General features: G+C 61.8%; 47 protein-coding genes and 1 pseudogene (1 of these 48 running past the window's edge). 32 read left to right on the top strand and 16 right to left on the bottom strand.

Annotation, left to right across the window (positions count from 1 at the left end):
• Nucleotides 1–61: 61 nt before the first annotated feature.
• From NKI59_RS25780 to NKI59_RS25830, 11 genes and pseudogenes are all read right to left on the bottom strand, one after another.
• On the bottom strand, nt 62–1,420 hold the full coding sequence (locus tag NKI59_RS25780) for a multicopper oxidase family protein (RefSeq protein WP_352455533.1): 1,359 nt from the start codon (nt 1,418–1,420) through the stop codon (nt 62–64).
• Nucleotides 1,421–1,436: 16 nt separating this feature from the next.
• Nucleotides 1,437–2,894, bottom strand: a complete 1,458-nt coding sequence (locus tag NKI59_RS25785) for a TolC family protein (RefSeq protein ID WP_352623455.1) — start codon at nt 2,892–2,894, stop codon at nt 1,437–1,439.
• Nucleotides 2,891–3,124 carry a hypothetical protein gene (locus tag NKI59_RS25790; protein ID WP_352455531.1) on the bottom strand — a complete coding sequence of 78 codons (234 nt, stop codon included), beginning with the start codon at nt 3,122–3,124 and terminating at the stop codon, nt 2,891–2,893. The genes NKI59_RS25785 and NKI59_RS25790 overlap by 4 nt, the downstream gene beginning before the upstream one ends.
• An 88-nt stretch (nt 3,125–3,212) precedes the next feature.
• A complete protein-coding gene (locus tag NKI59_RS25795; protein ID WP_352455530.1) occupies nt 3,213–3,773 on the bottom strand; it encodes a hypothetical protein in 561 nt (186 codons plus the stop codon).
• Nucleotides 3,774–3,817: 44 nt separating this feature from the next.
• Nucleotides 3,818–4,183 (bottom strand): annotated as a pseudogene (locus NKI59_RS25800) (YqaA family protein).
• A gap of 241 nt (nt 4,184–4,424) precedes the next feature.
• The gene (locus NKI59_RS25805; protein ID WP_352707769.1) at nt 4,425–5,582 is read right to left on the bottom strand and encodes an FAD-dependent monooxygenase; all 1,158 of its coding nucleotides are present in this window, start codon (nt 5,580–5,582) and stop codon (nt 4,425–4,427) included.
• 275 nt (nt 5,583–5,857) lie between these two features.
• On the bottom strand, nt 5,858–6,640 hold the full coding sequence (locus tag NKI59_RS25810; RefSeq protein ID WP_352707770.1) for an amino acid ABC transporter ATP-binding protein: 783 nt from the start codon (nt 6,638–6,640) through the stop codon (nt 5,858–5,860).
• 11 nt (nt 6,641–6,651) lie between these two features.
• Nucleotides 6,652–7,743 carry an amino acid ABC transporter permease gene (locus NKI59_RS25815; protein WP_352596280.1) on the bottom strand — a complete coding sequence of 364 codons (1,092 nt, stop codon included), beginning with the start codon at nt 7,741–7,743 and terminating at the stop codon, nt 6,652–6,654.
• A gap of 3 nt (nt 7,744–7,746) precedes the next feature.
• Nucleotides 7,747–8,862, bottom strand: coding sequence for an amino acid ABC transporter permease (locus tag NKI59_RS25820; RefSeq protein ID WP_352596278.1), 1,116 nt, complete (start codon nt 8,860–8,862; stop codon nt 7,747–7,749).
• 66 nt (nt 8,863–8,928) lie between these two features.
• Nucleotides 8,929–9,963 (bottom strand): transporter substrate-binding domain-containing protein, encoded by a 1,035-nt coding sequence (locus NKI59_RS25825; protein ID WP_352623457.1) that lies wholly within the window; start codon nt 9,961–9,963, stop codon nt 8,929–8,931.
• Between the two features lie 28 nt (nt 9,964–9,991).
• Nucleotides 9,992–11,206 carry a trans-sulfuration enzyme family protein gene (locus NKI59_RS25830; RefSeq protein ID WP_352455524.1) on the bottom strand — a complete coding sequence of 405 codons (1,215 nt, stop codon included), beginning with the start codon at nt 11,204–11,206 and terminating at the stop codon, nt 9,992–9,994.
• Between the two features lie 79 nt (nt 11,207–11,285).
• Here NKI59_RS25830 and NKI59_RS25835 point away from each other — a divergent pair, with 79 nt between their 5' ends.
• A complete protein-coding gene (locus tag NKI59_RS25835; protein ID WP_352592692.1) occupies nt 11,286–12,182 on the top strand; it encodes a LysR family transcriptional regulator in 897 nt (298 codons plus the stop codon).
• Nucleotides 12,183–12,255: 73 nt separating this feature from the next.
• Here the strand turns inward: NKI59_RS25835 and NKI59_RS25840 are convergent, their stop codons facing one another.
• Nucleotides 12,256–12,642, bottom strand: coding sequence for a hypothetical protein (locus tag NKI59_RS25840; RefSeq protein WP_352579053.1), 387 nt, complete (start codon nt 12,640–12,642; stop codon nt 12,256–12,258).
• A gap of 396 nt (nt 12,643–13,038) precedes the next feature.
• Nucleotides 13,039–13,176, bottom strand: coding sequence for a hypothetical protein (locus NKI59_RS25845; protein WP_352455520.1), 138 nt, complete (start codon nt 13,174–13,176; stop codon nt 13,039–13,041).
• A gap of 318 nt (nt 13,177–13,494) precedes the next feature.
• On the opposite strand from NKI59_RS25845, the gene NKI59_RS25850 reads away from it, so the two are divergent.
• The 16 genes from NKI59_RS25850 to NKI59_RS25925 all read left to right on the top strand — a co-directional run bounded on the left by NKI59_RS25850 (nt 13,495) and on the right by NKI59_RS25925 (nt 35,064).
• Nucleotides 13,495–14,142, top strand: coding sequence for a helix-turn-helix domain-containing protein (locus tag NKI59_RS25850; protein WP_352637941.1), 648 nt, complete (start codon nt 13,495–13,497; stop codon nt 14,140–14,142).
• A 781-nt stretch (nt 14,143–14,923) separates the two neighbouring features.
• A complete protein-coding gene (locus tag NKI59_RS25855) occupies nt 14,924–15,319 on the top strand; it encodes a hypothetical protein (protein WP_352455518.1) in 396 nt (131 codons plus the stop codon).
• Nucleotides 15,320–15,441: 122 nt separating this feature from the next.
• Entirely contained in the window at nt 15,442–18,867 is a 3,426-nt protein-coding gene (locus NKI59_RS25860; RefSeq protein WP_352707771.1) for an acyl-[ACP]--phospholipid O-acyltransferase, read from the top strand.
• A 1,140-nt stretch (nt 18,868–20,007) separates the two neighbouring features.
• Nucleotides 20,008–21,123: a Fic family protein gene (locus tag NKI59_RS25865; RefSeq protein WP_352707772.1), complete on the top strand. Its 1,116-nt coding sequence runs from the start codon at nt 20,008–20,010 to the stop codon at nt 21,121–21,123.
• A 197-nt stretch (nt 21,124–21,320) separates the two neighbouring features.
• Entirely contained in the window at nt 21,321–21,626 is a 306-nt protein-coding gene (locus NKI59_RS25870; RefSeq protein ID WP_352592712.1) for a type II toxin-antitoxin system TacA family antitoxin, read from the top strand.
• Nucleotides 21,627–21,649: 23 nt separating this feature from the next.
• Nucleotides 21,650–22,150, top strand: coding sequence for a GNAT family N-acetyltransferase (locus tag NKI59_RS25875; RefSeq protein ID WP_352592715.1), 501 nt, complete (start codon nt 21,650–21,652; stop codon nt 22,148–22,150).
• 546 nt (nt 22,151–22,696) lie between these two features.
• Nucleotides 22,697–23,743, top strand: a complete 1,047-nt coding sequence (locus tag NKI59_RS25880; protein ID WP_352641651.1) for an NAD(P)-dependent alcohol dehydrogenase — start codon at nt 22,697–22,699, stop codon at nt 23,741–23,743.
• Between the two features lie 341 nt (nt 23,744–24,084).
• A complete protein-coding gene (locus NKI59_RS25885) occupies nt 24,085–24,996 on the top strand; it encodes a carbohydrate ABC transporter permease (RefSeq protein WP_352641649.1) in 912 nt (303 codons plus the stop codon).
• Nucleotides 24,996–25,895, top strand: a complete 900-nt coding sequence (locus NKI59_RS25890; protein WP_352592721.1) for a carbohydrate ABC transporter permease — start codon at nt 24,996–24,998, stop codon at nt 25,893–25,895. The genes NKI59_RS25885 and NKI59_RS25890 overlap by 1 nt, the downstream gene beginning before the upstream one ends.
• A gap of 47 nt (nt 25,896–25,942) precedes the next feature.
• Nucleotides 25,943–27,472: an ABC transporter substrate-binding protein gene (locus NKI59_RS25895; protein ID WP_352592724.1), complete on the top strand. Its 1,530-nt coding sequence runs from the start codon at nt 25,943–25,945 to the stop codon at nt 27,470–27,472.
• A gap of 65 nt (nt 27,473–27,537) precedes the next feature.
• On the top strand, nt 27,538–29,067 hold the full coding sequence (locus NKI59_RS25900; RefSeq protein ID WP_352623462.1) for a xylulokinase: 1,530 nt from the start codon (nt 27,538–27,540) through the stop codon (nt 29,065–29,067).
• Nucleotides 29,060–30,385 carry an iron-containing alcohol dehydrogenase gene (locus NKI59_RS25905; protein ID WP_352641647.1) on the top strand — a complete coding sequence of 442 codons (1,326 nt, stop codon included), beginning with the start codon at nt 29,060–29,062 and terminating at the stop codon, nt 30,383–30,385. The genes NKI59_RS25900 and NKI59_RS25905 overlap by 8 nt, the downstream gene beginning before the upstream one ends.
• 74 nt (nt 30,386–30,459) lie before the next feature.
• A complete protein-coding gene (locus tag NKI59_RS25910; RefSeq protein ID WP_352623464.1) occupies nt 30,460–31,542 on the top strand; it encodes an ABC transporter ATP-binding protein in 1,083 nt (360 codons plus the stop codon).
• Complete coding sequence (locus NKI59_RS25915; protein WP_352623465.1) at nt 31,543–32,598, top strand: hypothetical protein; 1,056 nt, start codon at nt 31,543–31,545, stop codon at nt 32,596–32,598.
• Nucleotides 32,599–32,780: 182 nt separating this feature from the next.
• On the top strand, nt 32,781–33,695 hold the full coding sequence (locus NKI59_RS25920; protein ID WP_352592739.1) for a sugar-binding transcriptional regulator: 915 nt from the start codon (nt 32,781–32,783) through the stop codon (nt 33,693–33,695).
• Between the two features lie 379 nt (nt 33,696–34,074).
• A complete protein-coding gene (locus tag NKI59_RS25925) occupies nt 34,075–35,064 on the top strand; it encodes a Tim44 domain-containing protein (RefSeq protein ID WP_352707778.1) in 990 nt (329 codons plus the stop codon).
• Nucleotides 35,065–35,166: 102 nt separating this feature from the next.
• Here the strand turns inward: NKI59_RS25925 and NKI59_RS25930 are convergent, their stop codons facing one another.
• The 3 genes from NKI59_RS25930 to tssH all read right to left on the bottom strand — a co-directional run bounded on the left by NKI59_RS25930 (nt 35,167) and on the right by tssH (nt 39,814).
• Nucleotides 35,167–36,264 carry an AI-2E family transporter gene (locus NKI59_RS25930; RefSeq protein WP_352592742.1) on the bottom strand — a complete coding sequence of 366 codons (1,098 nt, stop codon included), beginning with the start codon at nt 36,262–36,264 and terminating at the stop codon, nt 35,167–35,169.
• A 423-nt stretch (nt 36,265–36,687) separates the two neighbouring features.
• On the bottom strand, nt 36,688–36,921 hold the full coding sequence (locus NKI59_RS25935; protein ID WP_352641663.1) for a type II toxin-antitoxin system VapB family antitoxin: 234 nt from the start codon (nt 36,919–36,921) through the stop codon (nt 36,688–36,690).
• 142 nt (nt 36,922–37,063) lie between these two features.
• On the bottom strand, nt 37,064–39,814 hold the full coding sequence (gene tssH / locus NKI59_RS25940; RefSeq protein ID WP_352707773.1) for a type VI secretion system ATPase TssH: 2,751 nt from the start codon (nt 39,812–39,814) through the stop codon (nt 37,064–37,066).
• Nucleotides 39,815–40,152: 338 nt separating this feature from the next.
• Between tssH and tssA the strand changes: the two genes are divergently transcribed.
• The 15 genes in view from tssA to NKI59_RS26015 are tightly spaced (at most 50 nt apart) and all read left to right on the top strand, a layout consistent with a single transcriptional unit that may run on beyond the window.
• Nucleotides 40,153–41,331 (top strand): type VI secretion system protein TssA, encoded by a 1,179-nt coding sequence (gene tssA, locus NKI59_RS25945; RefSeq protein ID WP_352623469.1) that lies wholly within the window; start codon nt 40,153–40,155, stop codon nt 41,329–41,331.
• A 6-nt stretch (nt 41,332–41,337) separates the two neighbouring features.
• Nucleotides 41,338–41,877: a type VI secretion system contractile sheath small subunit gene (gene tssB / locus NKI59_RS25950; protein WP_352592754.1), complete on the top strand. Its 540-nt coding sequence runs from the start codon at nt 41,338–41,340 to the stop codon at nt 41,875–41,877.
• 2 nt (nt 41,878–41,879) lie between these two features.
• Nucleotides 41,880–43,385: a type VI secretion system contractile sheath large subunit gene (gene tssC / locus NKI59_RS25955; RefSeq protein WP_352592757.1), complete on the top strand. Its 1,506-nt coding sequence runs from the start codon at nt 41,880–41,882 to the stop codon at nt 43,383–43,385.
• Between the two features lie 50 nt (nt 43,386–43,435).
• Nucleotides 43,436–43,897: an Hcp family type VI secretion system effector gene (locus NKI59_RS25960; RefSeq protein ID WP_352592760.1), complete on the top strand. Its 462-nt coding sequence runs from the start codon at nt 43,436–43,438 to the stop codon at nt 43,895–43,897.
• On the top strand, nt 43,884–44,639 hold the full coding sequence (gene tssE / locus NKI59_RS25965) for a type VI secretion system baseplate subunit TssE (protein ID WP_352641661.1): 756 nt from the start codon (nt 43,884–43,886) through the stop codon (nt 44,637–44,639). The genes NKI59_RS25960 and tssE overlap by 14 nt, the downstream gene beginning before the upstream one ends.
• 1 nt (nt 44,640) lies before the next feature.
• Entirely contained in the window at nt 44,641–46,515 is a 1,875-nt protein-coding gene (tssF, locus tag NKI59_RS25970; protein WP_352592763.1) for a type VI secretion system baseplate subunit TssF, read from the top strand.
• The gene (gene tssG / locus NKI59_RS25975) at nt 46,479–47,540 is read left to right on the top strand and encodes a type VI secretion system baseplate subunit TssG (protein ID WP_352592765.1); all 1,062 of its coding nucleotides are present in this window, start codon (nt 46,479–46,481) and stop codon (nt 47,538–47,540) included. Before tssF ends, tssG begins: the two co-directional genes overlap by 37 nt.
• Nucleotides 47,537–49,015 (top strand): type VI secretion system-associated FHA domain protein TagH, encoded by a 1,479-nt coding sequence (gene tagH / locus NKI59_RS25980; protein WP_352592767.1) that lies wholly within the window; start codon nt 47,537–47,539, stop codon nt 49,013–49,015. The genes tssG and tagH overlap by 4 nt, the downstream gene beginning before the upstream one ends.
• 3 nt (nt 49,016–49,018) lie before the next feature.
• Nucleotides 49,019–49,474 (top strand): type VI secretion system lipoprotein TssJ, encoded by a 456-nt coding sequence (gene tssJ / locus NKI59_RS25985; protein ID WP_352592769.1) that lies wholly within the window; start codon nt 49,019–49,021, stop codon nt 49,472–49,474.
• Between the two features lie 39 nt (nt 49,475–49,513).
• Nucleotides 49,514–50,848 carry a type VI secretion system baseplate subunit TssK gene (gene tssK / locus NKI59_RS25990; RefSeq protein WP_352623477.1) on the top strand — a complete coding sequence of 445 codons (1,335 nt, stop codon included), beginning with the start codon at nt 49,514–49,516 and terminating at the stop codon, nt 50,846–50,848.
• A gap of 4 nt (nt 50,849–50,852) precedes the next feature.
• Nucleotides 50,853–52,175: a type IVB secretion system protein IcmH/DotU gene (icmH, locus tag NKI59_RS25995; protein ID WP_352592774.1), complete on the top strand. Its 1,323-nt coding sequence runs from the start codon at nt 50,853–50,855 to the stop codon at nt 52,173–52,175.
• 1 nt (nt 52,176) lies between these two features.
• A complete protein-coding gene (gene tssM / locus NKI59_RS26000) occupies nt 52,177–55,713 on the top strand; it encodes a type VI secretion system membrane subunit TssM (RefSeq protein WP_352592777.1) in 3,537 nt (1,178 codons plus the stop codon).
• The gene (tagF, locus tag NKI59_RS26005; protein ID WP_352641827.1) at nt 55,710–56,237 is read left to right on the top strand and encodes a type VI secretion system-associated protein TagF; all 528 of its coding nucleotides are present in this window, start codon (nt 55,710–55,712) and stop codon (nt 56,235–56,237) included. Before tssM ends, tagF begins: the two co-directional genes overlap by 4 nt.
• Nucleotides 56,237–57,340 (top strand): DUF2169 family type VI secretion system accessory protein, encoded by a 1,104-nt coding sequence (locus tag NKI59_RS26010; protein ID WP_352623484.1) that lies wholly within the window; start codon nt 56,237–56,239, stop codon nt 57,338–57,340. Before tagF ends, NKI59_RS26010 begins: the two co-directional genes overlap by 1 nt.
• Nucleotides 57,337–57,671, top strand: the 5' portion of a protein-coding gene (locus NKI59_RS26015) for a 3-oxoacyl-ACP synthase (protein ID WP_352623485.1). 691 nt of this gene lie beyond the right edge of the window; only the first 335 of its 1,026 coding nucleotides appear in the window; its start codon is at nt 57,337–57,339; the stop codon falls past the right edge of the window. Before NKI59_RS26010 ends, NKI59_RS26015 begins: the two co-directional genes overlap by 4 nt.

The raw sequence follows: 57,671 nt of genomic DNA on the forward strand, positions 1-57,671 counted from the left end.
GCTACGATCATACGTTTCATGCTGCACTTTCTCTCATTGTTGAGGTTGCGGGGTTCGGTTCTCATCCCTGTTTGCCGTGACCACCGTGCGCTGCCGGGGCCATCGTTCTTGCGTCGCCTGACTTCGTCGGAGCGGGGACATCCCGCTTCCACTCATAGGCCACGGTTCCCGCCGGGTGCTGGTACCAGCCAGGATCGGTGTAGTCGTTCGAGGCGAGCCCCTCGCGAACCTTGACGACTGAGAACATGGAACCCATCTCGATGGGGCCGAATTGCCCCCAGCCATCCATCATCTTGATGGTGTTGTCGGGCAGCGGCATTTCCATTTCGCCCATATCGGCCATGCCGCGATTGCCCATCGGCATATAGTCGGGCTGAACCTTTCGGATCTTGTCGGTCACCTTTGTCTTGTCGACACCGATGAAGGTCGGCACATCGTGTCCCATGGCGTTCATCGTGTGGTGCGATTTGTGGCAGTGGATCGCCCAGTCGCCCTCATACTTGGCTTCAAACTCATAGGCGCGCATCGCTCCGACCGGAATGTCGATCGACACCTCCGGCCAGCGTGCCTCGGGGCGAACCCAGCCGCCATCGGTGCAGGTCACTTCGAAGTCATAGCCATGCATGTGGATCGGGTGATTGGTCATGGTCAGATTGCCGACCCTCACCCGCACCCTGTCGTTCTTTGACACTACCAGGGGACTGACTCCCGGAAAAATGCGGCTATTCCAACACCACAGGTTGAAGTCGGTCATCTCCATGACCTTAGGGACGTAGGATCCCGGTTCGATGTCGTAGGCATTCAGCAGGAAGACGAAATCCCGGTCGACCCGCATGTATTTCGGGTCCTTGGGATGGATCACGAAGAAGCCCATCATGCCCATGGCCATCTGGACCATCTCGTCGGCATGAGGATGGTACATGAAGGTGCCGCTCTTCACGAGGTCGAACTCGTAGACGAAGGTCTTGCCAGGCTGGATGTGCGGCTGGGTGAGGCCACCGACGCCGTCCATGCCGTTGGGCAGGATCATGCCGTGCCAGTGGATCGTCGTGTGCTCCGGCAGCTTGTTTGTTACGAAGATGCGGACGCGGTCGCCTTCAACCGCTTCTATGGTCGGGCCGGGGGACTGGCCGTTGTAACCCCAGAGATAGGCGGTCATGCCGGGCGACATTTCGCGCTCGACCGGCTCGGCCACGAGGTGGAACTCCTTCACGCCGTTGTTCAAGCGATGAGGGAGTGTCCAGCCGTTGAGCGTCACGACCGGTTGGTAGTCAGGTCCGCTCGTCGGGACAATCGGAGGCTGCATGTCTGGAGAGTCCATGAGCGGAGCGTCGGGCAGCCCCATTGCGGATGTTTTGGTCCATGCAGTGGCGCCTGCGAGCAGGGCTCCCGCGCCTAGCAACTGACGTCTTGAAAGCATTTTGTTCTCCTTGAGTTCAGTGGCCTTCGGCGCCCGCTTCGGCTGGGGCCGGTGCATCGCCGGCTCCAGATGAGCCTGTGCCGCCCCCGTGGATGGCGGTTCCGAGATTGACGTCGGCCAGCCAGAAATTGCGCTTGGCATTGAGGGAAAGCATGATCGAGCTGATTTTCGCGCGTGTGTCCGCCAGCAGCTCGAACGTGTTGGTGATCATGCCGTTGTAGGTGAGGACCGATTCCGCCTCGATTTTTGTGCGCAGCGGCACAACATTGTTCCGATAGTGCCGGGCAATGTCGTAGGTCGAACGGTAGGCATCATAGGCGGATCTAGCCTCTGACCGGATGTTGACGGCCTTTTCCGCGATCCGGTTTGCGGCTTGCATGTAGGCAAGCTCGGCCTTGCGAATGCGCGCCTTGCCGGTGTCGAAGATCGGAATGACGAACTCGAGTTCGAGAGTGGGTGAGACACTCGTCTCGGTTCCACCCTCCTCCGTATCCTCGCGTTCCACCTCCACGCCGGAAAGTAGTTCCAGGTCGCTGACATAGCGCGTCGCCTCGGTCAGACCGTAGGATTTCGCCAGAGCTTCCAGCTCAAGTTTCGCGATCTCGAGGTCGACGCGATTTTTTAGCGCCTCCGCCTCGATCGCGCGTTTGGCCTTGGCGCCTTTGGGCAGGGCTGGAAGCATGTTGGGGATTGAGTAATCGACATCCGGTCCCCATAGACCCATCAGCCGGGTGAGCTCTTCCTTGGCGGTCCGTGCCGTAAGCCGCGTCTCCGCCGCCTGACCGGTGATCTCGGCATAAAAAACGTGCTCGCGGGCTTGCCCGGTCTTTGTGAAGGCACCCGTCTCGCCGAGTTTTTGCGCGAGTTCAGAAGCAGCATCGGCGGCAGCCTGCGCCTTGTTCAAATAGGAAACGCTCTCACGGGCCGAGACAGCGTTGATCCAGGCCCGCCGCGTGTCCGCGGCCAGCCGTAGCGTTTCCTCGGCGGCGCGGAGCTGGGCCTGACGGAAACGGGCATCCGCGACCGCAACGCGCCGCTTGTGCGTCGCCATGGCAAGAATGTTGCTGACCACCGCTCCTTCGATCGTCCGCACAGGATCGACGCCGATCATGCCGACCGAGATCGTCGGATTGACGAGCATCGATTCCTGCCACATGTCGGCCGCCGACAGGCCGATCTCGGCGTAGGCGGCCTGCAGGCCTTTATTGTTGAGCAAGGCGACCTGCACCGCGGTGTCTGGACCGATTGTCTCCTTCTGGACCAGGCGCTTCACGTGCTCCGAGACCGTCCGCGCTTCATCGCTGGACTGAACCCACACCGTTTGCTTGCCGGTTACGGCTTCGGCACGCGCCGCGACTGTCGTGAAGCCGGCCATGGGGGCCGAGATGCCATCAAGGGTCCCGCTGGACACGCATCCGCTGGCAATCAGCGGGACAGTCAATACCGCAGCTATGGTCAGTAACCGGCGCGTCATGATCCGGCCCCCGGGTTCGCGGGAGAGAGTTCTTCATTAAGACGCCGCCAATTCTTCGGATCGACCGGCTCCCGACGGTTATAGTCGACGACGGCCGGGTGGTGACGCGCATCACGGACGCCCATTGCGGGATCGGCCGGATTGAAGACTGGAAGAATGTCTGGCGGCGTGGTTGCCGCGCATCCGGCAACTAACAGCGATGCGAGCATCGCGGAGCTTGCGATTTTCATTGTAGACCTGAATCTTGACGTGTGCATTTGGCCGCGCGGGAGCGAATTCCCAACGCTGCGCGCGAACGCCCTCAAAAGAGGCGTCAGTTCAGATGTATCTTGGGGGTCTAATCAGCGCTTTATATTCGCCGAGCGGCAAAGTGACGGCAATGACGGGCGCAAAGCAGCGGGAGATCACATGCTCCAACTCGGGACAATCGACTGGCACCGCATGTGCCGGCGCGCAATGCACTTCACAGCTCTTGTCGGCGGATTGCTTGTCGCCGTGCTGATGCTCCGACGTATCCGCCTCATTCACCGTGGCGCCGTGATGGCTCATGTCGTGTGCAGGTGTCTCGGCTTGCAGATCCGCGCTGGCGTGAAAACCCGTGGCATTGGCTGTGGCGAATAGACCAGGCTGAAGCGCCGACATGACCAGGAATACGACCGCCAGCAGAGCGCGGAGCGGTACGCTTCCTAGGATCGCGATTCGACCAACAGTCCTCATCGGCCCTTCCCACAATTGTTCGGCTGATTTGTCAAGGCCGCCTTCAACCAGTTTGCTGCAGTGCAACCAAAAGTGAGGATCGTTGCAAGAACGGTATGGCTCGAAGCCGCCATGCGCCACAATATTTTTCATACATTTTTGTATGGCCTGTTTATGGCTCATGCCCAAATGAACGCAACCGCGCTGCGATGTCCGCGATTTCGGTTTTACGTCAGGCTCAGCACCGCTCCGGCAACAACCAAATAACGCGAGACCTTCGCGAGAGCGACGATTACGACAAAGCTCCATAGCGGCTCGCGCAAAACCCCAGCGACCACGCTCAGCGGATCGCCGATGATCGCATCCTGCTCAACAAGAGCGACCATCTTCCATAACGGCAATACCAGTTCGTTGCGCGGTTGAGCGTCGCAGGACGCGGGGGAAACCAGGGCCTATCCCGCAAGCGTTCAATCCCTCGACCAAGCCCCCAGTTTGCCGCAGAACCCAGGACGTTGCCCATGCTGGCGAGAAAAATCAGCATTGCCGGCGAGAGGGAGTCCCGCAAGGGCGGCCTCCGACTGCGACGGAAGGATCGTCGCCGCAGCGAAGGCAACAGCAAACGAATCGTCTTCGGCGGCAGCCCGGACTTTTCGGAGGCAGCTCCGATGTTCATTCGTGTCTCCTCGTATTTGATACGAGAGAGATACTCTTTCCAGCTGCTGGAAGGTCAAGAGCATCCGGAAAAACTGCGCGAGCCTGTCAGGACCATAGGCAGGGATCAGGCGGCCCATGCCGAAGACTGCCCGGGCGACGTGCTGCCGCCAAATCGCCGCGTTAGGCGACGGACCTCACGGGTTCAAACGTGACATCGAGAACCGCGTCGAGCTGCTGATCCATGAAACGCTCCGGTATGCTCTTTACCAGGAAGTTGCGAAGAGGGACGACAAGCGGGTTCTGCCATTGCGCGACTTTGGCATAGAGGCGTGATTCAGCCGCGACCCTACGTGCCCTGTCGAGGCGATATTCACGGAGGGCCTCGTCGGCCGGAAGCCGTCCGAACAACGCTGTAAGAACTGCCGCGTCTTCCATGGCAAGTCCACCTCCTTGCCCTAAATCGGGTGTCACGGCATGCGCGGCGTCGCCAAGCAAAACCGCATTTCCGCGCGTAAACGAGGGTATCGGATCGAGATCAAGTATATCCGTCCAGATCAGCGAGTCCGCCGGTGTCCGATCGAGGACCTCAGGGACGGGATCGTGAAAGCCGGAAAACATCGCCTTCACTCCGGCAAGATCGGCCTGAGCCAGCTTGGGGTCGTGTAGGCGCTCGGCCCCGCAGCACGCAAACCAGTAGACCCTTTCGCCGGGAATCGCGGCCAGCCCGATGCGTTTGCCGGCCCCCCAGCTCTCGGTAAGACGCGCAGGGTCCATTCCCTGGGGGAGACCGGGCGAGATGGCGCGCCAGCAGGCGTAGCTGGCGAAATGCTCGCGCGACTCTGGAAAGAATGCCCTACGAACAGCGGAGTGAATGCCATCGCAAGCGAGCACCAGCTCGCTTTCCACTATCTCCCCATCCGCGAAGTGCAGGACGATTTTCTCGCCGACCTGGCGGGCATCCACGCATTCCATGTCGGTGCGAATAACAGAGCGCGGCAGCTCCGTAAGAAGCGCCCGATGGAGATCGCCGCGGTGCAGCACGGCCATACTGAGGTGACCATATCGCTGGCTGAAGCGCTGAAAATCCGTCGATTGAAGGACTTGTCCTTCGTCGTCGAGAAGATCGAGTCTGTGTATCGGCTGCGCCTCGGCAACAACCGTTTCGTAGAGCCCGAGCACACGAAGGGCACGAAGCGCATTAGCGCTAAGACTGAGGCCCGCACCCAGAGGCTTTAGTTCGCTCGCCTGCTCGTAAATCTCGGTCTCCCATCCGAGGAGTCGCAGTCCCTTGGCAACTGCAAGTCCGGCGATTCCTGCGCCAATGATGACTACGCGCATGTTCACGGTCCTTCGCCTTCTTCACGCGGGAACACTTTGCGACATCAAATTGTTCCCGGCGAAAGGCAGGTGAAACACGCCACACGCTTTCTCCAATTTCGCTCGAAGTGAGTTCTGCCGGGCCGAGCCAGGCTCTAGATGTGCTCGAGATTGCCAGGGCATGGTCAAAGGGCGGGCGATCCATTGCCGGTCCGCTGCCACGGGCATTTTGGTGCGGGATCTCGGAGAGGTGGCTCATTGATCCGTAGCTGATGAACTCTCTCTATGCGATCGAGCTAGTTCAGGATCTGGGCAAGGAACAGTTTGCTGCGCCGGTGACGCGGATGCGAGAAGAATTCCGAGGGCGTGTTCATCTCAACGATCTCGCCCTGGTCCATGAAGACGACGCGGTCGGCGACCTGGCGGGCAAATCCCATCTCGTGCGTGACACACAGCATGGTCATGCCATTCCCAGCCAGCGCGACCATCGTGTCGAGCACTTCTTTGACCATTTCCGGATCGAGTGCCGACGTCGGCTCGTCGAAGAGCATGATTTTCGGGCTCATACAGAGCGCACGCGCGATCGCAACCCGCTGCTGCTGACCGCCTGAAAGCTGGCCGGGATATTTGTGCGCCTGGTCCGGAATCTTCACCCGTTCCAGATAATGCATGGCGGTCTGCTCGGCTTGTGCGCGCCGCATCCTGCGCACCCAGATCGGCGCCAGCGTCAGGTTCTCCAGAATGGTCAGGTGCGGGAACAGGTTGAAATGCTGGAACACCATGCCGATGTCGCGGCGAATTAGGTCTATCTTCTTCAAATCATTGGTGAGTTCGACGCCGTCGACGACGATCTGTCCCTGCTGGTGCTCCTCCAGCCGGTTGATGCAACGGATCATGGTCGACTTGCCCGAGCCCGAGGGCCCGCAGATCACCAGCTTTTCGCCGCGAAGGACTGTCAAGTCGATGTCCTTCAGCACATGGAAGTTCCCGTACCACTTGTTCATCCCAATCATTTCGATTGCCGGCGGATCATTGGGATCGGTCATGGGCGGAACGCGCTTGGCGGCGGACGACAACATTACAACATTTCCTAGTGAGCGGTTGGGCCGCGCCGCTCCAGGAAGTCGGCGAAGCGGGCGAATGAGAATGAGAGTGCGAAGAAGATCGCCCCGATAAACAGGAACGTCTCGGCCGCTGGCGATGGCCAGTCCGGGTCGGCCAGCGCCGCTTTACCGGAGCTGATCAGGTCGAACAGGCCGACCACCAGGACAAGGCTGGTGTTCTTGATCATGACGATGATCGTGTTGGCCAGCGCCGGGATCGCCACCCGGATCGCCTGCGGCAGGATCACCAGATATTGAGTGCGCCAGAAGGGCAGGCCAACCGCAGCCGCGGCCTCGTACTGGCCATTCGGAATGGCCTGCAGGCCGCCGCGGATCACCTCGGCGAGATAAGCCGCGGCGAAGATGGTGAGGGCGACCAGCGCGCGCACGAACTTGTCAGGCAAGAGGGCCTCGGGCAGGAACAGCGGCATCATGATCGATGCCACGAACAGGATGGACAAGAGCGGTAGTCCGCGCACCGATTCTATCAGGACCACAGCGCCGATGCGTATGATGGGCATGGTCGAGCGCCTGGCCAGCGCCAGGAGGATGCCGACGGGGAAGGCGACGCCGATCGCAACGACGGTGAGGATGAGTGTCACCGGCAGGCCGCCCCAGGACGAGGTCGGAACCTCGGCTAGGCCGAAACCGCCGGCCATCAGCCAGAAGATCAACACGAGCGCCGCCATCCAGAGCGCTGCCAGCCGCGGCGCCCAGCTGGCGGGCCGCACCGACCAGGCAAGCAGCGCCAGGATAAGCACGCAGACGATGGCGGGGCGCCAGCGTTCGTCGAGCGGATAGATGCCGAACAGCAACTGCCCGGACTTGGCGTAGATGAAGCTCCAGCACGCTCCGGCGGCCACCCGGCACGCGCGTGGACTGGGGTCGAACAGCACGGCGTCGATTACCAGCCAGCGCAGCATCGGCGGTACCGTGGCGACGAGCAGAACGCCGAACAACAGCGTCAGGACGGCATTGAGTGGCGTGCCGAACAGGAGCATGGCTGACCGCCGCAAAGCGCCGAAGCGGATCTGTCCTGGCATTGGCTCGGCCGGAAGGGGAAGAGACAGGGCCTTCATGGTTCAGCGCTCCACGATGGCGATGCGACGGTTGTACCAATTGGCCGCGCTCGAGAGGCTCAGGTTGAGGGCGAGATAGACGCCGAGGATGATGAATACGCCCTCGATCGAATGGCTGGACTTGCTGATGATGGTGTTCATAACCGCAAGGAAGTCCGGATAGCCGACCGCGATCGCCAGCGTCGAATTCTTGACGACGTTGATGTATTGGCTGTTGAGCGGCGGGACGATCACCCGCAGCATCTGCGGAATGATGATCAGACGCAATATTTTGCCGCGTGGCAGGCCGAGCGAATGACCTGCATCCCACTGACCGCGGCCGACCGAAAGCACGCCCCCACGCACGATCTCGGCGACGAAGCCGGTGGTGTAGATGGTCAGCCCGATGAGGATGGTGCTGAGCTCGGGCGTCAGGTCCTTGCCGCCTTTGAAGTTCGACCCAGTGAAGGTCGGCCAGTCGACGGAGAACTTCGCATCGGCAAGCCAGAGCCCGGCAATGCCAACCGCGAGGATCGCCGGCGCGGTCAGCGGTGGCAGCCATCCTCTTCTCGCCGCCGCCCAGCCAGCGGCCGCCAGTGCCAGGGCGAGAGCAATGACGAGCATTCCCGCGGTGGCGACGTCCATGCTGACGGCCGGCACCACAAAGCCGCGCATGGAGGCGTAAACGCCTGGCAGCGGATTGAGCGCTTCGCCGACCGGCGGCAGCACCTTCCACCACAGCGAGTAGAGAAAGATCAGAAGCACGATCGGCGGTGAATTGCGTGCAACCTCCACCCATACGCGGCAGGTGCCCGCCGCCAGGGGATTGCTGCTCAGCCGGGTGATGCCGACGACGAGGCCGAGCGCGGATGAAAAGACGATGACGAGCGCGGAGATGAAGACCGTATTGGCGAGCCCGGTCGCGATCGCCCAGTAATAGGGGTCGCGCGACTTGTAAGTGAGGATTGCTTCGGAGATGACGATCCTTGACGGCATCGTCAGGAAATCGAAGCCGATCGGTATGCCGCGTGCCCTGAGATTGGCGAAAGTCGTGCTGACGAGCAGGGCAGCGAAGGCGGCAGCCACGGCCACCAGGGCACACTGGATGATGATCGATCTGGTCCTGGCGTCGCTCAGCATTTCGACCTCGACGGTTCGCGGCGTTGGCAGGGAAAGGGAACGGCGGGCGCGTCCCCTTCATGCAGCTCAATCCCAAGGGAAAGGATAGTTGAGGCCGCCGTCCTTCCACAACGCGTTCAGGCCGCGCTCGACCTTCAGCGGGCTGTCCTTGCCGAGATTGCGATCCCAGATCTCGGCGTAGTTGCCCATTTGTTTGATGACGTTGTAGGCCCACTTGTCGTCCAATCCGAGCGGCTTGCCGAAACCGGGCTCCTCACCCAGCACGCGTTTGACTTCCGGACTGCCCGAGGCAAGCTTTTCATCGACGTTTTGCGAGGTGATGCCGTTGGCCTCGGCCCAGAACAGCGCATTGAGTGTCCAACGCACGACGTCGAAAAGCTGATCGTCACCCCGGGCGACCGCGACTCCATTGGGTTCGGCGGCCCTGCCGACCCGGATGATGTCGTAGTCGTCCGGGTTCTTGGCCACCGAGGCACGCTGTCCTGCTGCCGCGGTGCCGTCGGTGACGTAGGAATCGCAGCGGCCGCCAAAGAAGGCGTCGCGCGCTTGAACGGTCGAGTCGTAATAGACTTTCTCCATCGCGATCCCGAACTCTTCCTCGGTTTCCTCGATCGCTTTCTCGGTCAGGCTGCCACCGCCTTGCAGGCAGACGGTCTTTCCGTCCAGCAGTTTGGGCTCGGTGATGTTATCGGCCTTGCGCACGAGCATGCCGTCCGTGTCGTAGAGATTGATCCAGACGAAGCGGACAACCGTATCACGACTGTAGGTGATGGTGGATGTGCGCGACAGAACGTCGATTTCCCCAGTCTGTAGCGCAGCAAAACGCTGGCCTGCGTTAAGGGGCACGTAACGGATCTTGTCTCTGTCGCCGAGGATGGCGACCGCGAAAGTGCGGCAGATGTCGGAATCGAACCCGCGATAATACCCCTTCTCGTCCGGCCGGGATAGACCGGGCACGCCCTGGCTGGCGCCGCAGCTGACATAGCCGCGCTCCTTGATCTTGTTGATTACCGCCTGCGCGCTGGCGTCCACGGCGCCCGTAGTCAGGCTGGCCAATCCTATCGCCAGACCCGTGAGCCATTTCAGACCTTGATGTTTCATAATCATTCCCCTTGTCGTTGAGTTGTCGTCATTCTGCGGCGTTGACGTCGGCCGCGGCGGTTCCGTTGCGCCGGGCTTCAGCAAAAAGTTCGAAGGCCTGAGAAAGGTCGGCCAGAAGATCTTCGAGCGCCTCAAGGCCGATCGACAGGCGCCAGACCGGGCCGGGCTTCAGCCAGTCGAGGCTGGCGCGGCCCTTGCGGGGATCGCTGACGGCAATCAGCGAATGCACGCCGCCCCAGCTTGCGCCGAGCCTGAACAGCCGCAGGCTGCGCAGAACATCGGATTGCAGTGGCGCCAGTTCCGGCCGCAGCACGAAGGAGAACACGCCCGCCGATCCGGCGAAGTCACGCTTCCAGACCGCGTGGCCGGGATGGCCAGGCTCCGCAGGATGCAAGATCTGCGCGACTTCCGGGCGCCCCGACAGCCAGGCGACAATCTTGCGCGCTGTACCGTCGGCGTGGCGCATGCGCACCGGCATCGTCATCAGGCCGCGCTCGCACAGCGCGCAATCCTCGGGCGAGACGCCATAGCCAAGGAAACGCGCTGTATCCTTCAGGCGCCGGAACAGGGCATGGTCATGCACTGCGAGCGAGCCCATCAAGAGGTCGCCGTGGCCGCCGGCGTGTTTGGAAAGCGCCTGCATCGAGATGTCGACGCCATGAGCGAGCGGCTTGAACAGCAGATGCGAGGCCCAGGTGTTGTCGGCCGCAACGAGCGCGCCGGCCTTGTGGGCCGCGGCCGTGATGGCTGGCACATCCTGAACTTCGAAGGTGGCTGAGCCAGGCGATTCTGCCCAGACCAGCCGCGTTCTGCCGTCGATCATGGCCGCGATACTTGCGTCCAGCCGTGGATCGTAGGAAACCGCCTCGATCCCGAGTGGGCCGAGAAAACGCTCGGCCATGTCGCGCGCCGGGCCATAGAGCGTCTCCGGGATCAGAACGCTTTCGCCGCCACGGCAGACAGCCATGGTCGCCAGCGTCATGGCCGCCATGCCCGACGGGACGACGAGAGCCCGCGATCCGCATTCCAACACGGCGATATGATCTTCGAGCTGCCGGCTGGTCGGTGTGCCGTAAAGTCCGTAGCTGAACCCGTCGTACAGACGCTCGACGCGAAGCTCGAACGATTCCAGATCGTCAAAGACCACGGTCGAGGCTCGCTCGACCGGCATCGCCACCGCCTGGAACGGTTCCTCCGAGCGCTTGGGAGGATGGACATGTGAAGTGTCATCGCGTCGGTTCATAGGCGCAGCTTAGCCGGCTCACCCATTGCCATCTATGACCGCGGCGATAAAGTTAATTCGCTTTTGATATGGGCTGACTATGAACCTGCGCGACATCGATGTCTTCAACGCGATCATGATCACGCGCGGTGCCGGCGCGGCGGCCGCGCTGCTGGATACCTCGCAGCCGGCCATCAGCCGTTCGCTAGCCAAGCTAGAGGCCGAACTCGGCTTCAGGCTTTTCGACCGCATTCGTGGCAGGCTGGTGCCGACACGCGAAGGGGAGTTGTTCCATGCCGAGGTAAAGGCCAACCTGGTCGGGCTCGACCGGCTCAAGCTGCGGGCGGCCCAGATCAAGGAGGTCGGAACCGGTACCATCCGCGTCGCCTGCCTGTCGGCACTCGGGCATGGGCTGGTGCCGCGCGCCATCGTAGCGTTCTCACGCCGGCATCCGCAGGTGCGAATCAGCTATCAGGTCCGCACCTCCAATATCGTGCGCGACCTGGTGGCCTCTGGCAGTTTCGATATCGGGCTCGCGGCCGACGAGGTCGATACCAGCGGCGTGCTGCACAGCATCTTCACCACGCCGCGCGCCGTCTGTGTAATGCCGACGAACCACCGGCTGGCGCGGAAGCAGATAATCACGCCGGCCGATCTCGCCGACGAGGCCTTCCTGGCATTGTCGCCGGAAGATACGGCTCGGCTCGCGATGGACAAGATCCTGGCCGCGCATGGGGTACGGCCGCGCATCCTGATCGAAACGCCCTACGGCCTGACCATCGCTATCCTTGCAGCGAAGGGCATGGGAATCGGCTTGGTCAATCCCTCCGTCATTGCGGACGGCATGATCGGCGGTATTTTGGCCAGGCCATTCGAGCCAGCCGTCAATTTCCGCGCGCTACTCCTGCGCCCGCCGGACGGCATCAATTCGACCTTGATCACCGACTTCATTGGCGAACTCTATGCCGCTCGCAATATGCTATCGAGCGAGGCATAGGCAACTGGCTCGACGCCTGGTTCTAGCTGCACACGAATGCCATCGACGAGAAGCAGGACACGCAATCCCGGTCCTATCCCTCCCCCATCGTCGAGCGGAGAAGAGCTTGCATATGCTCTGCCAAGTCGAGCTCACCGCGCGCCTCGATCTTCAAAAGATATCGGGCCTTGGACCGGCGATCACCTTCCCTGACCGCAGGATAGGCGCATACAGCCAGCAGCGCCCTTTCCTCAGCCCGGCTGGCTCTGTCGTGGTCGCGGTTACTGCCGCCCATTTCGTGGATCGCCTTGCCGAATGCCGCGTACGCTGCCTTGTGCGCATTGATCAGCGCCCGCAGATCGCGGGACGGTTCCCGGTCCTCCCGTCGCGGCTTTGTGGCGAAAGCCGATGCCGCAACCGTCGAGGCGACAACGGCGCTGGCGGCGTTGAGAAGCAAGGCGCGGCGATTCATCCTGGACATGGTGAACTCTCCTCTTCACTTCATGGCAGGCTGCCAGAACGATGTCGTAGGATCGGCCAGCTGCGCTTCCACAGTAGCATGACTGCCGGCGCGTTCATGTCAGGATGGATGGTAACGTTGGATGCGTTGCAGCCAGAGCATAGCTGGCGCGACTGCGCGGGTCGGCATCTCGCGAACTGTTCAATCAATTGTCCCTCGGCCTCGCCACCCAAGAAAGGATCGCCATTCCCGAAAAACTCCATAACTTCGAAGAATTGCGATCCCTTTCGGCGCGGCTCACGAGGCGTCCTCGGCGGTGATGGCTTTCATCACCCGTTCGTCCACCATCGTCCGGGCCTCGTTAAGATGGCCTGCCAAGTGCCTTGCGACGACGGCGACCAGCGAAAGCCGTTGGCTTCAGCGCCCACCGGTCGCCTCGTCGGGCTTAGCCGGGAAGATCATCTGAATGCGAGCCATGTCGACGTCGATGATGTCGACGGCTCTGATTCCGATCTTGGCGATCTGGCTTTCGTTTGCCCACTCCTGCATCCTCACCCGTGATTTCAGTCGCGATTGCAGGCGGCGGATTTCGGCCCGGTTGCCGACCTGTCGAAACCGCGTTTCCGTTGCCAGTCTGCCAGTATGACGGCTGTCGACCGACGCTGATGATTGCGTGCTCCGACAATTTCAATGCGGCACAAGTCGGCAGAAGCATGCGCAAGTTCCCGAGAAGGCGGGCGCCGCGTAGGCACGCTGCCGGCCTTCACCGCTTTCCCAGCCAAGCACTAGGTAGTTTCCCGTAGGGATAGAACCGAATTTCGCGACCTGCTGATTCGCGCGATTGCTGTGCTACGGATCAACCGGGAAACAGCCATGCACGCCCAATCGAGCTCCAGAATTTCACTGCCGTCGCACGGCTTACAGTCGAGCCTGCCTACGGCATTCGATCCGACACTGCTACAGCCGGTCAGCTTCTTTCGCTGCGGTTCGGAAATCTATGCGCAAGGTGAAAAGGCCGGAGCCTTCTATCAGGTCGAGTTTGGCGCCGTGCGTGTTTACCGCCTGCTTGCGGACGGTCGCAGGCAGATAAGTGCCTTCCATCTGGCCGGAGAGACATTCGGTTTCGAAGCCGACACCACCCATCATTTTTTCGCCGAAGCCATCAACGCCGTGGGTGTCCGCGTCTTCCGCTTTGCCACTGGTGCGGATCTCTCCCGTCAGCTGCTGCCGTTGGCTCTCAAGGGCCTGACGAGAGCGCAGGAACATCTCTTGGTTCTCGGCCGTCAGAATGCCATCGAACGCGTCGCCGCGTTCCTGGTCGACATGGCGGAGCGGCAGGGCGGCTTGCGACAGGTCGAACTGCCGATGTCGCGCATGGATATCGGCGATTATCTCGGCCTCACCATCGAAACCGTGTCGCGGGTTTTCACCCGGCTGAAGGACAAAGGCGTCATCCGCCTGCTCAATCTGCGCAGCATCGAGATCATCAAGCACGACGTGCTTCATGCGATGAGCGAGTGAGGCTACTTGGTCACTTGCCGCGCGTGGCAGACCGTAAGCGTTGCCGCTTTTTCGACCGACTTTGGTCACTCGGGCTTCAATCGCCATGCGGCCTTGGCCAAGCGCGCAGCTAGGCCGCCTTCTTGATCTCCGCGACCTGAACGCCCAGTCGGAACGCCTGACCGTCTGCAAACGAACGCGCGTAGCTCTCAGATGTAAAAGGGACCGTGGTGGTGGTGCCGTTGACCGTCACGCGAACCGACCACTCTTTGTCCCTAACAATTTCAACGGCAGTTGCTCATGCGCAGCCATGCATTCCTCCCAGAATGGTCCGTTGAGGATGGGAGGATAGCGTCGTAAAACTGGTTTGCATGCAAATAATCCGACACCGCGACGTCGAAATGTCGAAACACGCACAGCTAGGCTCAAGTCGATGGCCTCGCCTTGAGCTTGGTCGATGCAAGAGGACCACCACAGCGGCGAACTCACCTTCAAGGGCGACTGCGCAGTTCACGCCCCTGTCTGGGGAACACGCGGAACCAGGCGGACAAAAAAAGCCCCAGCGCTGGGTCGATGCGCCGGGGCTTTGGGCACGTACAAGCTACACCAACATGTCCGCATATGAACGTGCGCTAATAAAGTGAAGGAATGGTGAACCACGCATATGCCGAAGGGCGCACGCTAAAAGCTGGGGTGAAGCGCAGTATCAGTAATGACAAGTTTGCGCACTCTGATTGTCCCACCTTACTTTCGACCAAACGACGGGGTGAGGATGCGGGCAGTCTTATTGCTTTGATGACGTATGCCGTCACCGCTCATGCCGATGAAGCGAGCCGGCTCACTGACGCCGTCCTCGACCGGCTGCGAAAGACTGTCGCAAGACCGGCTGATTGTATCGAACCCGGAAACAGACCAACGCCGGCGCAACCTCACCCTGAAACCAAAAGACAATATCGATGACCTCCAACAGCTATGCTCCCAAGGGTTCAAGCGCCTGCAAACGTTGACCACGCCCACTTTCGCTATCGCCGCCTGGATGATGACGGCCGCATCAATTTCATGGGGCAAGCATAGCCGCCAAGGGGTTCTGCCCGATGGCCGCGACCAGGCTCGTGGATACCTCGAACCATCACCAAGACACCGCGAGACGCGGAAGAGGCAAGCCGCTTCATCAACCGGCAACACCGAAAGCTGCTGATCAATGTGAACCGCAGTAACGAAGCGTAATCGGGTTCCCACTACAAAAAGGCTCAAACCGCGCAAGACCGCGGATCGATCCGACCAGGATCTTCAACGGTCTGCCCAATGGAAGTCGCCGCTATGGAAATCCTCACGAACAACCCCACGAACAGTCATCTGATGACTTCACGGCGTTTTGCGCCTCTCTTCTGGACGCAGTTCCTGTCCGCCTTCAACGACAATTTCCTCAAGAACACGCTGGTTTTCCTTATTCTGTTCACCCTGGCGGCGGACCAGGCGGCATCACTGGTCACCCTGGCGGGTGCCGTCTTCATGGCTCCTTTCCTGCTCCTGTCCGCCCTTGGTGGCGAGATCGCCGACCGGTTCGACAAGGCGCTCATCGCCCGTCGGCTGAAATTCACCGAGATCGCCGCTGCGGCTGTCGCTGTCGTTGGGATCGCGCTGTCGTCGATCCCGGTGCTGATGATGGCGTTGCTCATGTTCGGCATCATCTCGGCACTGTTCGGACCGATCAAGTACGGCATCCTGCCGGATCATCTCGAGCGCAAGGAATTGCCCCGCGCCAATGCCTGGATCGAATCGGCAACCTTCGCCGCCATCCTCGGCGGCACTATCGCCGGAGGCGTCGTCTCGGCCGATGGCATAGGCGTCTCGGTCTTCGGGCCGATGATGATGATCCTCGCCATCGGTTGCTGGTTTGTCAGCCGATACATTCCGTCAACCGGTTCTGCTGCACCCGACCTCGTTATAGACCGGAACATCTTTCGCTCGACGTGGCGACAGGTCAACGGCTTGCGTGCCGACAAGCGGATCTGGCGCGCCGGACTGATGACGTCGTGGTTCTGGCTTATCGGGGCCATTGTCCTTTCGATCCTGCCTACGTTGGTCAAGGATTCGCTCGGTGGCGGAGAAATCGCTGTCACCGCCTATCTCGCGGTGTTCGCCGTCTCGATCGCGATTGGCTCTGCCATAGCCGCATGGATGTCGCAGGGCCGCATCGTGCTCTTGCCAGCCCCGGTTGGCACGGCGTTGATGGCACTATTCGGCTTGGACCTGGCCTGGACCATCTGGAGCATGCAGCCCTCGCCCAGGGCCGAAACGCTCGCAATATTCTTCGCCGGGCCAAACACGGTCCATGTTGCGATCGACCTTGCCGGCATGGCTATTGCCAGCGCCTTTCTTGTCGTGCCGACCTTCGCCGCAGTGCAAGCCTGGGCGCCCGAAGCCAGCCGCGCTCGCGTCGTCGCCGCCGTGAGCATCGTCAATGCAGGCTTCATGACGGTGGGCGGCATACTTGTCGCCGCGATTCAAGCAGCGGGCGTCTCCACTGGAGGTATCCTGTTCGGCCTCGCCGCACTCAACGTGGTCGCCGCCTGGCTGATGCTGAGATACCTTCCGACAAACGCCTTCCGCGATTTCGTTTCCATTCTGTTCCGAGCCTTCCATCGTCTGGAGGTGGAGGGGCTGGAAAACCTCAAGGCGGCCGGCCCGGCACCCATCCTGGCGCTCAACCATGTCAGTTTCCTCGACGGTCCGCTGGCCCTGACGCTGACCGAGGAAGAGCCCGTCTTTGCCATCGACCACACTATCGCCCAGGCCTGGTGGATGAAGCCTTTCCTCAAGCTCGCCCGTGCGCTGCCGCTCAATCCAGCCAAGCCGATGTCGACCCGCACGCTGATCAAGATCGTGCAAGGCGGCGATCCGCTGGTCATCTTCCCCGAAGGGCGGATCACCGTCACCGGCGGCCTCATGAAGGTCTATGACGGCGCCGCCATGGTGGCCGACAAGACCGGCTCGATGGTCGTGCCCGTGCGCATCGACGGGCTGGAGAAGAGCTATTTTTCGCGGCTGACCTCGCTGCATATTCGCCGCCGGCTGTTCCCGAAGGTCAAGGTGACCATTCTGGAGCCCGTCAAACTTGAAGTACTGCAGGATCTGAAGGGCCGGAAGCGCCGCGCCGCGGCGGGCGCTGCCCTCTACCAGGTCATGTCGGACCTCGTCTTCCGCACCCAGGACATCGACAAGACTGTGCTGGAGAAGATCATCCAGACGGCGAACGAACGCGGCATGAAGCAACTGGCCGTTCAGGACCCGGTCACCGGTTCGCTGAGTTACGGCAAGCTGCTGACAGCCGCCGCCGTGCTTGGCGAGAAATTCAAGAAACTCTATGCCGGCCAGCAGACGCTCGGCATCATGCTGCCCAACGCTAATGGCGCCTGTGCGACGCTGCTCGGCGTTATGTCGGCCGGCAAGGTTCCGGCGATGATGAACTTCACTGCCGGTGCAGCTAACATCCTCTCCGCTTGCAAAGCCGCCGAGGTGCGCACCGTGCTGACCTCGCGCGCCTTTGTCGAACAAGCGAAACTCGGCGCCGTGGTCGAGGAACTCGGCCGATCGGTCGACATCGTCTGGCTCGATGATCTGCGGGCCACCATTGGCCTCAGGCACAAGCTGCTCGGCCTTCTGCGCAAGAGCGCACCCCGGGTCGCCCGCAAGTCTGAAGATCCGGCGGTGATCCTGTTCACCTCGGGGTCCGAAGGCACGCCCAAGGGCGTGCTGCTCACCCACCGCAACATCCTGGCCAATGCCGCCCAGGCCGCCTCGCGTATCGACTTCCACTCGGGCGACAAGGTCTTCAATGTGCTGCCGATCTTCCATTCCTTCGGCATGACGGCGGGCACGGTGCTGCCGCTGATCTCGGGCGTGCCGGTCTATTTCTACCCCTCGCCGCTGCACTACCGGATCGTGCCGGAGTTGGTTTACGCCTCGAACGCAACGATCATCTTCGGCACCGATACGTTCCTTGCCGGCTATGCCCGCACCGCACACCCCTACGACTTCCGGTCAGTGCGCTACTGCTTTGCCGGCGCGGAACCGGTCAAGCCTTCGACGCGCGCGATCTATATGGAAAAGTTCGGCCTGCGCATCCTCGAAGGCTACGGCGTGACCGAAACCGCGCCGGTGATCTCCATCAACACGCCGATGTACAACCGGTCCGGCAGCGTCGGCAAAATCATGCCGGGTATGGAGTATCGCCTGGATCCGGTGCCTGGCGTCGAGGATGGCGGACGGCTGTTCGTGCGTGGGCCCAACGTCATGGCAGGCTATCTGCGCGCCGAAAAGCCGGGCGTGCTCGAACCGCTCGAAGACGGCTGGCATGACACCGGCGACGTCGTCGCCGTCGACGATGTCGGCTTCATCACCATTCGAGGCCGCGCCAAGCGCTTTGCCAAGATCGGTGGCGAGATGATCTCGATGGCCGCCGTCGAGGCGCTGGCGGGCGAATTGTGGAAAGGCTCGCTCTCGGCGGTCGCCGCCGTGCCAGATGCGCGCAAGGGCGAAAAGCTGATCCTCATCACCGAGGCCGTCAACGCCACGCGTGCCGAATTCCTGGCCTTCGCTAAGGCCAACGGCGCCATGGACCTGATGGTGCCCGCCGGAGTGCGCGTCGTTGCGAAAGTGCCCGTCCTCGGCTCCGGGAAGCTCGACTTCGCCGCCGTGACAAAGATGGTGCTCGGCGCAGAGATGAAGATTAAGGCCGCTTGAGCACGTCCTACCAACGGCCGACGAACCAAGCTGGCCCGCTCTCCCGCGCAGTCCCATCCAGTTGCCGCCCGCGTAGGTAACGCCGATACTTCATTAGGTCCCGAAAATCACCGGATGCGCGGCAGCCGTCTCTGTCTGACCTTTGGAATCTTAAACATATAACTATGACGATCGCCGAACTCAGCACGAGCAGTTCTGGACTCTTTATGAACGCCTTCGGCTTGTTGCCCGCTCCCTGCCGAGAAAGGACCGAGCATGACTCCCATCATCGGGAAGCCCTAGCGAGCGTTGTCGCTCCATAATGAACCTTTGTCGATCGACGACGTGGGCCGATCAGGGCAAGCGATCCGGCAGCAATACTGTGAGGCGAAGGGTATGCGGCATGCCCCGAACTTCCCTGCGCGCCGGTGTTCCACCGCGTGAAAAAAAAGCCCGCCGCACGGTTAGGTGCGGCGGGGCGGGACGGGCGCTGTTGCACCAAGCGGGGGACTAGGGTGGGCGGGCTTGCCAGGTGCGCGCGGGCCGTAGGCAAACTTAGGCGCATGAGTTGCTATACGTCTAGCAACCGCCAGTTGGACTGGCCCGAAATCAGGGTTCCAGTGCCAAGGGACAGGACAGTTCCCGGAGCCCAGCCCGAGGGCCCGTCGGGGCCGGCTCCGTGCTCCAGCCTACCGGTTCAGATCCGAGCCGTGCCCACATCTTGAACAGGCAAAGCCGCGCACGCCTGTGAGGTAGGAACCGCCGCTGATTTCGATAATGACGCTACACGTGTCGGCCCTTGATACCTGCGTGAGGGGAGCTGTGCAAAGACCGGTTCTCGGGGCGCCTCAAGCTATGTCCTTCAACGTGTCCAGCGGCCCTTTCAGAGCCGACCTGGGTTGGATCAACTCCGGCGCAATCAGGAAAATCTGCGGTGCCGCCCGGGGGTTGATCGATCAGCTCGAACTGCAATCAAACAGATTGGCGCGACCGCAAGAACGCCTCCTCAACAGTGGGTCTTGCGATATAGCGGTCTACAACTCGAACCCCGAACACGTTCGCCAATTGTTGACGTATCCGAGAAGACCCTGAGGCATAGCGAGGATTGCTATAGCTCACCTGTCGTGGCATCATGAGTTATAGAAAGGTGCTCTATAACTCATGGTATGGAATTGGGAGCAGGCTGACTGGCCGCATTTTACCTACGATAAGAAGGTATTGGAACCGCTGGAAAGCGAGTTCCTGTTGCGATCGGGCGAGTTCCTGGGCGTCTTTCGTCATGTGGGTGCCAACGATCGCGACCAGATCCGCATCGACCTTATCAGCGAAGAGGCCTTGAAGACATCCGCGATTGAAGGGGAATACCTCAACCGCGAGAGTCTGCAATCATCCTTACGCCAGCAACTTGGCCTGGGAAGCGAGATCAGGCACATTCCGCCGGCCGAGCGTGGCATCGCTGAAATGATGGCCGATGTTTACTTGCATTTCGCCGATACACTCTCACACCGCACCCTCTACGCTTGGCACAAGATGGTGATGTCGGGTGAGCGGGGTATCGGGACCATCGGCAGCTACCGCCAGCATGCCGATGCTATGCAAATCGTTTCCAATCGGCTGGATAAGCCCAAAGTGCATTTCGAAGCGCCGCCGTCGGCCCGGGCGAAGACCGAAATGGACGCCTTCGCGGCTTGGTTCAACGTAACCGCGCCCAAAGGCAAGATACCGATTCCGGCGTTGACGCGTGCCGGAATCGCGCACCTTTATTTCGAGAGCATTCACCCGTTCGAGGATGGCAACGGGCGCATAGGGCGTGCCCTCTGCGAAAAGGCGTTGGCGCAAAGCCTGGGTGAGCCCAGTCTCATCGCTTTGGCGTACACGATTGAACGCCACCGCAAGGCCTACTACGACAATCTCGAGGCCAGCAACAAGAGCAACGCGATTACGGATTGGCTGCTCTACTTCGCTAAAACGATCCTTGAGGCGCAGCGCGTAACGCTTGCCCGTGTCGAATTCTCCGTCGCCAAGGCCAAGTTTTACGAACGCTACCACGGTCACTTCAACGAGCGACAGGAAAAGGCCATCACCCGGATGTTCCGCGAAGGTATAGATGGTTTCAAGGGCGGTCTCAGCGCCGAGAATTACATCGCCATCACTCAGGCATCTCGCGCGTCAGCGACAAGAGATTTGCAGGACCTCGTTGCCAAGGGTGCACTGATTAGAACTGGCGAACGACGATACACACGTTACGCATTGAACACTCTTGCTGGCCGAGCGTAAACCACAACAGGGATAGAAGAAGCGGGCTGTCGAAGAGCCTGCCTGCCTGGACCGTCAGCACCCAGTAGAAGCCGAACAGCGGGCGAAGCTGATGTTCGACCACCAGCGCGTGGATGAAGGGCAGAAATCGGTTTGATTTGTTCGTCTATGTGACGTACATTGTCTGCGAAACATAGACCACGACAGGAGTGATCCCAATGGCGCGCAAACAGCCCCAGATCGAACGAGAGACGCCCAACCGCGTCGAACGCCTCGGATTCCGGTTGGATGAAGAGACTAAGGATCTTATCGAGCGGGCAGCGCATCTGTCACGACGCAAAGTCAGCGACTTCTGCGTCACTGCGCTCACTGACACCGCGCGCCGCACGATCGCCGAGCATGAGACGTTGGTGCTGTCCGATCGCGACCGCGCGGCATTCTTCGACGCGCTGGTCAATCCGCCAGAGCCGAGTGAGCGGCTGGTCCGCGCCTTGGCCGAGCACAAGCGCCGGGTCGCGTCCTGAGCATGGCGGCGTCTCGGCCAGATTTGAAGATCGAGGCGCTCGCGTCGCATCACGACCGGGACGGCTTTGTCTGCGGCGTCGACAGACTCGACCGTTATCTCCGGACGCAGGCAAGCCAAGATGTGCGGCGCAAGGCGAATGGGGTCTTCATTCTAGTGGAGCCTGATAAACCGGATGTCATGCTGGGCTATTATACGCTTTGCGCAACCAGCCTTGCACAGGGCGACGTGCCGGCCGCCGCGCGCAAGCACATCCCGCGCTATCCGCTGGTCAGCGCCACGCTGATCGGACGGCTGGCGGTCTCGGAAGCCCGTCAGGGCGAACGCCTGGGTGCGATGCTTCTCGCCGACGCCGTGCGGCGCGCCTATGCGAGCGCGGCCACAGTCGGTTCTTCGATGCTGGTGGTGGATGCCATCAGCGAGCGCGCCGCTGCCTTCTATAAGGGAAACGGCTTCGTGCGGCTGCCGGACTACCTCCGGCTCGTCCTACCGATGCACGCAATCCAGCAACTGGTGGAGCCATGATCGACGCAGCACCTACATCGCCTAACGCGGAGCCTTCGCCGTCGGACCGCGACGGGTTCGGCCACCCTGTGCTTTGCCGAAGCCCTCAGAAGCATCTCGCACACCCAGTAAAGAGACCCTCTTTCGTCGTGCTACGGCGCCCTGTCAGGTGCTCTGTCGCCCGGGCAGCCGAAGCCGGGCGACAATTTCTCAAACATCGCGTCACAGCATGCCCTGTTGCCTCTTCGACAAAACAGAACCGAAAGAAGGGAGAACTTTGTGTGCAGCGAGTGTGCACGTCGCCCTCTAAACACTGGTTCCTATCCTGATGCCGAATCTATCACTTGATACCTCAGAGCACCCTGAATGATCCAAACGAAATTCGGCAGCGGCATGGTCGGCCTTCAAAGTCCCTTGGCCGGGAAGTTGGTACGGATAGTCGGAATCTTGCAACACCCGTTTCCGAACTGGATTTTGAAGCCGTGAATGAGCGGCTATGATGAACGTGCCGAATGCAAGCAAGGTCGCGGAGGCCTCGAACAGTCGGCTTTAGAGGAGACTACGTCGATGACGAACGTTCGCGCCCTTGTCCTTGAACGCCAGCACGAACTCAAGCTGCGTGGGATCGATCTGCCACAGACCGTCGGCGCGGGCGAAGTTCGCATCAAGATCCATACGGTGGGCATCTGCGGCTCGGACGTGCACTACTACACGCATGGCCGCATCGGCCCGTTCGTGGTCGAAGCGCCGATGGTCTTGGGCCACGAAGCCGCCGGCACCGTCGTCGAAACAGGGGAAGGCGTCGAGCATCTGAAGGTCGGCGACCGCGTCTGCATGGAGCCGGGTATTCCCGATCCCAATTCGCGGGCGAGCCGGCTCGGTCTCTACAACATTGACCCAGCTGTCAGATTCTGGGCAACGCCGCCGATCCACGGTGTGTTGACGCCCTATGTCGTCCACCCCGCCAACTACACATTCAAACTGCCCGACGATGTCAGCTTCGCCGAAGGCGCCATGGTGGAGCCCTTCGCTGTCGGCATGCAGGCGGCTGCCAAAGCAAAGATCGCGCCTGGTGACACGGCGGTGGTGATTGGCGCCGGGCCGATCGGGACGATGGTGGCGATCGCGGCACTCGCCGGCGGGTGCGCCCGCGCCATTGTTGCAGATTTCGCCCAACCCAAGCTCGACATCGCCAGCGGCTATCAAGGCGTGATCCCGGTCAACATCCGCGACAAGAACCTGGCGGCGGAGGTAAAGCTCCTGACCGATGGCTGGGGCGCCGATGTCGTTTTCGAATGCTCGGGCTCGTCCAAGGCATGGGAGAGCCTGCTCGATCTGCCGCGGCCCGGCGGCGCGGTGGTGGTGGTCGGCCTGCCGGTGGCGCCTGTGGCGCTCGACATTGCCACCGCCTCGACCAAGGAAGTCCGCATCGAGACTGTGTTCCGATATGCCCACCAATATGAGCGGGCAATCGCGCTGATGGGGTCGGGCCGGGTCGACCTAAAGCCACTCATTTCGGCGACCTTCCCCTTCGAAGATTCCATCGCCGCTTTCGACCGCGCAGTCGAAGCCCGGCCCGCGGACGTAAAGCTTCAGATCCTGTTGCCGGATTAAGGGGAGTTCCAAAAGCCCCCGGGCTGTCCTCCCGATCTCCTCGATGCTTTCCGTAGCTTTCGTTGGGCTGCCAAAGTTGGCGGCGGCCCTGAGTGCTTTTGATGCTGGTCCACCGCATTTGCCGGCGGCGATCCCTCCAAAAACAACTTCATACCCGGCGATGACGGGATCTACCACGAGCAAATCCCTTGAGCGCTGACGGACCCGACACTTGACAAATCGGCGGCCGTCCGACACGTTCTTAACAAAAGGCACAACAAACTTACAAAAGTTCAAGTTGGCACAATCTGGCCGATAGGGAGAAGGCCGATGCGTCTCTGTGACCGAGCGGAGATTTGCACGTGAGCAGCGCTATCCTCACGCGGCCGACTTCCAGGTGGGCCCTACCCCGGTTCATGACGGCCGAGCATCCTTTTCCCTGGCTCGCGCCGATCACGGTGATGCTTCTCGTTTTCGGCATCTATCCCCTCGCCTATTCAGTCTGGCTGTCGTTTCACAAACGCAATGTCGTTTCCCGTCAGCTTGACTTCGCCGGGCTCCATCAATGGACGCGCGCCTTCTCGGATGCGCGTATGTGGCATTCGTTGGAAACCACGCTGATCTACACCTTCGTCGCGCTTGCGGTTCAGCTTGCGCTCGGCATCCTCATCGCGCTTCTGCTTGACACCGATCGCAAAGGTTACGGGGTGCTGCGGGCGCTGATGACACTGCCGCTGGTGGTGCCGCCGGCGGTGACCGGAATGATGTTCCTGCTGATGCAGGACGGTTCTTTCGGTGTCCTGTCGTTCTACCTCTATGCCCTCGACCTGATCTCGCCGGCACAGCCGATCCTGACGCAGCCCGGAACCGCATTGGCGGCGATCCTGCTGGCAGACATATGGCAGTGGACGCCGTTCATGGTGCTCATCATCCTGGCAGGGCTCAGGGCGCTGCCGATGGAACCTTTCGAAGCCGCCGCGATCGACGGTGCCAACGGCATCCAGACGTTCTTGCGCCTCACATTGCCGATGCTGCGCAAGGTGATAGCGGTCGCGGTGCTGATCCGCGGCGTCGATCTCTTTCGCATCTACGACTACGTCTACATCATCACCGCCGGCGGGCCTGGCACGGCCACCGAGACGCTTTCATTCTACGCTGGCCGTATCTACTTCACCGGAGACTTTCCCTATGCCGCGACCCTGTCGCTGATCGTGCTCGTCGTCTTGATCGTCGTGTCGAACCTCTTCGTCAGGCTGTTCAAGGTGAGGTTCTGATGGAGTCGTCGCGCGCCCAAACGATCGGCCGTGACGTCCTCGCCGTCCTGGTGGTGGCGATCTTTATGTTCCCGATCGCGTGGTGGGCCCTGTCGTCCATCAAACCCTATTCGGCGATCTTCGACCGCAGCGGACCGGTCTACACCGGTTTCACGCCAACGCCGGACAATTACCGTGTGACGTTGCTTGGCGTTTCGCGCGTCGACATCGGCATGGAACAGGGCGGCGAGGCGGCCGGGGTCATCAAGGGTGGCGCCAGTTCCTATGATTCCCGTCAGTCGTTGCTCGATAGCGCCATCATAGCCGTCGGATCGACGGCGCTGACGCTGCTGCTGGCAACGCTGGCCGCCTATTGCCTGTCGCGAATGCAGTTCAGCGGCCAGCAGTCCTTCCTGTTCTGGATTCTCTCGCAACGCTTCATGCCGCCAATCGCGATCGTCATTCCGATCGTTTTCATGTTCCGCGATCTCGGCTTGCGCGATACTTATACGGGGCTCATCCTCGTTCACAGTTTGATTAACCTGCCGCTGGCGGTTTTGCTTTTGAAGTCGTTCTTCGACGATGTTCCGCGCGAGATTGATGAGGCGGCGCTGATTGACGGCGCGACGCGCTGGCAGACGTTTCGACGCGTCGTCCTTCCCATGGTCAAGGGCGGCATCGCTGCGACGGCCGTGCTGTGTTTCATCTTTTCGTGGACCGAGTTCCTGCTCTCACTGTTTCTGACAACGTCGATCCGCACTGTGCCGGTGAAGATCTCGACTTTTGTCACATCGACCGCGACCGAGTGGGGCTACATCACAGCGCTCGGCACATCCGCGATCATACCCAGCTTCATCTTTATCCTGCTGGTTCAACGGCATCTGGTCCGCGGCCTCACCCTCGGATCCCTGAAGGAGTGAGGCGCAGACGAGAAGAACGACGACAAAAACGCAATGGAGGAACGATCATGAGCTTCAGTGAACACGACAAGAAGACATTCGTCGCCGATACCTGCAATGACTTTACGGCGCGCCGAATAAGCAAACGCGACTTCATGAGGAAGATGGCGCTCGCTGGTGTCGGCTTTTCCGCCTTCGGATCAGCCATGCTAGGTGGTGGCCGCACCAGTCGGGGGATGCTGGGCCTCGGGGTTGAAGAAGCCCGCGCCCAGGACGCCGATATGCTGAAGTGGCTGGCCGACGTCGGCAAACCATATGCCGGCACCAAAATCCGCTACACTTCGGAAGCGACGCCGCCAACGATCGTTGCCAACCAGCTTGTCGCGGGTGAATTCACCAAGGCAACCGGCATTGAGGTGGAAGTCGAGATCGTGCCGCTGGAGCAGGTTCTCGCCAAGGCGACGCAAGACGTACAGGGCCAACTTGGCACCTACGACGTCTACTATCTCGACCAGTCCTGGATGGCGACATTTGCCCAGGATGTCGTCGATCCGCGCGAGTATTATGACCAGAACAAAGAACTGGCGATGCCCAACTTCGACTGGGACGATTTCTCCAAGCCGCTGGTCGACGGCATCGCCATGTACAACGGCAAACAGTGCGGAATTCCATTCGATATTCCGATCTTCATCCTGATGTACCGCAAGGATCTTTTCGACAAACACAACATTGCGCTGCCGACAGACCTCGACGCCTACCTCAAGGCCGTGCAGGCGCTCACAGAGGCAGAAAAAAGCAACGGCATCTTCGGCACAGCATGCCAGGCGAAGTCCGGCCATTATTCGCTGGAATGCGACTGGACCTTCGCATTGTGGGGCCATGGCGGTTCGATCTTCAACAAAGACAAGAAGTTTGTCGGCAATGACGAGCGCGGCGTGGCCGGGCTGCAATTCTATCAGGAGCTGGTCAAGAACTCGCCGCCCTCCGCGACGACTTGGACCTGGGACGGGCAGGGACAGGCACTGACACAGGGTCAGGCCGCTATGGCAATCACCTGGGGCGAAGATTTCCCCGGCTTCGACGCGAACGATTCCAAGGTCAAAGGCCTGTTCGAGGCCCTGCCCGCGCCCAAGGAGGTTCCTGGCCGTCGCGCCGCCGCCGATTGCGGCTTCAACGAAATCCCGGCCGTTGGTCACCAAGGTGGCTCGACGATTTCGCTGTCGCAATATTCCAAGAACAAGGAAGCAGCATGGCTGTTCATGCAGTGGGTCTGCTCGAAGGATGTGATGGCGCGGGTATCGACGCTCGGCGGCGGCGCCTCGCCGATGCGCAATTCCTCTTTTACAGATCCTCGGGTCAAGGCGAAGGCCGTTGTCGGCCCCGGAACGACACGCCATTTCGACGCGATCAAATACACTATCGACAATCAGATGGGATCTGAGCCGGACATGCCGATCTGGGCGGATCTGTCGAACAACGACATTCCGGTTGAGCTCGGCAAGTTGCTTACGGGCCAAGACTATGGCGGCGATGCCAAGGCATGCCTGGATGCCATTGCCGGCATTGTCGACGGCAAAGTCAAGGACGCCGGTCTTTAGCGGCTAGTCGGTGATTTGGGCGAAGGCGGCTTCGGCCGCCCTCGCCGTTTGGTAATGTGGCGGCAATGGTTCCGGATCTCGTCATCGGCATTGATTCCTCGACCTCGGCAACCAAGGCGATCGCCTGGGACCGCAATGGTCTGGCCGTGGCCGAAGGTCGTGCACCCCTTGCAATGTCCAACCCGCGTTCGGGCTATTTCGAGCAGGATCCGGCCGAGTGGTGGACCTCGACGGTCGCAGCGCTGCGCGCCGTGACGTCAACGGTTTCGCCGGCACGCATTGCCGCCCTTGCGATTGCCAACCAGCGCGAAAGCTTCGGACTTTTCGACGAGCAAGGCGAAGCGGTCGGGCCGGCGACGCTCTGGCTCGATGAGCGCGCCCGGCGGAAGGCACGCCGCTTCGGCGAGAGCTTCGGCGCGGCACGCGTCCACGCAATATCCGGCAAGCCGCTGGACGTCATTCCTTGCCTTTACCGCATGATCTGGTTCCGCGAGCAAGAGCCCGAGATTTTTGCCCGGGTGGAGCGGATGGCCGAAGTCCACGGCTATCTGGTCTTTCGCTTGAGCGGCCGGTGGGTGACGTCCACCGCATCCGCGGACCCGATGGGCATACTCGATATGCGCGCTATGGACTGGTCGAACGATATACTGGAGGCAGCGGGCGTTGCCCGGCGCATGATGCCGGATCTGGCGCGGCCCGGCACCGTTCTGGGTCAACTGACTTCGGAAGCGGCCATTTCGACGGGCCTGCGCGAGGGCACGCCGATCGTCGCCGGCGGCGGCGATGGTCAATGCGCCGGCACGGGCGCGGGTGTGTTGCAGCCGCGATGCGCTTACATCAACCTCGGCACGGCGGTCGTCTCCGGCAGCTTCGGCACGGACTACGTCCACGACCAGGCCTTCCGCACCGAAACGGCGGTCGCCGATGATGGCTATATCTACGAGACGTGCCTTCGCGCCGGCACTTTTCTTGTCGACTGGATGGCGCGCCAGATGCTTGGCGTCGATCTGCATGGCGCAAATGATGCCCTGGAGGCGCTCGAGGCCGAAGCCGCTACCAGCCCGATCGGCGCAGGCGGCATAATGCTCCTGCCCTACTGGCAGGGCGTCATGGACCCACACTGGGATAGTGCGGCCCGTGGTGTGATTGCCGGGCTTTCGGGCTCGAGCCGCCGCGGCGACATCTATCGCGCCGTGCTGGAAGGCATAGCGCTGCATCAGGCCGCGACAAGTCAGCGGGCGGCTGCGGCTGCCGCCCAGACCATCGACCAGTTCATAGCGATCGGCGGAGGAGCGAAGTCCGACCTGTGGATGCAAATTCTGGCGGATGCACTCGATCGTCCCATAAAGCGTTCGACGACCGTCGAAGCCTCCTCGCTTGGGGCGGCGATGGCGGCGGCAAAGGGGGTGGGCTGGTTTTCCACCATCGCCGAAGCGTCGCTCGCAATGGCCAGCGAGCCGGCCAAAACCTTCGAACCGGACACGAAACGGGCCGCGCTTTACGCCGAACTTCTTGCGATCCATGCCGATCTTTGGCCAACGCTTTCAGCCTGGAACCAGCGCCTCGCGGCCTTCATGGAGGCCGATCATGGCTGAAACGACCAACTGGAACGGCTTGATCGAGGACGTTGTCGCGGGACGCTGGACAGATCCCAAGACCGGCGCGGCAGCGGACCTGCCGTTCCAGACGATCGAACTGCTGGAGACGACGGAGGGCCGCGAGGCGGATCTCGTTGCGCCCCTGGCGCTAGGCAGCCGCATCGCTGTTGTGTCGGATATCAACACCGTCGATGTGATGGGCACGCGCGTCGCGAAGGCGCTGCGTGCCATCGCCGACATCGATGAAATCGTGCTGCCTGACGGCCTCGACTGCGATGAGGCAATGATCCAGATGGTCAGGGAGAAGACGCGTCACGCCGACGGGGTCGTGGCCGTCGGGTCGGGCGTCCTCAACGACGGCTGCAAGCATGCAACCTTTCTCGACGAGCGGCCCTATGCCGTCTTCGGCACGGCCGCCTCGATGAATGGCTACGGCGCCTCGACAGCGTCGGTGACCTTGGCCTCCGGGCTCAAGATCTCGCTGCCCTCGCATGCTCCGCGGGGCATCTTCCTGGACCTTGGCGTGTCGGCCGCAGCGCCCGCCTGGCTCAGCGCTGCCGGGCTTGGCGACAGCCTCTGCCGCTCCACGGCCCAGATCGACTGGTGGGCTTCGCATCGGCTGTTCGACACTTACTATTCTGAGGTGCCCTACCTGCTGCAGGCGGGCGATGAGGAGCCGATGCTGGCCCATGCGCCTGGCCTTGCCAGGCATGACGTCACCGCTGTCGGGCATCTCCAGCGCGTCCTGACGCTGTGCTCGATGGGCGTGTGCTTTGCCGGCGTTTCCCATCCCGGGTCCATGGGAGAGCACCAGATTTCCCATTGGGTCGACATGTTCGCGGGAGAGCGTCATCCCGGCACCACGCATGGTCAGCAGGTTGGGGTTGCCTCGCTGGTCATGGCGCGTCTGCAAGCACGGCTGCTGGACATGAAAGAGCCGCCGCAGGTGAAGCCGACCGCCATCGACGAAGCGGCGATGCTGGCCCGCTATGGCGCGCAGCTTGGACCACTTTGCATTGCCGAGACGAAGAAGACGGCACTCGACGCCAGCCAGACGGAAATCTTCAACCGCAGGCTTGCGGAAATCTGGCCGGCGCTGCGCCAGGAGGTTCGGCCCATGGCAATGCCGGTCGCCCGCATGGAGGCAGCACTCAAGGCTGCGGGAGGGCCGGTCACCGGCGCGGAACTAGGCCTGCCGCGAGCGCTTTGGCACGACGCCATTCACTATTCGCGGGAAATCCGCGGTCGATGGTCCTTCATCAATCTGGCCGCCGATGCGGGACTCTTGGAAGAGTTTCTGGAGAGCGAATGGTGAGAGCGCATCCGATCGCCAATACGCATAGCGAAAATGCGATCCAACCGGCAAGGGCAATCGAAGGGTAGCAATTTATGGCGTCCGTCACGATCAGCAACATAAAGAAGGACTATGGCGCTCTCTCGATTATCGATGGACTCGATCTCTCGATCGAGGATGGCCAGTTCGTCGTTCTGTTGGGGCCGTCCGGCTGCGGCAAGTCCACGCTGTTACGCATGATAGCCGGTCTCGAGCCCATCACATCCGGTGATATCGCCATAGGCGACAGGGTCGTCAACACGCTCCATCCCAAAGACCGCAATATCGCGATGGTCTTCCAGAATTACGCGCTTTATGCGCACATGACCGTCTTCGACAACATGGCCTTTTCCATGCAGTTGAAGAAACGCCCAACCGAAGAAATCAAACAGAAGGTCGGATGGGCGGCGGCGATCCTCAATCTGACCCCCTATCTGGAACGGTACCCTCGCCAGCTTTCGGGCGGTCAGCGGCAGCGCGTCGCCATGGGCCGCGCCATCGTGCGGGACCCAACTGTGTTCCTGTTCGACGAACCGCTGTCCAATCTCGATGCCAAGCTGCGGGTGCAGATGCGCACCGAAATCAAGGAACTCCACCAGCGGCTGAAGACCACCACCGTCTATGTCACGCATGACCAGATCGAGGCCATGACCATGGCCGATGTCATCGTCATCATGCGCGACGGCCATATCGAGCAGATCGGGCGCCCGCTCGATGTCTACGATCGCCCGGCAAACCTCTTCGTCGCCTCTTTCATCGGCTCGCCCGCAATGAACATGTTCCATGGCGAGGTGGCTTCCGAGCGCGACGCCTGGGTGGTGCGGACCGACGAGCTATCCCTCCCGCTCCCGCCAGGGGCTGCGGTCCGGCCCGGCCAAAAGGTGATCTACGGCATTCGCCCCGAACATCTTCGACCAGTGGCCGACGGGCGCGGCATTCCGGCGAGGATTACGGTTGTCGAGCCGACTGGCCCCGAAATTCACATCTTTGCCAGCATGGGCAACACCGCGATCTGCTCGGTGCTGCATGACCGCATGGAGCTCTCTCCTGGAGCTGTGATCCATCTGGAGCCGGCGCCTGAGCGAATCCACCTGTTCGACCAAGGTAGCGGCGAGCGGCTGGACAAGGGAAGAAGTTGAATGGCGCGGATCATCACCCTCGGCGCCGGCGTCATGGGCTCTGCCATGACGCTTCCGGCCGCTCACGCTGGTAACCGCATCACTCTTGTCGGGACCCATCTCGATGAGGAGATCGTCGGCTCGGTGGCCAGCACAAGTCATCACCCACGCCTCAACATCACTCTGCCTGATGTGGTAACCGCCTGTTCCTGGACCGAATTCGGGGCGGCGATGAACGATGGACCCGATCTGCTTGTACTCGGCGTCTCGTCGGCCGGCATTCCTTGGGCGATCGACCGCATTGCAGAAAGCATCAAGTCGCCCGTGCCGATACTGATGATTACGAAAGGACTTGCAGCAAGCGACGAAGGCGTGGAAATCCTGCCACATCTGCTTGCCCGCGAGATCGAGCAACGCACTGGCTTCTCGGTCCCTGTGATGGCCGTCGGCGGACCGTGCATTGCCGGCGAACTGGCGGCACAGCGCGACACCTCTGTGATCGTGGCCGGGCACGATCCCGACCAGGTCGCCGCGGCGTCCCGCATTCTGCGCGCGCCCTTCTATCATACGCGATCGTCATCCGATCTCGTCGGCGTCGAGATCTGCGCCGCTTTCAAGAATTTCTACACACTCGCCGTTGGTGCTCCCGTCGGGCTGCTCGAGCGCGACGGCAAGGCGCCCAATGGCGCACTCATGCACAACCTAGCCTCGTCACTTTTCTCGCAGTCCCTCGCAGAGATGGCGATTCTGGTCGAAGCTCTGGGTGGAAAGGTCGAAACAGTGCTGGGGCTGGCCGGCTCCGGCGATCTTTATGTGACCTGCCAGGCGGGCCGTAACGGTCGCATGGGGCGCCTGCTCGGCCGCGGCCTGCCTTATTCCGTGGCGAAGCGCGAACATATGAGTTCGGACACGGTCGAGGGCGCGCAACTGGCGCTGGACCTTGGTCTGACTTTGAAGAATATGATGGCCCGGGGTGTACTTCCCCACGATCGCCTGCCGCTGACGACTGCCATCATCGACGCAATTTGCCATGATGCTCCGCTGGTTTTGTCCTTCGACCGCTATCATCGAGGCTAGCGGAGCCGGGAAACTCGATTGATGCCTCATATCCATGAGCACATGGCTCCGCCGAGCCCGCTCTGGACCCGCTGCCGCGGAGTGGACAGGATGATCTGATGGAGAAACCAGCACGAAAGAAACGCGACGGCCGCCATGCCGTAACGAGTTCCGTCACGTCCGATCGCGAGGAAGGGCTGCTCGTGCGCGCCGCCTGGCTTGCTTATGTCGGTGACCTCACCCAGGCGCAAATCGCCAAGTCTCTTGGCCTGACACGCCTTCGCGTCAACCGGATGCTGGCGCATGCCCGTCAGCGGGGGATCGTTCAGATTCGCATCAATTCCAAGGTGGCGAACTGCATCGAGCTGGAGAACCGGCTGCGGGACGCCTATGGCGTTTCCGACCCAATCGTGGTTCCGACACCGCCTGATCCTGCCCTGGTGCCACAGGTCATCGCAGCCGCTGCCGGTGAAGCCCTGTCGCATAGAATCCGTGACGGGATATCGGTGGGCGTGGGATGGGGACGGACGCTCCAGCTTAGTCTGCGGTCAGTGACCGTACGCCCCGTCAGAGGGATGTCGGTCGTTTCCCTGCTCGGCGGGCTCACGCGTGGATCGGCGATCAACATCTATGAAATCGCGTCGCGGCTCGCGGCGCTTTTCGATGCGGAATGCTTCTACATCGCGGCACCGGTGTTCACGGATACGGAGGCCACGCGCGATCTGCTTATGCGCCAGTCCATTCTGGAAGACGCCTTCACCCATGCCCGCGACGTTGACGCCGCTTTCGTTTCGGTGGGCGCGGTGCACAAGGACGCCACCATCTTTCGGATCGGACTGGTAGGAGACGATGATCTCAGATCGCTCCGCGAAGCCGGGGCGGTCGGCGATATTTGCGGCCACTGGATCGGCGCCGACGGACAACTCGTCGATCACCCGCTAAACAGCCGTGTCATCGGCCTCGCCCCCGAACATCTGCGCGACGTCGACACTGTGATCCTGCCCTCCGGCGGCCTCGACAAGGTTCCGGTCCTGCGCGCCGTGTTGCGTCTGGGAGTGGTCGATGTGCTGATCACCGACGAGAAAACCGCTGAGGCGATCCTTGCGGAAAAGCCGTAGCGCAGACGGGTCGCGGCGAGGAATTGTCTCGCACCTGAATGGTGCCAAGCTGGGCCGCGCGAGCAGTGCCTGCGCAGAAAGGATACACTCACTACCTATTAGCGCCGATACGCATCGCGTCATCTGCCGGAAGACCATTGCCACGGATCGCCTTGAAGACGGGACGCTGACGGTCAATCTGGGGCCGGTGGTCGCGGCCGACTTCGACTAGGTCCTGCGTGTCGAGAGTATCGCGCGCCAAGGCGCAAGCCTCGCCCGGCGAAAAACGCGCCTGAGCATAGGCAGCATGTCGCCCGTTGAAGTGCAAGGTGCCGGTCAGTGATATTTCGATCGGCGCACCCCATATGAGCGGAAAGAGTGTCGTAAGGATTTGCCTATGTTGATTTCGCGTTCGGGACGGTTTGCAGTTTTGCTCGTAGGGTTGTTCCTGGCGTTTTTCATGGTCGCTGTGGATCATGCCGATGCGCGCCGAGGCGGCAGCTTTGGCAGCCGCGGCACGCGCACTTTCCAGTCGATCCCGCCGACCAGAACGGCACCACAGCCGGCCGCACCGGTCGAGCGTTCGATGACGCCCAATACCGCAACCAACAATGCGGCCCGCCAGCCGCAGGCATTCCAGCGCCCAGGCGTCTTCAACGGCCTCAGCGGGCCGATGATGCGGGGGCTGCTTCTCGGTGGTTTGATCGGCGTTCTTTTGGGCCATGGTTTCGGCGGCTTGGCCGGCATGTTGGGTCTTCTGCTTCAAGTACTGCTGATCGGCGGCGTGATCATGCTGGCCATCCGCTTTTTCCGCTCGCAATCGGCGTACAATCCAGCGCCCACTACGGCTCGTGCCTCGGGGGGCACAGGGAGTTTTGGGCGAAACGCAGCAGCCCGACCCGAGCCGAGCAACGCCACAGCTTTCCCTATTCCAGGCATCGGGTCAGGATTTGGCGGAACGAGCCAAGCCACCGCTTCCGATGAGATCACACTCACCAAAACCGACCTCGACACGTTCCAGCAACGGCTGACGGAAGTTCAGGAAGCATTCGGGCGCGAGGACCATGCCGCCTTGCGCCGGTTGGCAACGCCAGAAATGGTCTCCTATCTGTTCGAGGAACTTGCCGATAACGCCAAAAAGGGCCTCAGGGACGAGGTATCGGATGTGGGCCTGCTGGAGGCCGATATTGCGGAAAGTTGGCGGGAGGGTGATCGCAACTTCGCGACGGCTGCTTTGCGATATGAATCTCGCGACGTGACCCGCGATCGCATAAGCGGCAAGATCGTTGAGGGCCAGGCCGATCAGCCGACGGAGACGACCGAACTGTGGACCTTCATGCGCCAGAACGGCGGGGACTGGAAGCTCGCCGCGATCCAGCAGCCTGGCTGATTTGCTTGCCGTGATTAAAATGTCTGCCCAGAGGTTGTTCAGGTTTCGTGCTACCACTCGAAGGCCAGCGCCCTTTCCGCGCGCTTGATCTTGTCTTGGTCTTCAATCCGTCCCGGACTGATGCGGTAGCTCAGCAGGGCGCGCCGGCGTCGCCTTGGGCGGGTCTGTCAATCGATTCTTCAGCACATCAATGAGGCTTACGGTGATGGCGATCACCGCGGGGCCGAGAACAAGGCCGGATGCTCCGAACAAGACAATGCCGCCGACCGAGCCGATAAAGGCCACCACGGTGTGGAGGCGCAACCTGTTCCCGACAAGCATCGGATAGAGCAGATTGTCGATGCCACCGACAATGACGCCGCCCCAGACGGTCAATATCGCCGCGCTGGCCCAAGCCCCCTCCAGAGCGAGATAGACCGCCGCGGGCACCCAGATCACGAATGCCCCGAGCACAGGCACGATGGCAAGAAGTCCCATGACAAGGCCCCAAAATACCGGCGTGGGCAGACCGAGCCACCAGAACATCAGGCCACCTAATGTTCCCTGGACGGCGGCGACGAACACGGTGCCGAGCAGTGTCGCATGAACGGTCTCTGCAAAGCGGGACAAGATGTGCGCTGTCTCGGGAGCGCGCAGGGGCGAAAGCCCCGCGACGGCTTGCAGGCCGTGTTGGCGATCCCGCAGAAAATAGAACAGCAGATAAAATGTCAGGCCGAACATCGCGACCTGATAGATGGACCCACGCAACAGCGATGTGCTTTGTCCCGTCAGCCATTGTACGAATGCGGCGACCGAACCGGCCGGATCGAATTGGTTCTCAATCCATTGGGCAATGGTCGAAAGCGTGGGATAGTCAGACATGAAGCCGTCTGCGTCCCAACCACGGACGACCTCCTCCAGATAATTGGCTCCGTTTACCGCTTCGCGAACGAGCTGTTGGGCGACGAGTACCAGCGGCAGGCCGACGGCAATCGCAGCAACGCTTACAGATATCAATGCGGCCAGGTTTCGATTCCCGACCCGTCTCTCAACCCATCGATGAGCCGGAGCCAGGATGATTGCCAGGACGAGCGCCCAGGTCAGTGCCGGCAAAAAAGGCCACGCCAGCAGATAGCAGACATATAGACCGATCACCGCCGCTGCGAGGACGCCGAGCAGTCTCAATTGTTTCACGTCGGGTATCTGTTTCAGATCAGGCAACCTTTCGCTGTCTCGCAAGCCCAGCGAGCCTAATTGGTTTCTTGAAAAAAGGGCAGCGTCGGCCGCGGCGCCCTGCGGTCAAGCTGCAAGGAGCGCTTGGCGTGATCACCGAGGCGGGTCAGCTCAAAGGATTGACGATGAAAATCGGCTTTCGCGCTGACGCCGGCGTTGATGAGCGCGCCACCAGGTGCATTGGGAATTTCTCGCCTTAAGGAGCCACGATCCGGCCGAGATGACGAGGAATATTGCCGGACTGAGGCCCAGCCATGCAAAAGGGAAGAACAGCCCCTGCCCTGCTTACCGGCGTTCCAGAGGCTTCAGAACTCTGCACGTATAATGTCTCGGCAAGCCAGAGCAGCTTCTTCAGTCAGAGATGCGGTTTGCGAAACGCCTGCGCCGGTCGGGCAACCTTGCTCCAGCCGTTCAGCGGGCTGATCCGGTCTCATGACTCACTGCTTCAAGATCAATGTCTGTACCAGATTGCGCTGAAAGACGCCGATAGAAGGCCGAAGCAGGCTCACGACCGGCCTCGCGGAGGTCGTAGAATTCGAGCGCGCGCTCGACCACATCCGTAATCGTGCGGTTTTCACGGCGAGCCAGCCGGCGCGCAAGATCACGCGCCTTGCCCCTACGGACTGAGAGCTGTGGATCGGCCATATCGGATCCCTTCGCGGCATTATTTAGACCGACTTCATTTAGACCCACTTCGCTTGCCAGCAAAGATGGCTGGTGTTGGCCTGCTGCCGCACGAGCGATTAACGCCACAGCTGAGGAAGGAGCCGCCATAATATTCGCGCTCCTATTCGAAGGAATAGGTAAACCCTTGGCCTGAGGCGCCAACCGTGACCTTTGTCATCTTTTCACCAGCGAGCGACCGGTTCAGCACGCCGCGGCTCAACTCCGGGAGGAGCGTGTTGGTCAGAATTGCGTCAATCATCCTGCCGCCCGATTCAATTTCCGTGCAGCGGGTCTTGACCAGATCCATGACACCGTCGCCGATTACCAATTCCGCGTCGTTGGTTGCACGCAGCCGGCGAGCAATCCTAGCAAATTGATGACGGGTGATCGCTTCGATCATCGAATCGGAAAGCGGAAAGTAAGGGATGGTCACCACCCGGCCGAGAAAGGCCGCTGGGAAGACCTTCAGCAACGGGCTGCGTAACGCAGTGTCCAGTTCGTCGAGCCCTGCCCGTACCGCGCCATTCCTTGTCCGGTCCATGATGACTTCGGAGCCGACATTCGACGTGAGAAGGATCAGCGTGTTCTTGAAATCGATCCGTCGACCTTCACTGTCGTCCATCATCCCTTTATCGAAGACCTGGAAGAAGATTTCGTGCACGTCCGGATGCGCCTTCTCGACTTCGTCGAGCAGGATCACCGAATAGGGCTTGCGCCGTACCGCCTCGGTGAGAATTCCGCCTTTGCCATAGCCGACATATCCGGGCGGCGCGCCCTTCAAGGTAGAGACCGTATGCGCCTCCTGGAATTCGGACATGTTGATCGAGATCAGGTTCTGCTCTCCGCCGTAAAGCGTTTCGGCCAGTGCCAAAGCGGTTTCGGTCTTGCCGACGCCCGAGGGGCCGCAAAGCAGGAATACACCCACTGGCTTTTCCGGAGCGCCGAGACCGGCGCGGCTGGTCTGCACGCGCTTGGCGATCATCTCCATGGCGTGATCCTGTCCGACAACGCGCTCGGACAGAGTGACCGCGAGCCGCAGCGCCTTCTCCGTCTGACTCGACAGCATCCGCCCCGTCGGGATGCCCGTCCAGTCCTGAACCACGGCCGCCACGGCGTTGCGGTCGACCGATGGCAGGATCAGCGGTGTTTCGCCTTGCGCCTCGGCCAGTTCGCTCATCAGTTCGCGCAGCCGAGCGAGATCGGCAGCCGGATCGGGAGGCGGAGGACCACCTGCCGCCGGAACCTTCGTCCCGGCATTGGACAGTTCGGTCTCCGGCACCTCCCCGCTCTCTGTCTCCGTGGCGGCCTCCTGCCCTTCCACGGCATCGAGCGGCACGCCGTCGCCGCGGAGCCTGGCACGCAATTCGAGTATCTCGGCCACCAGCGCCTTTTCGCGCTCCCAGCGCTGCTGCGCGGCTGCGAGCGTGCGTTCGGTCTCGGCAAGCCCGGCCTCGACTCGTGCCTGTCGCTCGGCCACTTCGATGCCGATTGCAGCCTCGCGGCCGATAATGCCGCGCTCGACCTCCAGCGCCTGGCGGCGGCGCATGATGTCCTCGACCTCGGCCGGCGTGGCGTGCTGCGATACCGCGACACGCGCGCAGGCGGTGTCGAGAAGGCTGACCGCCTTGTCCGGCAGCTGCCGCGCCGGGATGTAGCGATGTGACAGGCCGACCGCCGCGTCGATCGCCTCATCCAATATCTGAACCTTGTGGTGCTGTTCGAGGACGCCGGCCACGCCGCGCAACATGAGGATGGCTACCGGTTCCGAAGGCTCGTCGATCTTTACCACCTGGAAGCGGCGGGTCAGTGCCGGGTCTTTCTCGATGTGCTGCTTGTATTCCGCCCAGGTCGTGGCCGCTATCGTGCGAAGCTCGCCGCGTGCCAGCGCCGGCTTGAGCAGATTGGCAGCGTCGCCGGTTCCGGCAGCACCACCGGCGCCGATCAGGGTGTGGGCCTCATCGATGAAGAGGATGACCGGCGCTTCAGAGGATTGGACTTCGTCGATTACGGCCTTCAGCCGTTTTTCGAATTCACCCTTTACGCTAGCGCCTGCCTGCATCAATCCGACGTCGAGCATGCGCACGCTCACTCCCTGCAGTGGGGGCGGCACATCGCCTTTGGCGATGCGCAGAGCAAAACCCTCCACGACTGCAGTCTTGCCGACGCCCGCCTCGCCGGTCAGGATCGGATTGTTCTGCCGGCGTCGCATCAATATGTCGACAATCTGCCTGATCTCCGGATCGCGGCCGACGACCGGGTCGATCTTTCCATCGCGGGCGCGCTGGGTCAGGTCGGTGGCGTATTTGGCCAGTGCCGAATCCCCGCCCGGAGCCCGCCGCGGCGCCTCTGTCGCGGTGACCGTTGGCGCAGCGCCGGCTTCGAGTGAGCCCTCCGTGACATCGGCGAAGCGCGCCACGACGGCGTCGGCGTCGATCTTGTCGAACTCGCCGCTGATCTTCGACAGCAGGCCTTCCAGCACCGGTGTCTTCAGGCAAGCAAGCAGAACATGTGCGCTGCGGACCTCCTCCAGTCCGAATTCCAGTGTTGCCAGATTCCAGGCCTCCTGGATGGCGTGGAAGATATGGTCGGAAAACTCTTCGATCGAAGTTGCGCCATAAGGCAGCTTGTCCACCGCGCGCGTCATATCGGCCGCGAGCCGGCTCGCATCCACTCCCGCATCGGCGATCATCATCTGCACATCCGAGCGGTCGGAGAGCACAAGTTGTTCGATGAAGTGGACGAGTTCGACGTAGGGGTTGCCGCGCAGCTTGGCGCTGTCTGCCGCAGCCTTGAAGGCCCGCAAGCCTACAGGATTGAGCTTGCCGACCAGTTCCTTGCGCTTGAAGCTCTGCGATGACCGGCGCTGTTCCATCGAACGTGCTCCTGCATTCTGCAAGTTGATAACCTGCCACATAAGCAGCCGCTTGACAAAGTCGGTGATGAACGAAGGCTTTGGTGCCCGATTTCGCCGGGTCCTGCCATTTGTGAAAGGTCTCGCCTCACCGACTACAAACAACCACGCGACCGGCAGGCCCGATGCGATGGCGTTCAGATGCTGAGTTCGGCAGTTACGCCAGCGATTTCAGCACTCAAGAGTCGGCTAAGTTAGCTTTCGTTAATTTTTCAGCGATCGCTGAATTGTGGTGAGGTGCAGCCGTGTGATAACGTAAGGGCAGGCATGGCCTCAGGGCCAGTCACTGGGGGATCGGTGTGATAGATATCGCACTCTGGCTTGCTCCGCTCGACGGTGAAAATCCGTCCGGCGAAGATTTGCGCAACGATCCGATGTTTCATGAACTGGAGCGCCTGACAGAGCCTCAGGTCAAGGTTGTCCATGATGGCAACAACAAGCCAGTCTCGCAAAGCACCATTCCCGTCGACTGGCCAGCAGTACTCACCAAGGCCGAGGAATTGCGCGCGCGTGGCCGCGACCTGCGCCTGATTGTCATTGTCACACGCGCACTGGCCAACGAGCAGGGACTGGCCGGGTTGGCGCAGGGTCTGACGCTTATTGGGCGGACATTCGACCAGCATTGGGAAACCATGCACCCGTCGCTGCGGCCCAACACGCCGCCTCGCGAAGCGGCCTTGCGCCGCATCAACGCGCTGCTCGACGTTCAAAATGGTCAGGACGGGCTGCTGGCCAACCTGCGGCAAATGACTTTCTTTGCGCCACGCTCGATCGGGCCGATCAGCGGACGCGACCTGGAACAAGCTGCGCTCGACGATCGTGTCATGCTGCAAGAAGCAGCGTCAGGGTTGAATGCGGCCGAAAAAGCAGCGCTTGTCAGTGCGCACGGACAACTGTTGAACCGGGTCCGTGCCGGGTGCGCGGCACAGGCGGACCAAGCCAATGAGGAAATGCATTCGCTCATTACCAATGCGCGGGCAGCGGTCGCGGCACTGGAAGCCGTCGAGACAGCCCTCAACGCTCACCTTGAGGGCAGCGGCGGCACCACTATCCCGGAATTGAAACGGTTCCTGCAGCGTTTGCTAACAACCCTCGAGCGCAACTCGGCTGCCGGCGCGATGGCAAATGGCCCAGTAAAGCCGTCCGCTTCGCCTGCAGAACCGGTAATGCCTGCCCGAAACGGTCATGGAGCCGATACTATGGCAAGTGTGGCTAGCTACGCTGACTCGAGCACCGCACTTCCCGACCGGATTACTTCGCGCGACGACGTGGTGAAATGCCTGGACCTCGTGGTCGCCTTTTATGACCGCACCGAACCGTCCAGTCCAATTCCGCACCTCGCCCGCCGTGTACGCCGGATGGTGCATATGGATTTTGTTGAACTGATGGAAGATCTCGCCCCGTCGGGATTGAAGGAATTCCGGCTTCTTGCCGGCGTTCCCGATGCCAAGAAGACGGTCCAGAAGGATGAAAGGTAGCAAGCCATGCCAGCCGAAAGCAAAGCGAAGGTCATCGAACGCAATCGAGCGCCGCGGGTGCAGATCGCCTATGATGTGGAAACCTACGGCAGTCCGACGACAATCGAACTGCCGTTCGTCATGGCCGTGATGGCCGACCTTTCGGGCGCTTCGCAGACCAAGGAAGCGATGAAGTCGGTGCTGGACCGCTCCTTTGTCGAAACCGACGCGAACCGGTTCCCACGTTTCATGGAAGCGCTCGGACCGCGCGTGAAAGCCCGCGTGAAGAATACGCTGCCCCAGGCTGAGGGCGCCGAGCGCGACGAGGAACTGGCGCTTGATCTTACCTTCACCAAGATGGGCGATTTCGCACCAGACAAGATCGCCGAGCAAGTTCCGCAATTGGCCGAAATCCTCAAAATGCGTCGCCAGCTCGAGGAACTTCTCGGCTTCATGGACGGTCGCGTCGACGCCGAAAAGCGCATTGCGCAACTTCTCAATAACGAGCCGCTTCTTGGCAGGATCGCCAGCCAGGCACTGGCCGACGACGATAAGGCAGGGGAATGACCATGGCCGAACAGCAAAAGACTGCCGCCGTCACCGCCGCGGCCGAAGCCATCGACCTTGGCGAATTCAGCGACCTCCTCGAGAAGGATTTCAAGGTCAAGAAAGACGACAGCGAGAAGCTGCAGCAGCTCGTGCGCAATCTCGCGCTTGCGGCGCAATCGCGGTCCGATACCACCACCATCTCGTCCAATGCGATCAAGTCGATCAAGTCGCTGATCGCCGGGATCGACAAGATGCTGTCGGAACAGGTCAATGAGATCCTGCACGCGCCGGAAGTGCGCGAAATCGAGGGCACATGGCGCGGCCTGTGGTATCTCGTCAACAATACCGAGACGGATCAGAAGCTGAAGATCCGGGTGATGAACATTTCCAAGCAGCAGCTGGCCGACACGCTCGAAGATTATGAGGGCCAGATGTGGGATCAGAGCCCGATCTTCAAGAAACTCTATACGGACGAGTATTCGATGCTTGGCGGCGAGCCTATCGGCTGTGTGATTGGCGCCTACGAATTCTCCAACCACCCGCGCGATGTCGGTCTTTTGCGCAACATCTCCGGGATCTGCGCCTCTGCACACACGCCGTTCATCGCAGCTGCCTCGCCGCGCCTGTTCCGTATGGACAGCTGGCAGGAATTGCCGAACCCGCAAGACCTGCAGCAGATCGTCTCAAACCCGGCCTATGCCTCGTGGCAGTCACTGCGCGAGAGCGAAGACGCGCGCTACATCGGCCTGACCATGCCTCGCGTTCTGGCAAGGCTGCCGTATGGGACAGATACCGTTCCGGTGAAGAGCTTCACCTTCGAGGAGGAAGTGCAGGGCGATCACAACAAATATGTCTGGATGAATGCAGCCTTCCCGATGGGCGTGAATATCAACCGCAGCCACAAGCTCTATGGCTGGGGCACGCAGATCCGCGGCGTCGAAAATGGCGGCACGGTCCTCAACCTGCCGGTGCACAGCTTCCCGACCGATGATGGCTCCATAGCGATGAAATGTCCAACGGAGGTCGCCATCGACGACCGGCGCGAGGCGGAGCTGGCCAAGCTCGGCCTGATGCCCATCCTGCATCGAAAGAACACCGATCTCGCCGCCTTTATTGGCGCCCATTCGCTGCAGGACGACGAGACAAGGGCGGGACGGCTGGTCGACCCCGATGCGCAGGCCAACGAGCGGCTGAGCGCCAACCTGCCCTACCTTTTCCCGGTCTCGCGCTTTGCCCACTACCTCAAGGCGATCGCGCGCGACAAGGTCGGTTCGTTCAAGGAGCGCTCCGACATGCAGATCTGGCTGACCGAATGGATCAACCGGTATGTGCTGGCCAACCCGGCCTTTGCCGACGACAAGGCGCGCGCCAAGCGCCCGCTCGCCGCCGCCGAGGTTCAGGTGGACAGCGTGGAAGGGCGCCCCGGCTACTACAATGCCCGCTTCTATCTGCGCCCGCATTATCAGCTGGAGGGTATCAATGCCTCGCTCCGACTGGTTTCGGAACTTCCGTCGGTAAAGACTTGATTTTGCAGCAACAACATCTTGCTTTTTTTTGAAAGCGGTGGAGAAAGACAATGCCCACAAATACGAAGATTGATGGCTTTCTAAAGGTTCCGGATATCAAGGGTCCAAGCACTCGAGATGGCCATGAGGATGAAATCGAAATCCATGGCGTCGATTACAAGATGATCGCACCCTATGATCCAAATTCGCTCTCGCGTCGCGGTCGTGTGTCCTTGGGTATGATCAAGTTCACCAAGCACTATGACAAGGCTTCGCCCTACCTGAAAAAGGCGCTGTTCGAAAACAAGGCCCTGGACGAAGTCGTGTTTTCGGCACGGCGGACCATTGATGGCGAGACCAAGGATTACCTGGTCGTCACACTCACCGACGCCTCGATCATGGAATACGACATGTCGCAGGCCGAGGATGAGGAGGACCTGATCGAGGAAGAGGTCAGCTTTGCCTACAAGAAGATAAAGTTCGTCTACGACGACAACGACGAAATCGAAATGGATGTCTATGTCGGCAAGTGAGGCCCGGCGGCCCGGCGCGGACAAGTCGCTGGGTAGCGGCAGTTCGCGAGCAAAGCGCGAAGCAGTCCAGCCCTCTCTATGGGACCGCCTCGTAAACGATCTGCCGGGTATGACTTCCGAGATAGACGGGCTGCGCCAGGCCTTGCAGGACGAGCTTGGCGCGGAGCGGCTGGACAATCTGGTTGCGGCCAGTGCGCGGCTCATCGACGCGGACGCGGAGTTGACGGCCGACCAGAAGCGGCGTCTGCATCGCCTGGCCTTTCAGAGCCAGCACCGCGCTGAAATCGAAAGCCGCGGCGTGGTGGTGTCGGCTCGTGTGCTCAAGGAAGCCGTGCGGCGCGACGTCGAGGCCTTGTTCAATACCGAGCGCTTCGAGGCCATTCCGCTTCTTTCCGATCTTGAAAGCGAGCAGGCCGGGGACAACCCCCCGGGGCTCGCTGATTTTCCGGAGGTGCGTCGCAGCGTCGTCAATTACGGCGTGCCTTCCTTCTCGGGCCGTTCCTCCCGCGACTTTGATCGCGAGGCCCTTGCGCGCGAGATCCGCTCGGTGCTTGCCACCTTCGAGCCGCGTCTCAAGGACAGTGCAACAAAAGTTACGGTAACCCTTGGCGACAAAACCGTGGGCCTGAAGATCGAGATAGATGCGGTGTTGATCATGACGCCGACGCCCGAACGCATGCGCCTGCGCACCACGATCAATCTCGATAACGGCTTGGCTCGGACCGAATTTAGGGAAGCCTGAGATGGACCGGGTCTTCGTAGAATATTACGAGGAGGAACTGACCCATATCCGTGCGCTCGCGGCAGAATTTGCCGACATGCATCCGGCGGTGGCGCGCAACCTTTCACTCGATACGGTCCCCTGTCCGGACCCCTACGTCGAGCGGCTGCTTGACGGCGTTGCTTTCTTGGCCGCGCGGACCCGGCTCAAGGTCGATGCGGAACGCTCGCGTTTCTCGCGCGCCGTCCTTGATGTTCTCTATCCCGATCTTGTCACGCCGGCGCCGGCAACGGCCATGGTGGTGCTCAAACCCGGCCAGCAGGTCCAGACAATGATTGGGGGTCATGTCGTCAAGCGCAATACGCGTCTGGTTTCCAGCCTCCAGCCTGGCCTGTCGACGCGTTCCACGTTCACCACCGCCCAGGACATGACGCTGTGGCCGATTGCGATCACGTCGGTCGGCTATTTTCAGGATCGCAGCGCCTTGGCGGCAGCCGGCATCACGCGGATCGGCGGTGTGGATGGCGAGGCGGCGCTTCGCATCACGCTGGCTCGTACCGGAAAAGGCAAGCTCGACGAACTGTCGCTCGACCGGCTTGATCTCTATTTTGCCGCGCGCACCAAGGCACCACTGCTTTTCGACGCGATTTTCGGCGCCTGCTCGGCCGTTGGTACACGACCGGAAGGCAAGGCCAACCCGATATCGGCGTTGCCGGTACCTGAAATGGTCGGCATCAGCGATGACGAGGCGCTGATGCCTCGTACACGTCCGACGTTCGAAGGATACCGTCTTCTGCGCGAATACTTCATGATGCCGGAGCGCTTTCACTATGCTCGGATTTCGGGGTTGCAGCCCATTGTGCGCAGATGCACAGCCGAGCTCGAGATCATCTTCATCTTCAGGCGTCCGGTGCCTGAACTTGCCGATCTGACGGCGGCCGATTTTGAACTTTTCGCAACGCCGATCATCAATCTGTTCGAGCGTGAGTGCAACGTCGTCGAGCTCGATCCGCGCAAGACGCGGCAGGTGCTGCATGCCGACCGCACGCGAGCGCGGGACTTCGAAATCTATCGGGTTATCCGCGTCGAGGACGCCGACAGTGAGGGGAGCGACGCCGCAATCCCGGAGCTCTTCAGCCTGGGACAGAACCGCGGCAGCGGTTGGGTTTATTCCACCGAACGGCGCCCACGCCGCCCGACGGAGGAGGAACGGCGCGACGGCCTCACCCGCACTTCATACACGGGCGACGACGTTTTCCTGGCGATTTCACGCCCCGCGGAAAGTCCGCCGAACCGGCCGCTGAAGCGCGTCGACATCGTGGCGCTCTGCACCAACCGCGATCTGCCGATCCTTGACGACAACCCTACCTTGACGCTGGAAGCCGGCGATCCGGTCGAAACAATCCGGCTTCTCGGCGCATTGCGCCCGCCTCGCCCAGCCATCCCCGCAGCGTTGCCGTCGGGCGCGGCGGGTGAATCGCGAGCCGACAATCTCGCCTGGCGGCTTGTATCGCAACTCGCGCTCAACTTCTTAAGCCTTGCAAAGGAAGGTCGCGGCGTCGATCCGCTGCATGCGCTGCTTGAGCTATACGCCGACAGGGGAGACCCGAGCCTCGCCCGCAATGTGCACTCGATCGTGCGCATCGATTCCCGGTCGGTCATCGAACGACTGCAGATCGATGGGCCGATGTGCTTCGGACGAGGCACGGAGGTGACATTGCATGTCGATCAATCGGTCCTGGCGGGGCAGAGCACCTTGCTGCTTTCGGCCCTGCTGGCACGGCTGTTTGCCCGTCATGCCGGAATAAACGGCTTTGTGCGAACCCGCACATGGCTGCTGCAGAAGCAGGAGGATGTGCCATGGCCGATGACGCCCGGCAATCGCTACCTGATCTAAATAAGCCTGGTCGGTCCGAAGAGCTGTCGGATGCGTTCGACTTCTTCGAGCTGTTGCGCCGGCTCGAACGGAGAGGCGGGCTGTTCGGCTATTCCGGCCCGCCGGAGCGCGAACCCTCGCGGCTCGGGCAGCATGTCCGTCTCAGCTTTTCCGCCAAGGACTTGGCAGAATTCCGCGAAGCGACTGACCAAGCGCCCGCTCGGGTTACGGTCGCAAACATTGGTCTGATGGGACCTGAAGGTCCGATGCCCCTGCATTTGACGCGCTGGGTGCTCGATCGCCTGTCGCAACGCTGGTTCACCGGCGCCGATGCGCAGCAGACCAGCGACACGACGTTCATCGACTTCGTCAACATTCTTCAGAACCGCATGATTGCGCTGTATTATAGGGCGTGGGCGGATGCGCATCCGGCGGTTCAGGTCGAGCGCGCGGTCGGTGGGCGCGTTCGCGCCATGCTTGAAGCCATGGCGGGAATAGGGCTTCCCGGCACCCAGAACGCCGATCTGGATGCCGTGAAGCTGCGCCAGGCCGCTTCGCTTGCCAATCAGGTCGACGGCCCTGAGCGGCTGACGCTATTTCTGGCAGAGGCGTTCAAGGTGCCGGTCCAGATCAGGGAGTTCATCGCTGCCTGGATAACCATACCAGCCGCGCTTCAGACCCGCCTTGGCAAAGCCTACGCGGGGCTTGGTCGGGGAGCGACGATCGGTCCGCGCGTCTTCAACCGTCAAAGCAGGCTCGAGCTCCGCGTCGGCCCACTGGGCTATGAGGACTTCAAGGCGTTCCTGCCGGGCGGTCAACGCCTCAAATTGTTGAAGCAAGCCGTTGGCGACATGGTTGGCGAATCGCTCGACGTCGATCTGCGCATCGTGCTGGCGCGCGATGCCGTTCCGCCGCCGCGTATTGGAGCCGTGCAACTCGCCCGGACCGCGTGGCTTGCGCGGCCCGCTGAAAGGGGCGATGCTGACGACATGCGGCTGCGGACATTAGTCGGCTGGCGGCAGGAAGGGGCGGAGGTCGCGGCATGAGTCTGCTGCTGACGCTGGAGCAAGGGCCACGCACCCAGGCGGTACGGCAGGCCCGGCTTGACGAGGGGGAACTGGTGATCGGCCGCAGCGCGGACGCCGGCTGGCAGATCGACGATCCCGACATGTTCGTTTCACGCGCCCATTGCAGGATCACTGGTGGGCGCGACGGATATTTCGTCACCGATACCTCGAGCAGCGGATTGTTCATAGACGACTCCGACAGGCCGCTCGGTGCCGGCAAGTCGACGCGCCTTCGCAATGGAATGCGGCTGAGACTGGGCGACTACATCGTGTATGTCGATCTGCAGACGTCGAGCCCTCAAGCCACATCTGCAGCAGCCGCAGCGTCAGTTCCGGAGCGCTCGCGGCCGGCGTCTCGGGCACCGGTCAGCATCGGCCGGGACGATTTCTTTTCAGCCGCCATGGAAGAAGAGCCGCAGCGGCCACGTCCAGCCGAGCTGCCTAACCCGTTCGAGCAGCCGATCCCGGGTGCGTTTGAACGCGCCAATTCCAGACAGCGAAGCTCGCCTGCTTTCGACGACCCGTTCAGCCTCGATCCGGTTTCAACGCCCCTGTCAAAAAGCGCCGACGCCTACCTGGAACCAGACAGCACCCCCAGCCACGCGGACCCATTCGGCCTCGACCCTATGTCGTCCCCTAAAGGCGCAACGGAGCCCGCGACGGCAAAGCTGCCGGAATTCAATGACGACTTCGGTTTTGGTCCAGCCGCGGCGCCCAGCCCGGGAAGAGATGCGGGCTCGACCGGTCAGCGCGAGCGCGACGCCCACCCACTGCAATCGGGCAATCCCTTGGAAGTGCCCGTGGGAGCGGCAAATGCCCATCCCCCAATGCGGGCAGGCGCAGCCGCCAGCCCCGCCCGCCAGCCGCCTGCGAGGCAGCACGCCGACATGGCGCTTCGCACCGCATTCCTGCGCGGCATGGGCGTCGCGGAAGCCGATTTTCCCGGGCGCGACGCCGTCGCTGAGATGGAAAAGTTCGGCCGCGAATACCGGCTTATGATGGAAGGACTGATGCAGCTGCTGCGCAAGCGTGCCGAAGAAAAGGGAAATGCTCGCGTTGCCCAGACAATGGTCGGAGCCTCCGAGGTCAATCCACTCAAGTTTCTGCCGACCGTCGACGACGCTATCGTGACGCTTATCGCCGAACGCAGCCCCGGATTTCTGGCCGGCGAAGCGGCTATCGCGGATGCGGTTCGCGATCTGGCACAGCATCACGTGCGCGCCTGGCGCGGCGTGCAGGCCGCCTTGCGGCGGATGGTCGACCGTTTTGAGCCGGCAGCCATCGAAGAAGAGCTGAAATCGAGTTCCGCGATCGGCACGCTGTTGTCGGGCGGGCGCGGCGCCAAGCTGTGGGAGCTGTACCAGAAACGCCATCGTGAAATCGCCGAGAGCGCGGAAAAGAGCTTTCTCGGCGAAATCGGCGCCGATTTTCGGGATGCATATGAGGAGGAGTAACACATGATGGATCGACGGGAATTTATCGTTGCCTTGGGTGCGACCGGGCTGCTTACGGCCTGTCAAAGCGCCGGGCCGCCAAAACCGTCGGTCATCACCGTGAAACTGACAGGGGCGGGCGGCATGAACCCTGGACCAGGCGGCGGCGACCGGCCAGTGACGGTGCTGGTCATGCGGCTGCGCAGCACCGGTAAGTTCAACTCCGCCGACTACTTTGCCTTGCAGGGGGATGCCGGCTCGGCACTGGCGGGTGATCTCATCGGATCCGACCAGATTGCCGTCGGGCCTGGAAAAACCGCGACCAAGACCATTACGGTTGAACCGGATGCGGCGGCCCTGGGCTTCGTTGCGCTCATCCGTGAGCCTGGCGGGCGAAACTGGCGGACGACCAAATCGGTTTCGCCCGGATCAAACTTTACGATCAATGTCACACTCGGCAGCGGCGGCATTTCCGCCTGACGGCCAAGGCAAGGGGAGCTCGACTGAGAGAGTAGCCGGATGAGCGATGCAAACAGGGTGCTGTGGTCCGAGGGCCTTTTCCTGCGGACCCAGCATTTCCAGCAGCAGGATCGTTTCTTCGAAGGGACGGTGCGCGGCGCGTTGCGGGCCGGCCAGCTGCATACGTTCGGCTTTCAGCAATTGACCCTGGATAAGGCATTGCTCGATGCCGGCCAGATCTCGATACTGTCTGCACGAGGCATTTTCCCGGACGGAACCCCCTTCTCCATTCCGGATCTGATGGACCAGCCGCGTCCGCTGCCGGTCACCCCGGATACAGGCGCCGGCCCGGTGCTGGTCGCCTTGCCGCTCGAGCCGGCCGGCGGCGTTGGCTTCGATCCGGCGCATGCGCCGCCCAGCGGTGCGCGCTATCATGGACGGATCGTTTCGGTGCGCGATGCCGTCCAGGGCGGTTCAGACCCCGAAGAAATCGAAATCGCCCGGCCGCAATCGCTGTTGCTTGCACCCGGCAAATCGGTCGGCGGCTATACCGCCCTGCCAATAGCCGACATCAAGGCGGTTCGTGCCGATGGCGGCGTTTCGCTGGACGAGACGTTCCTGCCACCGGCATTGGTTACCGGTGCAGTGGCCTGGTACCGGCAACTGCTTCTGGAAGTCGTCACAGGCCTCGACCAGATCGCCGAGGCGCATGGCAAGATGGTCATGGGCGGGCCAGGGCGCAGCGTCGAAGACCTGTTGATGCTCAACCTCGCCAACGCGGCGCGTCCGCGACTGGCCCATATGCTGGCGCAGGATGTCTTCCATCCGGCCGAACTTTACCTCGAACTGGCCGGGCTTGCCGGCTCGATGGCGACCTACGGCTCGAGCGCGCGGCGACTGGGCGAGCTGCCGGCTTACGATCACATGGCGCCCGGCCCACCGTTTTCGGCGCTGGCGGATGCATTGCGCTCACTGATCCTGAGCCTGCGTTACATCGAGCCGAAATCGCGTGCGCTGCCCGTCATGCGCCATTCGACCAATGTTTGGAAAATCCGCATCGACAATCCGAAGCTGCTGGTGGCCAGCCGGATCGTCATCCGGGTCGGTTCGGAACTGTCGGAGGACGCGCTACGCAAGATATTCGTCAACCAGGCGACCGTGGGCTCGGCCGATGAGTTCGAGGGCCTGTGGAAGTCCCGCCTGCCCGGCATCCCGCTGAAACCGCTTCATTCGCAACCGCGCGAGATTCCTTACGACGGCGATCGGCTGTGCCTTGAGCTCGACCAGAAAAGCGAGCACTGGGCATCGCTGCTCGGTGCCCCAGGCTTCGTTATTGGCGTTTCGGGTGTACTGCCGAGCGAACCGCAGGTGGACTGCTATTCGGTGAACAGGTGAAACCATGAGCCGGGATGATCCTTTCGGACTGTCGGAGGATCGCGAACGCACTCGCATCAGGCTGACCGGCACGCCGATGCCGCGACCGATGGCGGCATCCTTGCCGGGCGGGCCGGTTAAACGCTCGCGCACCCACCCGAACGGCCTTGTCAACGCCTTTGCGCCCCTGCTCGAGTTTGCGCCTGAGCTTGAAAGCGCGCTGCCACCAGAGATTCCGGAAGTGTTACGCACACGGCTGCTCGAAGAACTGGTTCGGGCACGCGACACGGCAATGGCGGCGGGGTCATCGATGGAGCGGGCCGATCAGGCAGCATGGGTGGTGGCGGCCTTGCTCGACGATCTGGCCCTGAACACGCCCTGGGGCGGGGCCAGCGCATGGCCGCGTCAGCCGCTTGTGGTCATGTTGCGCGGCGACGTCGACGCCGGCACGCAGTTCTTCACACGGCTCGACGAACTGGAACGCCATCCGAACCGCGATCGCGAATTGCTGGAACTTCAGTATGACTGCCTGGCACTCGGTTTTCGCGGCAAGTATCGCGTGCCCGGCCGGTCGGGCGATCGCTCGCTCAATGCCGTTCGTGTGGCCGCGGCACGTTTCCTGCGCGATGCCGACGCCGAGAATGGACCGCTGTCGCCGAACTGGAAAGGCGTCATCGCATCCGACGAGCCGCAGCGCTTCATCGTTCCGATCTGGGTGATGGCCTTGGCCGCGGCGGTCATCGCCACCGCGACCTATGTCGGGCTCTCGATGGGACTAAGCAGCCAGGCGGTGGAGCTTTCAGCGCTGGTCCGCGCCTTGCCGCCGCCGACCCGTGGCGACATCAGCCGCGTGTCGCCAACGGTCGATGTTCCGCCGCCGGAGAGTGTGGATTTTGCGCTGCTGCCCGAATTTGAGGCCGGGGCGCCGGGCAATCTCAGATCGGCTCTCAGCGGCACGGAGAGCGTTTCACTGGCCAAGCTGGTCATCCAGGCCTCCAACCCCGAACTGTTCCAGTCGTCGCGGCCAACACTGACGGAAGGATTCGAGCCGCTGATCGGCTCGATCGCGAAGGTGATCCTCGCCAATCGTGACCTGATCGGCAACATCACTGTGGTCGGACATACGGACAGCGTTCCTCTGCAAAGAACCAATCCGCTGTCGACCAACCAGCGACTGTCAGAGGCTCGCGCCCAGACCATTGCCGACATGCTGGTACAAAACGGAGTGCCGCAGGAACGCGTCCATTCCGAGGGCCGGGCAGCCACGGATCCAGTGGCCGACGACGGCACGCGCGAGGGCCGGGCCCTAAACCGGCGCGTTGAGGTGCTGGTCGAAAAGAGGCTGTGAGATGTTCATCCTGCGCTTCCTCTGGGCGGTCCTGACATCGCGCTGGCTGTGGACACTGATTGGCATCACGCTGCTTTCCTTGGTGATCTGGGTATTCGGGCCGATCGTCAGGGTCGGAGCCTACGACCCTTTCGCCTCGGACAATGTGCGCATCGTCATCATCGCGCTGCTGGTCATCTTCTGGCTGGTTTGGCTGATCGCTGCCCAGCGTCGCGCGATCCGTGCCAACCGGATGTTCGTCGCCGAAATCGCCGCGCCAGCGGTAGAGAAGCCACTCAGCCCCGGCGAAGAGAATGTCGCAGCCGTCGGTGCCAAGTTCGCCGAGGTCATGGCCGAGTTGAAGCGCCGCAAACTGGGCGGTCGCAAGTTCCTGCGCGAGATGCCCTGGTACGTTATCGTCGGGCCGCCGGCCACCGGCAAGACCACAGCCTTGCGCCAGTCGGGGTTGAATTTTCCGATCGACCTGACCGACGACCTGCAAGGGGTCGGCGGGACGCGCAATTGCGACTGGTTCTTTTCGGAGAGCGCCGTTCTGATCGACACTGCGGGCCGCTATGTCCAACAGGAGAGCCAACCCGATGTCGACGCGGAGGAGTGGCTGGGCTTCCTCGACCTTTTGAAGAAGCACCGGGGCCGTCGCGCGCTCAACGGTGTGATCGTCGCGCTTTCGATCGATGTGCTTTCGGAGGGCGACGACGCCATCAAGGCGCATGGCCGCAAGATCCGCCGTCGGCTGGCCGAGCTCAACGATCGCCTCGAAATCCGCCTTCCGGTCTATCTGATGCTGACCAAAGCCGACCTGATCAAGGGGTTCGAGGCATTCTTCGGCGGTTTGTCGACGGCTGCGCGCGAGCAGGTCTGGGGGACCACGTTCGCACTCGATGCGCATGTCGATGCAAAGACCATCGAGCGGGAAATCGCGACGTTAGCAACCGAGCTCGAGCGACGGCTGGTGCCCCGGCTGGAGGACGAAGACAAGCTTGCTGCCCGCGCCGAAATCTTCAGGTTTCCCGCCCAACTCGCCAGCCTGTCCGAGCCGATCCAGGTACTGATCGAGGCGATGTTTGGCGAAAGCCGGTATGAGGAGGCCGCCTGGCTGCGTGGCCTTTATCTGACGTCGGCGACCCAGGAAGGGGCGCCCATCGACCGGCTGACCGCGGCGCTGTCTGCCTCCTTCGGTCTTCCGCCGCGCCGGGCGTTGGCCGCGCCGCGTGTCGAAAAACGCAGCTTCTTCCTAAAGAATCTGCTTACCGAAGTCATCTTCAAGGAAGCGGGCCTCGGCACCTTCGATCCGCTGGCGCAACGCCGCCGCGCCTGGATCTGGCGTGGCGCGGCCGCCGCATGTGCCGCAGCCGCCCTGCTGGTCAGCGGCCTATTCACCTGGTCCTACTACGACAACCGCAACGCGATCACGGCCCAGGCAAGCCAGTTCGAGGCGCTGCAAACGCCACTGACCTCGGCCGCGGCAAACCCGGCATCGGTAGAACAGCCTGCCATCGATGTCGCCCTCGGTGCGATGGATGAGGTCGCAAATGCCCGCACCCCGCCGCCTGGCGCAGCACAGGATTTGCTGGGGCCATCAGCCTCGGCGGAACTGGTGCGGGCACAGACCGACACTTACGACCATGCTTTGCGTAACGTTCTCGAGCCGCACATGGTGGCGCTGCTCGAAGCGACGATGTGGCGGCAGATCCGCGATCCGGACTTCATGCTTGGCGCGCTGAAGACCTATCGCATGATGACCGGCCTTTCTCAGATGGATCCGGACTTCGCCCAGGGCTGGTGGGTGAACAGTCTGCCCGAATTCGCCGCGGCTGCCCCCTTTCCGACAGCTGACGCCGAAGAGCACCAGCTTGCCGCGATCCGTCGCATGGCGGTTGACGCCAGTTATATCGCCCCGGACCAGGCACTGGTTGCAGAGGCCCTGAAAACCGTCTGCACGATTTCCTTGCCGGCGCGTGCCTACAAGCAGCTGCTGGCCGACCCGGCGGTGGCTGCGCTCAAGGAATGGATTCCTGCCAACTTCGCCGGCCCCAACGGCGCCAAGGTCTTTGCGCGGCGTTCCGACAAGACGCTTCGGGTCGGCATTTCGGGAGCGTTTACCTATGCCGGCTTCCATGACGCCATTCTCGACCGGGTCGAGGATGTCGCCGCCCAGGCAGCACTTGACCGGGCGGTGTTCGCCGGCGGTTGCTCGGAAAATTCCGAAACCTCGGTGTCAGCGCTGTCAGAAGATATTCTGAAGCTTTATTACGACGACTACATCGCGCAATGGGACAGCTTCCTGCGCGACATGAGGCTTGCGCCATTGACCGATCTCAACGTCGCCAGTGAGAACCTCAAGGATCTTTCAAGTGCCGACTCCGCGCTGAAGCGCCTGGTCACCGCGGTGGTCCAGGAGACCGAGCTTACGCGATCCGATGAAGCGCCGGGAAACGACAAGGCAGCGGCGGCAGGTGGCTCGAAACTGCTTGGCAAGCTGGGCAAGCTTGGCAAGATCGTAAAAACCGGAGCAAAGCTTTTGCCGCGCGCCGGCTCCGCCGACGAGGTGGATCTTACCGGCAGTCTGGTGGCCGAGCATTTCAAGCCGCTCAAGGGTGCCATCGCCGAGGTCGACGGCCAGCCGCCGGCGCTCGACGCCGCCATTGTCGCGCTCACCGCACTGTCCAACGTGCTGCAGACGGTGACGGCCAATCCCGATCCTCAGGACGCCATCAAGAAGCAGGGCGGCCTCGCCGAACTGACTGGAGCGGTTGCCAGGCAGGCGCAGATCCTGCCCGACCCAATCGATGATTGGTTGGGCGGTATTGCCGGCGATACCAGCGGCCTGACGCAGAAGGCGGTCACCTCGGAGCTCAATGCCATCTGGCGAGCCGATATCCTGCCGTTCTGCCAGGCAGCACTCAACAACCGCTATCCTTTCAGCCCTGACAGCGCCGTCGACGTCAATGTCCGCGACTTCGCCCGTCTGTTCGGACCGGCAGGGCTGATCGACACCTTCATCAACGACCATCTGATCAGCTATGTCGACACGTCAGCGCAGCCATGGGAATGGCGCGCCGATTTCGGCCTCGACCCGTCGGCACTGGCCGCGTTCGAACAGGCAAGGCGGATCCGCGATGATCTCTTTCCCGGTGGTACAGGCCCGCTGATGAGCTTCACACTCGAGCCGAAGGATTTGTCGCCCAACGTCGCGCGCGTGACGCTCAATCTGGATGGCCAGAACCTCGTCTATTATAACAACGCAACGAGGCCGCAGCCGATGACGTGGCCCGGCAAGGACGGCACGGGCGTCATCTCGCTTGCCTTCCAGCCGATCGATGGCTCGCCCGAGATCTTGCTCAACGAGACCGGCAGCTGGGCGTGGCTGAGAATGTTGCGCAGCGGTCGCTTCACCGGCACCTCGCTGTCGGACGTCTACAGCCTGCGTCTGGGCACCAAAGGCATGTACGCCGATTTCCAACTCAAGGCCGCCAGCGTCGAAAACCCTTACAACCTGCAAATGTTCAAGAAATTCTCATGTCCGCCGCAGATATGATCCTGCCCGGCTTCTACGGCAAAATGCCCGCCACCGGCGATTTCGTCACGCGGCGGTTGCCGGGGGATTTTGTGCACGTCTGGGATCGCTGGCTGGCGCAGCACATCGTGCCGCTGGTGGGCATGGAAACCTGGCCGCGCACCACCGCGCTACGCTTCATGACCGGCCCGGCTTCGTTCGGAGCCGCAGCGGGTATCGTTCTGCAAAGCGCGGACAGGGTCGGCAGGCAATTCCCGTTGAGTGTCGTCGCGCAGCTCGCCGAAGCGCCGCTGGACCTGGCCCATGTCGAAGCATGGTTTGCCTGGATCGAAGAAGCGGCCATCGCCGCCCAACGCGGCGAACTGACGCCCGACGAACTGAACACCGCGTTGCGTGCTCTGCCGGTGCCGCCTGTCGAGCCACGCGAAGAGCTGATCAGCGGCATGGTGATGTGGACCGCCTACTCCGACATTTTCGATATCGATCCGCAATCGCCGCAAGCGACGCTGGAACAGATCCTCGCCGCCAGCTGGGAGACCAGCTGATGCAGATCTGGAACCAGATTGGGTATCCGCATCAATTCACGATGGGCATGGACAAGGCCGGCCATGAGTGGATCGTCGTCGTGGTGAAGGGCACGTTCGATTTTCCCGCGACGCCGGGCGGCCCGGTGCGGAAATCGGCGGAGCAGGTGCCGCTGGTAATGGCCGACACACAGACCGGTGAACCCGGCTATTCCGCCACGCTGTGGGAAACCGATTTTGCCTTCCGCAAACCGCGCTGCGACGTCATCGCCAATGGCTGTGCCTATGCGCCCGGCGGGCGCCCGGCGGAGCGGGTCCCGGTCGGCATAAAAGTCGGCAATTGGTCGAAGCTGTTCGAAGTCGTCGGCACACGCGAATGGCGCGCCATCGGTCCGGTCTTCAGCGCGACCGCGCCGCATCCCTTCCTGAAGCTGCCCATCTCCTATGACGTCGCCTGGGGTGGCGTCGACAGACTGGATCCGGAGGACAAGCTCCCCGCCAGCTATAAATACAACCCGGTCGGAACCGGCTGGTCGCGTGCCCGAAATCAACGGCTGATCCCGGGCCTGCGCCTGCCCAACACCCAAGCGGTCGGCGAAGACATCCGCTCACCCTTCGGCGATTACAAGCCGATGAGTTTTGGGCCGATGGGTCGCGGCTGGCCGGGCCGGATCGAATATGGCGGCACCTATGACGACAACTGGACCGCCAACATCTTTCCATTTCTGCCACCGGACTTCGACGAGCGCTATTTCCAGATGGCACCACCCGACCAGCAGATCGAGCTGCCGAGAGGCGGCGAAGAGGTGGTGCTGGTGAACCTGACGCCTGAGGGGCGGGTGAGCTTTCGCCTGTCGTCAACGGCATTGCCGATGACGTTGTTCAAAGGCAGGCAGAAAGCCTATGAGGCCGACATATTTCCAGACACTGTTCTGCTTGACCCGGAAAAACGCCGCTTTTCGCTGGTCTGGCGTGTGTCGCAGCGGATCGAGCGAACCATCCTTGATTTCAGCGAATGCTGGGTCGGGCCTCCGACCGAATCCATGTTGCGGGCAAGGGCAACCGGCCGGACCTTCATCCGAGCGAGCGGCAGGGCACCACAAGACGAAACGGAGGGAGCATGAGCGTTGACGTCGTTTCGATCGGGATGGCGACGGCCGTGGGCCTAGACGCGCCTTCCGCATGCGCGGCGATGCGCGCCCGGCTCGACGGCTTTCAGGAAACACGCTTTGCCAGCACGCCTGAAGGGTGGCTGACCGGAGCGCCGGTGCCGCTGCCGCGCAACTGGATTGGCGAGAAGCGCCTCGCCCATCTCGCCGCCGGCGCCATCACCGAGGCTTTCGAGAGCGTGCCGCAGGCGCGCGGCCAGACCGCCCTGATCCTGTGCTTGCCCGAGGAGGACCGTCCGGGCAGACCGGTACGGGACAATTCCCGCCTGGTGCGGCGTATCGGCGA

Origin of the sequence: Mesorhizobium sp. M0598, from assembly GCF_040320865.1 — a bacterium.
In the GTDB taxonomy this organism is placed as follows: domain Bacteria; phylum Pseudomonadota; class Alphaproteobacteria; order Rhizobiales; family Rhizobiaceae; genus Mesorhizobium.

What these genes read in the sequence shown, in the direction of transcription:
- NKI59_RS25780 (WP_352455533.1), bottom strand. Translation starts at nt 1,420, where the DNA reads ATGCTTTCAAGACGTCAGTTGCTAGGCGCGGGAGCCCTGCTCGCAGGC.
- NKI59_RS25785 (WP_352623455.1), bottom strand. Translation starts at nt 2,894, where the DNA reads ATGACGCGCCGGTTACTGACCATAGCTGCGGTATTGACTGTCCCGCTG.
- NKI59_RS25790 (WP_352455531.1), bottom strand. Translation starts at nt 3,124, where the DNA reads ATGAAAATCGCAAGCTCCGCGATGCTCGCATCGCTGTTAGTTGCCGGA.
- NKI59_RS25795 (WP_352455530.1), bottom strand. Translation starts at nt 3,773, where the DNA reads ATGAGCCATAAACAGGCCATACAAAAATGTATGAAAAATATTGTGGCG.
- NKI59_RS25805 (WP_352707769.1), bottom strand. Translation starts at nt 5,582, where the DNA reads ATGCGCGTAGTCATCATTGGCGCAGGAATCGCCGGACTTGCAGTTGCC.
- NKI59_RS25810 (WP_352707770.1), bottom strand. Translation starts at nt 6,640, where the DNA reads ATGTTGTCGTCCGCCGCCAAGCGCGTTCCGCCCATGACCGATCCCAAT.
- NKI59_RS25815 (WP_352596280.1), bottom strand. Translation starts at nt 7,743, where the DNA reads ATGAAGGCCCTGTCTCTTCCCCTTCCGGCCGAGCCAATGCCAGGACAG.
- NKI59_RS25820 (WP_352596278.1), bottom strand. Translation starts at nt 8,862, where the DNA reads ATGCTGAGCGACGCCAGGACCAGATCGATCATCATCCAGTGTGCCCTG.
- NKI59_RS25825 (WP_352623457.1), bottom strand. Translation starts at nt 9,963, where the DNA reads ATGAAACATCAAGGTCTGAAATGGCTCACGGGTCTGGCGATAGGATTG.
- NKI59_RS25830 (WP_352455524.1), bottom strand. Translation starts at nt 11,206, where the DNA reads ATGAACCGACGCGATGACACTTCACATGTCCATCCTCCCAAGCGCTCG.
- NKI59_RS25835 (WP_352592692.1), top strand. Translation starts at nt 11,286, where the DNA reads ATGAACCTGCGCGACATCGATGTCTTCAACGCGATCATGATCACGCGC.
- NKI59_RS25840 (WP_352579053.1), bottom strand. Translation starts at nt 12,642, where the DNA reads ATGTCCAGGATGAATCGCCGCGCCTTGCTTCTCAACGCCGCCAGCGCC.
- NKI59_RS25850 (WP_352637941.1), top strand. Translation starts at nt 13,495, where the DNA reads ATGCACGCCCAATCGAGCTCCAGAATTTCACTGCCGTCGCACGGCTTA.
- NKI59_RS25855 (WP_352455518.1), top strand. Translation starts at nt 14,924, where the DNA reads ATGCCGTCACCGCTCATGCCGATGAAGCGAGCCGGCTCACTGACGCCG.
- NKI59_RS25860 (WP_352707771.1), top strand. Translation starts at nt 15,442, where the DNA reads ATGGAAATCCTCACGAACAACCCCACGAACAGTCATCTGATGACTTCA.
- NKI59_RS25865 (WP_352707772.1), top strand. Translation starts at nt 20,008, where the DNA reads ATGGTATGGAATTGGGAGCAGGCTGACTGGCCGCATTTTACCTACGAT.
- NKI59_RS25870 (WP_352592712.1), top strand. Translation starts at nt 21,321, where the DNA reads ATGGCGCGCAAACAGCCCCAGATCGAACGAGAGACGCCCAACCGCGTC.
- NKI59_RS25880 (WP_352641651.1), top strand. Translation starts at nt 22,697, where the DNA reads ATGACGAACGTTCGCGCCCTTGTCCTTGAACGCCAGCACGAACTCAAG.
- NKI59_RS25890 (WP_352592721.1), top strand. Translation starts at nt 24,996, where the DNA reads ATGGAGTCGTCGCGCGCCCAAACGATCGGCCGTGACGTCCTCGCCGTC.
- NKI59_RS25895 (WP_352592724.1), top strand. Translation starts at nt 25,943, where the DNA reads ATGAGCTTCAGTGAACACGACAAGAAGACATTCGTCGCCGATACCTGC.
- NKI59_RS25900 (WP_352623462.1), top strand. Translation starts at nt 27,538, where the DNA reads ATGGTTCCGGATCTCGTCATCGGCATTGATTCCTCGACCTCGGCAACC.
- NKI59_RS25905 (WP_352641647.1), top strand. Translation starts at nt 29,060, where the DNA reads ATGGCTGAAACGACCAACTGGAACGGCTTGATCGAGGACGTTGTCGCG.
- NKI59_RS25910 (WP_352623464.1), top strand. Translation starts at nt 30,460, where the DNA reads ATGGCGTCCGTCACGATCAGCAACATAAAGAAGGACTATGGCGCTCTC.
- NKI59_RS25915 (WP_352623465.1), top strand. Translation starts at nt 31,543, where the DNA reads ATGGCGCGGATCATCACCCTCGGCGCCGGCGTCATGGGCTCTGCCATG.
- NKI59_RS25935 (WP_352641663.1), bottom strand. Translation starts at nt 36,921, where the DNA reads ATGGCCGATCCACAGCTCTCAGTCCGTAGGGGCAAGGCGCGTGATCTT.
- tssH (WP_352707773.1), bottom strand. Translation starts at nt 39,814, where the DNA reads ATGGAACAGCGCCGGTCATCGCAGAGCTTCAAGCGCAAGGAACTGGTC.
- tssB (WP_352592754.1), top strand. Translation starts at nt 41,338, where the DNA reads ATGCCAGCCGAAAGCAAAGCGAAGGTCATCGAACGCAATCGAGCGCCG.
- tssC (WP_352592757.1), top strand. Translation starts at nt 41,880, where the DNA reads ATGGCCGAACAGCAAAAGACTGCCGCCGTCACCGCCGCGGCCGAAGCC.
- NKI59_RS25960 (WP_352592760.1), top strand. Translation starts at nt 43,436, where the DNA reads ATGCCCACAAATACGAAGATTGATGGCTTTCTAAAGGTTCCGGATATC.
- tssE (WP_352641661.1), top strand. Translation starts at nt 43,884, where the DNA reads ATGTCGGCAAGTGAGGCCCGGCGGCCCGGCGCGGACAAGTCGCTGGGT.
- tssF (WP_352592763.1), top strand. Translation starts at nt 44,641, where the DNA reads ATGGACCGGGTCTTCGTAGAATATTACGAGGAGGAACTGACCCATATC.
- tssG (WP_352592765.1), top strand. Translation starts at nt 46,479, where the DNA reads ATGGCCGATGACGCCCGGCAATCGCTACCTGATCTAAATAAGCCTGGT.
- tagH (WP_352592767.1), top strand. Translation starts at nt 47,537, where the DNA reads ATGAGTCTGCTGCTGACGCTGGAGCAAGGGCCACGCACCCAGGCGGTA.
- tssJ (WP_352592769.1), top strand. Translation starts at nt 49,019, where the DNA reads ATGATGGATCGACGGGAATTTATCGTTGCCTTGGGTGCGACCGGGCTG.
- tssK (WP_352623477.1), top strand. Translation starts at nt 49,514, where the DNA reads ATGAGCGATGCAAACAGGGTGCTGTGGTCCGAGGGCCTTTTCCTGCGG.
- icmH (WP_352592774.1), top strand. Translation starts at nt 50,853, where the DNA reads ATGAGCCGGGATGATCCTTTCGGACTGTCGGAGGATCGCGAACGCACT.
- tssM (WP_352592777.1), top strand. Translation starts at nt 52,177, where the DNA reads ATGTTCATCCTGCGCTTCCTCTGGGCGGTCCTGACATCGCGCTGGCTG.
- tagF (WP_352641827.1), top strand. Translation starts at nt 55,710, where the DNA reads ATGATCCTGCCCGGCTTCTACGGCAAAATGCCCGCCACCGGCGATTTC.
- NKI59_RS26010 (WP_352623484.1), top strand. Translation starts at nt 56,237, where the DNA reads ATGCAGATCTGGAACCAGATTGGGTATCCGCATCAATTCACGATGGGC.